The sequence below is a fragment of the Microvirga calopogonii genome (assembly GCF_003347665.1).
GTDB classification, from domain to species: domain Bacteria; phylum Pseudomonadota; class Alphaproteobacteria; order Rhizobiales; family Beijerinckiaceae; genus Microvirga; species Microvirga calopogonii.
Genome location: NZ_QDGA01000013.1, coordinates 1 through 57,671, shown reverse-complemented (window position 1 = coordinate 57,671; position 57,671 = coordinate 1). Strand labels below are relative to the sequence as shown.

Annotated in this window: 48 protein-coding genes and 2 pseudogenes (1 of these 50 running past the window's edge); 20 read left to right on the top strand and 30 right to left on the bottom strand. The window is 63.2% G+C overall.

Annotation, left to right across the window (positions count from 1 at the left end):
• The 9 genes and pseudogenes from DDF70_RS12970 to DDF70_RS12930 form a co-directional block, all read left to right on the top strand.
• On the top strand, positions 1 to 661 hold the 3' end of the coding sequence (locus DDF70_RS12970; protein WP_114945339.1) for an amidohydrolase. The gene continues 983 nt to the left of window position 1, outside the view; 661 of the gene's 1,644 nt are visible here — the last part of the coding sequence; the start codon falls outside the window, past its left edge; it ends in the stop codon at positions 659 to 661.
• Between the two features lie 152 nt (positions 662 to 813).
• Positions 814 to 2,361, top strand: a complete 1,548-nt coding sequence (locus tag DDF70_RS12965; protein WP_114945338.1) for an ABC transporter substrate-binding protein — start codon at positions 814 to 816, stop codon at positions 2,359 to 2,361.
• Positions 2,362 to 2,460: 99 nt separating this feature from the next.
• Positions 2,461 to 3,396 carry an ABC transporter permease gene (locus DDF70_RS12960; protein ID WP_114945285.1) on the top strand — a complete coding sequence of 312 codons (936 nt, stop codon included), beginning with the start codon at positions 2,461 to 2,463 and terminating at the stop codon, positions 3,394 to 3,396.
• A 9-nt stretch (positions 3,397 to 3,405) separates the two neighbouring features.
• The gene (locus DDF70_RS12955) at positions 3,406 to 4,227 is read left to right on the top strand and encodes an ABC transporter permease (RefSeq protein WP_114945284.1); all 822 of its coding nucleotides are present in this window, start codon (positions 3,406 to 3,408) and stop codon (positions 4,225 to 4,227) included.
• Positions 4,224 to 5,204, top strand: a complete 981-nt coding sequence (locus tag DDF70_RS12950; protein ID WP_114945283.1) for an ABC transporter ATP-binding protein — start codon at positions 4,224 to 4,226, stop codon at positions 5,202 to 5,204. The genes DDF70_RS12955 and DDF70_RS12950 overlap by 4 nt, the downstream gene beginning before the upstream one ends.
• Complete coding sequence (locus DDF70_RS12945) at positions 5,197 to 6,198, top strand: ABC transporter ATP-binding protein (protein ID WP_114945282.1); 1,002 nt, start codon at positions 5,197 to 5,199, stop codon at positions 6,196 to 6,198. The genes DDF70_RS12950 and DDF70_RS12945 overlap by 8 nt, the downstream gene beginning before the upstream one ends.
• A 73-nt stretch (positions 6,199 to 6,271) precedes the next feature.
• The gene (locus DDF70_RS12940; RefSeq protein ID WP_162820377.1) at positions 6,272 to 7,792 is read left to right on the top strand and encodes a L,D-transpeptidase family protein; all 1,521 of its coding nucleotides are present in this window, start codon (positions 6,272 to 6,274) and stop codon (positions 7,790 to 7,792) included.
• Positions 7,793 to 7,955: 163 nt separating this feature from the next.
• Positions 7,956 to 8,632 (top strand): IS6 family transposase gene (locus DDF70_RS12935; RefSeq protein WP_114945281.1). Its coding sequence is split into 2 segments (ribosomal slippage): positions 7,956 to 8,508 and positions 8,508 to 8,632, totalling 678 coding nucleotides; the frame shifts between segments, so codons are not numbered across the junction.
• 199 nt (positions 8,633 to 8,831) lie between these two features.
• Positions 8,832 to 9,494, top strand: a pseudogene (locus DDF70_RS12930) (ATP-binding cassette domain-containing protein); the annotation flags it as partial.
• 622 nt (positions 9,495 to 10,116) lie between these two features.
• On the opposite strand, the gene DDF70_RS12925 reads toward DDF70_RS12930, so the two are convergent.
• Complete coding sequence (locus DDF70_RS12925) at positions 10,117 to 11,406, bottom strand: tyrosine-type recombinase/integrase (protein WP_114945280.1); 1,290 nt, start codon at positions 11,404 to 11,406, stop codon at positions 10,117 to 10,119.
• A 289-nt stretch (positions 11,407 to 11,695) separates the two neighbouring features.
• On the opposite strand from DDF70_RS12925, the gene DDF70_RS12920 reads away from it, so the two are divergent.
• On the top strand, positions 11,696 to 12,127 hold the full coding sequence (locus DDF70_RS12920) for a hypothetical protein (protein WP_114945279.1): 432 nt from the start codon (positions 11,696 to 11,698) through the stop codon (positions 12,125 to 12,127).
• A gap of 25 nt (positions 12,128 to 12,152) precedes the next feature.
• Here the strand turns inward: DDF70_RS12920 and DDF70_RS12915 are convergent, their stop codons facing one another.
• Positions 12,153 to 13,031 carry a hypothetical protein gene (locus DDF70_RS12915; RefSeq protein WP_162820376.1) on the bottom strand — a complete coding sequence of 293 codons (879 nt, stop codon included), beginning with the start codon at positions 13,029 to 13,031 and terminating at the stop codon, positions 12,153 to 12,155.
• Between the two features lie 140 nt (positions 13,032 to 13,171).
• Between DDF70_RS12915 and DDF70_RS12910 the strand changes: the two genes are divergently transcribed.
• Positions 13,172 to 14,008: a hypothetical protein gene (locus DDF70_RS12910; RefSeq protein WP_114945277.1), complete on the top strand. Its 837-nt coding sequence runs from the start codon at positions 13,172 to 13,174 to the stop codon at positions 14,006 to 14,008.
• A 581-nt stretch (positions 14,009 to 14,589) separates the two neighbouring features.
• Positions 14,590 to 14,976 (top strand): annotated as a pseudogene (locus tag DDF70_RS12905) (IS701 family transposase); the annotation flags it as partial.
• Positions 14,977 to 15,158: 182 nt separating this feature from the next.
• On the opposite strand, the gene DDF70_RS12900 reads toward DDF70_RS12905, so the two are convergent.
• The 5 genes from DDF70_RS12900 to DDF70_RS12880 all read right to left on the bottom strand — a co-directional run bounded on the left by DDF70_RS12900 (position 15,159) and on the right by DDF70_RS12880 (position 28,066).
• Positions 15,159 to 21,464, bottom strand: a complete 6,306-nt coding sequence (locus tag DDF70_RS12900; protein ID WP_114945276.1) for a DUF3320 domain-containing protein — start codon at positions 21,462 to 21,464, stop codon at positions 15,159 to 15,161.
• A 156-nt stretch (positions 21,465 to 21,620) separates the two neighbouring features.
• A complete protein-coding gene (locus DDF70_RS12895; RefSeq protein ID WP_114945275.1) occupies positions 21,621 to 25,202 on the bottom strand; it encodes a YhaN family protein in 3,582 nt (1,193 codons plus the stop codon).
• On the bottom strand, positions 25,199 to 26,446 hold the full coding sequence (locus DDF70_RS12890) for a metallophosphoesterase family protein (RefSeq protein WP_114945336.1): 1,248 nt from the start codon (positions 26,444 to 26,446) through the stop codon (positions 25,199 to 25,201). Before DDF70_RS12890 ends, DDF70_RS12895 begins: the two co-directional genes overlap by 4 nt.
• A 250-nt stretch (positions 26,447 to 26,696) precedes the next feature.
• The gene (locus DDF70_RS12885) at positions 26,697 to 27,059 is read right to left on the bottom strand and encodes a c-type cytochrome (protein WP_162820375.1); all 363 of its coding nucleotides are present in this window, start codon (positions 27,057 to 27,059) and stop codon (positions 26,697 to 26,699) included.
• Between the two features lie 29 nt (positions 27,060 to 27,088).
• Complete coding sequence (locus tag DDF70_RS12880) at positions 27,089 to 28,066, bottom strand: Vgb family protein (protein WP_114945273.1); 978 nt, start codon at positions 28,064 to 28,066, stop codon at positions 27,089 to 27,091.
• Between the two features lie 290 nt (positions 28,067 to 28,356).
• Here DDF70_RS12880 and DDF70_RS12875 point away from each other — a divergent pair, with 290 nt between their 5' ends.
• The gene (locus DDF70_RS12875; protein WP_114945272.1) at positions 28,357 to 29,097 is read left to right on the top strand and encodes an oxygen-binding di-iron domain-containing protein; all 741 of its coding nucleotides are present in this window, start codon (positions 28,357 to 28,359) and stop codon (positions 29,095 to 29,097) included.
• A gap of 3 nt (positions 29,098 to 29,100) precedes the next feature.
• Here DDF70_RS12875 and DDF70_RS12870 read toward each other — a convergent pair whose 3' ends face one another.
• From DDF70_RS12870 to DDF70_RS12855, 4 genes are read right to left on the bottom strand one after another with little or no spacing between them, the layout of a single operon-like run.
• A complete protein-coding gene (locus DDF70_RS12870; protein WP_114945335.1) occupies positions 29,101 to 30,288 on the bottom strand; it encodes an MFS transporter in 1,188 nt (395 codons plus the stop codon).
• Between the two features lie 53 nt (positions 30,289 to 30,341).
• Positions 30,342 to 31,772 carry an NAD(P)-binding domain-containing protein gene (locus DDF70_RS12865; protein ID WP_114945271.1) on the bottom strand — a complete coding sequence of 477 codons (1,431 nt, stop codon included), beginning with the start codon at positions 31,770 to 31,772 and terminating at the stop codon, positions 30,342 to 30,344.
• 15 nt (positions 31,773 to 31,787) lie between these two features.
• Complete coding sequence (locus DDF70_RS12860; protein WP_114945270.1) at positions 31,788 to 32,042, bottom strand: DUF1127 domain-containing protein; 255 nt, start codon at positions 32,040 to 32,042, stop codon at positions 31,788 to 31,790.
• A gap of 54 nt (positions 32,043 to 32,096) precedes the next feature.
• Positions 32,097 to 32,414 carry an ArsR/SmtB family transcription factor gene (locus DDF70_RS12855; protein WP_114945334.1) on the bottom strand — a complete coding sequence of 106 codons (318 nt, stop codon included), beginning with the start codon at positions 32,412 to 32,414 and terminating at the stop codon, positions 32,097 to 32,099.
• 202 nt (positions 32,415 to 32,616) lie between these two features.
• On the opposite strand from DDF70_RS12855, the gene DDF70_RS38005 reads away from it, so the two are divergent.
• From DDF70_RS38005 to DDF70_RS12845, 3 genes are read left to right on the top strand one after another with little or no spacing between them, the layout of a single operon-like run.
• The gene (locus DDF70_RS38005; RefSeq protein WP_245435470.1) at positions 32,617 to 32,814 is read left to right on the top strand and encodes a hypothetical protein; all 198 of its coding nucleotides are present in this window, start codon (positions 32,617 to 32,619) and stop codon (positions 32,812 to 32,814) included.
• Positions 32,795 to 33,193: a response regulator gene (locus tag DDF70_RS12850; protein WP_245435469.1), complete on the top strand. Its 399-nt coding sequence runs from the start codon at positions 32,795 to 32,797 to the stop codon at positions 33,191 to 33,193. The genes DDF70_RS38005 and DDF70_RS12850 overlap by 20 nt, the downstream gene beginning before the upstream one ends.
• A 1-nt stretch (position 33,194) precedes the next feature.
• A complete protein-coding gene (locus DDF70_RS12845) occupies positions 33,195 to 33,587 on the top strand; it encodes a response regulator (RefSeq protein WP_114945269.1) in 393 nt (130 codons plus the stop codon).
• A gap of 20 nt (positions 33,588 to 33,607) precedes the next feature.
• Here DDF70_RS12845 and DDF70_RS12840 read toward each other — a convergent pair whose 3' ends face one another.
• The 6 genes from DDF70_RS12840 to DDF70_RS12815 form a co-directional block, all read right to left on the bottom strand.
• Entirely contained in the window at positions 33,608 to 33,802 is a 195-nt protein-coding gene (locus tag DDF70_RS12840; RefSeq protein ID WP_114945268.1) for a hypothetical protein, read from the bottom strand.
• Positions 33,803 to 33,880: 78 nt separating this feature from the next.
• The gene (arsH, locus tag DDF70_RS12835; protein ID WP_114945267.1) at positions 33,881 to 34,615 is read right to left on the bottom strand and encodes an arsenical resistance protein ArsH; all 735 of its coding nucleotides are present in this window, start codon (positions 34,613 to 34,615) and stop codon (positions 33,881 to 33,883) included.
• Positions 34,608 to 35,675, bottom strand: coding sequence for an ACR3 family arsenite efflux transporter (gene arsB, locus DDF70_RS12830; RefSeq protein WP_114945266.1), 1,068 nt, complete (start codon positions 35,673 to 35,675; stop codon positions 34,608 to 34,610). The genes arsH and arsB overlap by 8 nt, the downstream gene beginning before the upstream one ends.
• A gap of 10 nt (positions 35,676 to 35,685) precedes the next feature.
• Complete coding sequence (gene arsC, locus DDF70_RS12825) at positions 35,686 to 36,111, bottom strand: arsenate reductase (glutaredoxin) (protein ID WP_114945265.1); 426 nt, start codon at positions 36,109 to 36,111, stop codon at positions 35,686 to 35,688.
• Between the two features lie 8 nt (positions 36,112 to 36,119).
• Positions 36,120 to 36,662: an arsenate reductase ArsC gene (locus tag DDF70_RS12820; protein WP_114945264.1), complete on the bottom strand. Its 543-nt coding sequence runs from the start codon at positions 36,660 to 36,662 to the stop codon at positions 36,120 to 36,122.
• A complete protein-coding gene (locus DDF70_RS12815; protein ID WP_114945263.1) occupies positions 36,655 to 37,011 on the bottom strand; it encodes an ArsR/SmtB family transcription factor in 357 nt (118 codons plus the stop codon). Before DDF70_RS12815 ends, DDF70_RS12820 begins: the two co-directional genes overlap by 8 nt.
• 229 nt (positions 37,012 to 37,240) lie before the next feature.
• On the opposite strand from DDF70_RS12815, the gene DDF70_RS12810 reads away from it, so the two are divergent.
• The 3 genes from DDF70_RS12810 to DDF70_RS12800 all read left to right on the top strand — a co-directional run bounded on the left by DDF70_RS12810 (position 37,241) and on the right by DDF70_RS12800 (position 42,084).
• Positions 37,241 to 38,779 carry an HNH endonuclease gene (locus DDF70_RS12810; protein WP_114945262.1) on the top strand — a complete coding sequence of 513 codons (1,539 nt, stop codon included), beginning with the start codon at positions 37,241 to 37,243 and terminating at the stop codon, positions 38,777 to 38,779.
• Between the two features lie 135 nt (positions 38,780 to 38,914).
• Positions 38,915 to 40,588 carry an ATP-dependent nuclease gene (locus DDF70_RS12805; protein ID WP_162820374.1) on the top strand — a complete coding sequence of 558 codons (1,674 nt, stop codon included), beginning with the start codon at positions 38,915 to 38,917 and terminating at the stop codon, positions 40,586 to 40,588.
• The gene (locus DDF70_RS12800) at positions 40,585 to 42,084 is read left to right on the top strand and encodes a UvrD-helicase domain-containing protein (RefSeq protein WP_114945260.1); all 1,500 of its coding nucleotides are present in this window, start codon (positions 40,585 to 40,587) and stop codon (positions 42,082 to 42,084) included. The genes DDF70_RS12805 and DDF70_RS12800 overlap by 4 nt, the downstream gene beginning before the upstream one ends.
• A gap of 683 nt (positions 42,085 to 42,767) precedes the next feature.
• On the opposite strand, the gene DDF70_RS12795 is transcribed toward DDF70_RS12800, so the two are convergent.
• The 5 genes from DDF70_RS12795 to DDF70_RS12775 form a co-directional block, all read right to left on the bottom strand.
• Complete coding sequence (locus DDF70_RS12795; RefSeq protein ID WP_114945259.1) at positions 42,768 to 43,292, bottom strand: hypothetical protein; 525 nt, start codon at positions 43,290 to 43,292, stop codon at positions 42,768 to 42,770.
• Positions 43,293 to 43,348: 56 nt separating this feature from the next.
• A complete protein-coding gene (locus DDF70_RS12790; protein WP_114945258.1) occupies positions 43,349 to 45,406 on the bottom strand; it encodes an AAA family ATPase in 2,058 nt (685 codons plus the stop codon).
• Positions 45,407 to 45,426: 20 nt separating this feature from the next.
• Positions 45,427 to 46,068, bottom strand: coding sequence for a hypothetical protein (locus DDF70_RS12785; protein WP_162820373.1), 642 nt, complete (start codon positions 46,066 to 46,068; stop codon positions 45,427 to 45,429).
• Between the two features lie 81 nt (positions 46,069 to 46,149).
• Positions 46,150 to 47,073 (bottom strand): hypothetical protein, encoded by a 924-nt coding sequence (locus DDF70_RS12780; RefSeq protein WP_114945256.1) that lies wholly within the window; start codon positions 47,071 to 47,073, stop codon positions 46,150 to 46,152.
• 81 nt (positions 47,074 to 47,154) lie between these two features.
• Complete coding sequence (locus DDF70_RS12775) at positions 47,155 to 47,406, bottom strand: hypothetical protein (RefSeq protein WP_114945255.1); 252 nt, start codon at positions 47,404 to 47,406, stop codon at positions 47,155 to 47,157.
• Positions 47,407 to 47,896: 490 nt separating this feature from the next.
• Here DDF70_RS12775 and DDF70_RS12770 point away from each other — a divergent pair, with 490 nt between their 5' ends.
• Positions 47,897 to 48,157: a hypothetical protein gene (locus tag DDF70_RS12770; protein WP_114945254.1), complete on the top strand. Its 261-nt coding sequence runs from the start codon at positions 47,897 to 47,899 to the stop codon at positions 48,155 to 48,157.
• 170 nt (positions 48,158 to 48,327) lie between these two features.
• Here the strand turns inward: DDF70_RS12770 and DDF70_RS38000 are convergent, their stop codons facing one another.
• The 8 genes from DDF70_RS38000 to DDF70_RS12730 all read right to left on the bottom strand — a co-directional run bounded on the left by DDF70_RS38000 (position 48,328) and on the right by DDF70_RS12730 (position 57,549).
• On the bottom strand, positions 48,328 to 48,978 hold the full coding sequence (locus DDF70_RS38000; protein ID WP_245435468.1) for a hypothetical protein: 651 nt from the start codon (positions 48,976 to 48,978) through the stop codon (positions 48,328 to 48,330).
• Positions 48,979 to 49,868: 890 nt separating this feature from the next.
• Positions 49,869 to 50,312 (bottom strand): PIN domain-containing protein, encoded by a 444-nt coding sequence (locus DDF70_RS12760; protein ID WP_114945252.1) that lies wholly within the window; start codon positions 50,310 to 50,312, stop codon positions 49,869 to 49,871.
• A complete protein-coding gene (locus tag DDF70_RS12755) occupies positions 50,313 to 50,555 on the bottom strand; it encodes a type II toxin-antitoxin system Phd/YefM family antitoxin (RefSeq protein WP_114945251.1) in 243 nt (80 codons plus the stop codon).
• Between the two features lie 713 nt (positions 50,556 to 51,268).
• Positions 51,269 to 51,751 (bottom strand): ribonuclease HI, encoded by a 483-nt coding sequence (gene rnhA, locus DDF70_RS12750; protein WP_114945250.1) that lies wholly within the window; start codon positions 51,749 to 51,751, stop codon positions 51,269 to 51,271.
• A 171-nt stretch (positions 51,752 to 51,922) separates the two neighbouring features.
• Positions 51,923 to 53,356 carry a DUF6880 family protein gene (locus DDF70_RS12745; protein ID WP_114945249.1) on the bottom strand — a complete coding sequence of 478 codons (1,434 nt, stop codon included), beginning with the start codon at positions 53,354 to 53,356 and terminating at the stop codon, positions 51,923 to 51,925.
• Positions 53,357 to 53,703: 347 nt separating this feature from the next.
• The gene (locus DDF70_RS12740; protein WP_162820372.1) at positions 53,704 to 54,120 is read right to left on the bottom strand and encodes a DUF6262 family protein; all 417 of its coding nucleotides are present in this window, start codon (positions 54,118 to 54,120) and stop codon (positions 53,704 to 53,706) included.
• A complete protein-coding gene (locus DDF70_RS12735; protein WP_114945247.1) occupies positions 54,065 to 56,371 on the bottom strand; it encodes a tyrosine-type recombinase/integrase in 2,307 nt (768 codons plus the stop codon). Before DDF70_RS12735 ends, DDF70_RS12740 begins: the two co-directional genes overlap by 56 nt.
• On the bottom strand, positions 56,362 to 57,549 hold the full coding sequence (locus tag DDF70_RS12730) for a tyrosine-type recombinase/integrase (RefSeq protein WP_114945246.1): 1,188 nt from the start codon (positions 57,547 to 57,549) through the stop codon (positions 56,362 to 56,364). Before DDF70_RS12730 ends, DDF70_RS12735 begins: the two co-directional genes overlap by 10 nt.
• Positions 57,550 to 57,671 lie beyond the last annotated feature (122 nt).

The following is a 57,671-nucleotide window of genomic DNA, read 5'->3' as shown; positions in this document are numbered from 1 at the left end:
CGACGAACTCAACGAGCTCGTCATGGATGCGCATGCCAAGGGTTACCAGCTGATCTGCCACGCAATCGGCGATGCGGCCATTGAGCAATTGATCTCGGCCTACGAGCGCGCGCTTGCCGCCATGCCTGATCCGGACCGGCGGCATCGCATCGAGCATTGCGGCTTCTCGACCCCCGCTCAGCACGAGCGCATGATCAAGGCTGGCATCTATCCCTGTCCACAGCAGGTCTTCATCTACGATTTCGGCGATGCCTACGTGTCGGTGCTGGGAGTGGAGCGAGGCCTCAAGAGCTATCCGTTCAAGACCTGGATCGATCTCGGTTTCAAGCCTGCGACGGGCAGCGATGCCCCCGTCTGTGAGCCGAACCCCTTCCCGAATTTCTATGCCATGCTGACGCGCGAGACGTGGAAAGGCACGGTGATGGATGCGAGCGAACGGGTGTCCATCGAGGAGGCCCTTCAGGCCTACACGGAGTTTGGAGCCTTTTCGCAGAAGATGGAGGATTTGAAAGGGCGCATAGTTCCAGGGCAGCTTGCCGATATCGCTGTCTTTTCACGCAATATTCTGGAGGCCTCGCCAGAGGATATTCTTGACAACACCCAATGTGTTCTTACGATCTGCGGAGGTTTGATCGTTCACGATCGTCTGGGCGTCAGCTAAAACCATAATGGGAAACGCGCCTCGACACAGAACTGCATCGACGAAAGTCTGTATCTCGCGCCGGCATCCAGCCGGCGCGCCAGCGACTGCCACAGCTTGGAGGATCAGCCGTGCTCAAGAAGTTTGTCATCACCACTGCGCTCGCTCTCACCATGAGCCTCAGCGCCTATGCGCAATCGCCGCGAACGGGTGGGACGATCCGCTTCACCGCGCCCTACGGATCGAGCTTCGCGAATCTCGACATCCATACGTCGAACCGGGCTCAGGACGAGATCTGGGCCAAGGCGATCCACCGCGCTCTCTACAACTGGGATGCGAACGCCAACAAGCCGGTTCTCGATCTGGCCAAGGAGGTCAAGGTTTCGGGCGACGGCCAGGTCTATACCTTCAAGCTGCGCGATGACGCCTATTTCCACAACGGCCGCAAGATGACGGCCGACGACGTGATCTGGACCTATACGCGCCTGATGGACGGCAAGAAGGCCTATCCGGGCGCGCGTTACGTGCGCATCATCAAGGGCGCGATCGACGTCGAGAAGGGGCAGGCGAAGGAGATCTCTGGTCTCAAGAAAATCGACGATTTCACCCTCGAGATGACCCTGACCGAAAAGCTCGATCCGGCCTTCAATTTCTATGCCTCCCTGACGGCGATCTATCCGGCTGACGAAGCCGCGAAGGAATCCTTCGCGACGAAGCCGATCGGGCTAGGTCCATTCAAGTTCGTCGAATACGTGCCGGGCTCGCGTCTCGTGGCGGAGCGTTGGGACAAGTTCTACCAGCAGGGTAAGCCCTATGCGGACAAGGTCACGGTCGCAATCATGGGCGAGGCGGCGGCGCGCGACGTCGCGTTCCGCAACCAGGAAATCGACGCATCCATCCTCGGGCCGACGCAATATGTCGCCTACAAGGCCGATCCGGAACTGTCGAAGGGGCTGCTTGAGGTCGCCGAGGTCTATACCCGCGTCACCGGCTTCAACCCGAACTTCAAGCCTTTCGCCGACAAGCGCGTCCGCCAGGCGATCAATTATGCGATCGATTCTGATCTCATCATCAAGCGGCTCCTCAAGGACAAGGCCTTCCGCGCGACGAGCTGGCTGCCGGTCTCGTCGCCTGCCTACGACAAGGACCTGAAGGCCTATCCATACGATCTGGAAAAGGCCAAGAAGCTCCTGGCCGAGGCCGGCTATGCCGACGGCTTCGAGTTCGAATGGACCGCGACCTCCAACGAAAGCTGGGGCATTCCGATCGTCGAGGCCGCTATTCCGATGCTCGAGAAGGTCGGCATCAAGGTCAAGATCAAGCCGGTCGAAGGCACGGTTCTGTCCGAGGTCGCCCGCAACGGCGATTATCAGGCCTTCAACTGGTCGCTCACCTCCGGGCCCGATCCGCTCACCACGCTCAAGTGCTTCCATTCGGCGACGCCGCAATCGGCGTGCAACTACACCCAGTTCAAGAATGCCGAATTCGACAAGCTCATCGACGAAGCGTCCGCAACCGACGATCAGGCCAAGCGTCTCGAAAACCTGAAGAAGGCGAACGCCATCCTCCGCGAGGAGGTGCCGATGTGGTGGTTCAACTACAACAAGGCCGTCCTGGCCTATCAGCCTTGGCTCAAGGGGCTGCAGCCGAACGCGACCGAACTGGCGATCCAGAACTATGAGGACATGTGGGTCGACGCCTCGTCGCCCGCAGCTAAGTAAGCTGCTACGTCGGCTGTGCTTGGATAAGCACTTATATCTGTGAATGCGGATCCTGACGTTCCGGGCCCTTGTGCCCGGGACGTCGATCGGGAGCCCTGAATGCTTTCATTCATCGTGCGGCGCTTGCTGCAGACATTGCCTATCATTCTGGCCGTTGCAGCCCTGATATTCGTGATGTTCAGCGTCATTCCGGGCACGTTCGCGTCGAGCATGAGCGACGACGGACGCAGCGTCCTGGACGCTGAGGTCATGCGGCGCATGAACAATGAGTTCGGGCTGAATGATCCGGTCTATGTCCGGTTCGGAAAATACGTCGGCCAGCTCGCAACCTTCGACCTTGGCCAGTCCTTCCGGACCCGGCAGCCCGTCGCTCACGTCATCGCCGAACGCCTGTGGCCGACTGCGCAGCTGTCGTTCGCCGCGATGCTGTTCGCCATCGTCATCGGGGTGCCCCTCGGCTTCATCGCGGCCCTGAGGCCGGGAAGCTGGATCGACACCCTCTCCATGATCGGCGCCGTCTCGGGCCTGTCGCTGCCGAAATTCTGGCTCGGCCTGATGTTGATGTACGTGTTCGCCCTGATGCTGGGCTGGCTTCCGAGCTTCGGCTATGGCGGCGGGAGCCTGCGATACCTCATCCTTCCGGCCATCGCGCTCGGCGTCGCCCCACTGGCCCTGATGGCGCGCACCACCCGGGCAGCGGTGCTCGAGATCATGAATGCCGATTTCGTCCGCACGGCCCGCTCGAAGGGCATGAGCGAGAGCAAGGTCGTTCGCTGGCATCTCACCCGCAATGCGCTCGTGATCATTCTCACGACCATCGGCCTTCAGTTCGGAACCGTCATCGGCCAGGCCGTGGTGGTCGAGAAGTTGTTCTCCTGGCCGGGGCTCGGCTCGCTTCTCGTCGACAGCGTCACCTTGCGCGACATCCCGGTGGTTCAGGGCTCGATCCTGGTGATCGTGCTCCTGTTCCTTCTCATCAACATGCTCGTCGATGTCCTTTGCGTGATCATCGATCCGCGCATCAAGTACACGTGAGGCCGCGCCGTGAAATTCCGAGCCAATCTGGTGATTGGAGGCGTGCTCTTCGCCGGCGTGATCATCGCCGGGCTGTGCGCTCCGCTGCTGGCCCATACCGACCCGGTTCTGGACGCCAACCTGATGTATGCCGAGGAGCCGCCCGGCAGCGCGTTCTGGTTCGGCACCGATGCGCAGGGGCGTGACATCTACAGCCGCGTCCTCTACGGCGCCCGGATCTCGCTCACCGTCGGCATCGTGTCGCAGCTCATCAACACGGTGATCGGGGTCTGCCTGGGCCTTTCGGCCGGCTATTGGGGCGGCTGGTGGGACGACTTCGTCAACGGCCTAACCAACATGATGCTGGCGATCCCGTCCCTGATCTTCGCCCTGGCCATCATGGCGATCCTCAATCCGGGCCTGACCAGTCTGCTCATCGCGCTCGGTCTCACCAACTGGTCCTTCACGTGCCGCTTGGCGCGCGCCTCTGCCCTGTCGCTCAAGAGCCAGGGCTATGTCCAGGCCGCGAAGGTGCTCGGCTACGGCGACATCCGGATCATGCTCACCCAGCTTCTGCCCAACATGCTGGGCCCGATCATCGTCATCGGCACGCTGGGCATGGGCGGCGCGGTGCTGGCCGAGGCGGCGCTGTCGTTCCTCGGCCTCGGCATCCGGCCGCCCTATCCGAGCTGGGGCAGCATGCTGTCGGATGCCCGCGATCAGATCACCACGGCGCCCTGGATCTCGATCTTCCCGGGACTTGCGATCTTCATGACGGTGCTGGGATTGAACCTGCTTGGCGACGGTCTGCGCGACATCCTCGACCCCCAGGCCAGGACACGGCGCGCATGACGGAGCAGCCGCTTCTCGAGGTCGAGAATCTCAGGATCGACCTGGCCGTCGCCGGCAAGCGCTTCGCGGCCGTGCAGGACGTGTCCTTCACCATCCGGCGCGGCGAGACGCTAGGCCTCGTCGGCGAGTCCGGCTGCGGCAAAAGCATCACGGCGCTCTCGCTGATCGGCCTGCTGCGGGATCCTCTCATGATCGGCGGCGGCACGATCCGGTTCGCCGGCCGCGAGATCCAGAACCTGTCGGCGGCCGAGATGCGCAAGCTGCGCGGCAACCGGATCTCCATGATCTTCCAGGAGCCAATGACGGCGCTCAATCCGCTGTCGCCGGTCGGGCGACAGATCGCCGAGATGTTCGTGCTGCACAAGGGAGTCGGCTGGAAGGAGGCCGAGAGCCTGGCCGTGGAAGCGCTCGCCAGCGTGCGCGTTCCGGCGCCCGAGCGCCGGGTCAAGGATTATCCGCACCAGCTGTCGGGCGGCATGCGCCAGCGCGTCATGATCGCGATCGCGCTCGCCTGCGGCCCCGACCTTCTCCTCGCCGACGAGCCGACGACCGCCCTCGACGTCACGGTGCAGGCCGAGATCCTCGATCTCATCCGCGAGCTCTCGGCCGCCAAGGGCACGGCGGTTCTGATGATCAGCCACGATCTCGGCCTCATCGCCAATATGTGCCGCCGGGTGGGTGTCATGTATGCGGGCAAGCTCGTCGAGGAGCGCCCGGCGGAGGACGTCTTCCGCTCGCCGAGCCATCCCTACACGAGCGGCCTAGTGGCCTCGCTGCCGCTCCTCGGCGCGCGGGCCCGGCATGGCCGCCAGCGCCTCAAGGAGATCACCGGCGTCGTGCCGCCCGTGTCGGCCTTTCCCGCCGGATGCCGCTTCAATCCCCGCTGCTATGCCGCCACCGAGCTTTGCCGGATGGACGATCCCGGCGTGACGCCGCTCGGAGGCGACGGCTTCGTACGGTGCCATCACCATGAATGATCCCTCCAACGACATGATCCTCAAGGTCGAGGACCTTGCGGTCCATTTTCCGGTCGGCGGCGGGCTCTTCGGCCCGCGCCGGCACCTCTATGCAGTGGACGGCGTCGATCTTGAATTGAAGCGGGGCGAGTGCCTTGGCCTCGTGGGCGAGTCGGGCTGCGGAAAATCCACGCTCGCGCTCACCATCCTCGGCCTGCAGGAGCCGACCCGTGGACGGATCGTTCTCGACGGGCACGAGGCCTCGGGCGAGGGGATGAAACGGAAGGCGCGAGCGCTTATCGCCCAGATGGTGTTTCAGGACCCATACTCGTCGCTCAATCCGCGCCAGACTGTTCGCAAGACTCTCGAGGCGCCGCTTCGGCTCCATGGAATCACGACGCAAAGTGAGATTGATGGACGCATCGCCGCGATGCTCGGGCGCGTTGGCCTGAGGCCGGATCATGCCGAGCGTTACCCGCACGAGTTCTCCGGCGGCCAGCGCCAGAGAATCGGCATCGCGCGGGCACTCATCCTCGATCCGAAGATCGTCATCCTCGACGAGCCGGTCTCGGCCCTCGACGTCTCAATCCGGGCCCAGATCATCAACCTGCTGTTGGAGCTCAAGGAGAAGCTCGGCCTCTCCTACATCATGATCAGCCACGATCTCGGCGTCGTGGAGCATATGAGCGACCGGGTCGCCGTCATGTATCTCGGCCGTATCGTCGAAACCGGGGGCTGGAAGTCGATCTTCACGAATCCACGGCATCCGTACACGCGCGCGCTCATCTCGGCGATCCCGGACCCGTTCAAGCGCAGCCGGGGCGACAAAATTACCGGCGAAATTCCCAATCCACTCGATATGCCGATAGGATGCGGCTTCCATCCGCGTTGCCCCGAGGCGCGGGAGATCTGCCACACGCCGCCGGTGCCGCACATGGAGGAAGTTGGCGAGGCTCATCTCGTCCGATGCCGCCGGGTCCACGAGATCGCCGCCCCGGACAGCCCCCTCTTGTAGCGTCAGGTTGATCGAATCCCATGAGCCCCCTCTTCTGCCAAGCTTTGAGCGACGCCTCAGAAGGTCCTTCGACATGACCAGCATTCCGAAGATCATCGTTCGCGTGCCGCGTGCGGGCGAGCCCGCCCACCTTGGTCAACTGACGATCGGCGACTGGACGGTCCCATGCACAATCGGGGCTGGTGGGCTGGTTCAGGCCTCCTTCAAGCGCGAAGGGGACAAGCGAACGCCGATCGGCGTTTTCCCGCTGCGCTATGGCTTTTTCGATCACGCTGCCCTTCCGGACTTCCCGCGCAACCTCACCTTTCCGTTCGTTCCGCTCGCAGACGAGATGATCTGGGAAGAGGAAGGAGTCGACTACAACCGGCTCGTCTACTCCAACAGCGGAGAGCGCATCGACGAGAGGCTGATGAGGCCCCGGGCAGAGCGCCTCTTCGATGTCATCGTTCCGGTCGGGTTCAACGATGCTGTTCCAGAGCTCGGTCGCGGAAGCGCCATCTTCATCCATGCCGCTAGATCCGATATGAGTGGTACGGCCGGATGCATCGGCGTTCCGAAGGACAGGATGCTCAACTTGGTGCGCCGCCTCAGGCCCGGGATGCTGATCGACATCGACTATGTTCAGGCTGATGACCGGGAGCGGCTCGACCCCGAGACGCCCGTCGAAACGGTACGCTTCACCGGACTCGATCGGGGCCCGAAATTGATCGTGGTCGGCGCCGTTCATGGCAACGAGACCTGCGGACCGCAGGCAATCCTGCGCGCGATCGACGATTGTCGCGCAGGTCGCCTGGCGATCCGCCGAGGCGAGGTGACCTTCCTGCCGGTTGCCAACATGAAGGCCTATCGCCAGGGAAGCCGGGAGGGTGACCGTAACCTGAACCGGGATTTGCGCGAAAAGACGATCCCGGAGGATTATGAGGATCGGATCGGCAACCGCATGTGCTCCCTATTGCGGGAACACGACGTCCTGCTCGACATTCATTCGTTCCACGGTGAGGGCGAACCTTTCATCTTCGCGGGTCCCCTCGATAATGCGGGGCCGGTCGAGCCATTCCGCCATGCCAAGGCAGAGGGCGAGTTTGCGGCAAGGCTCGGCACCTCGATCGTCATTCATGGTTGGCTCGACGTTTATGGACGCTTCCTCAAGGCGCGCGAGCGGCTCGGCTACTCGAACAAGGCGACTTCGGAAGGAGTCGGCACCACGGAATATATGCGCTTCTCCGGTGGCTATGCCGTCACCTTGGAATGTGGTTCCCATGACGATCCTCACGCTGTCGAGATCGGCTATGCGGCCATCCTCAATGCCCTCGCACATCTTAGGCTGATCGATGCACCCTTGCCGAAGGTGGCGGCCGAGACCGTCATCCAGGTCACGGATATCTTCCTCTGCGAGGCCGAGGGAGACCGGCTCGAGGGCGTCTGGAAGACGGGCGATGCGATTGCAGCCGGGCAGGTCATCGCCCGGCGCGCCGGCGGGGGCGTGCTGACTGCCCCGAAAGACGGCTACATCATCTTTCCAAACCTCACCGCAAGGCCGGGAGATGGGCTCTGTTATTTCGGCGTGGCCAGCGGCCGTACTCTTGCCGGGTAATTAAGATGCCGATTTTGGGGCGCAGTGGATAGGTCGAACGCCGTCAACGGCGCGGGCGCTTGAAGCGCCCTTTCGCGGAAGGCATCAGCCTCGACCGGATCTGTTGCAAACTTTTCGGTAACTCAGTTCGGCATAAGCCTCCGGCCAAGTCCGGAGGTGCATGATGTTCAAAGGCCGCCATTTCGATCGCTCGGTGATCCTGCTCTGCGTGCGGTGGTACCTGGCCTACAATCTGAGCCTGCGGAACCTGGAGGAGATGATGGCCGAACGCGGTGTCTCCGTCGATCATGCGACCGTCCACAGGTGGGTTACCCGCTACTCGCCCGAACTGCTCGAGCGCTTCAATCTTCGCAAACGAAGCGTCAGCCGGAGATGGCACGTGGACGAAACCTATATCAAAGTCCGCGGGCAGTGGATGTATCTTTACCGAGCCGTCGACAGCAATGGTGACACGGTCGAGTTCTGGTTCAGCGCCCGCCGAGACCTCACCGCTGCCAAACGCTTTCTGCGCAAGGCTCTCAAACGACATGGCCGTCCGGAGCGGATTGTCATCGACGGCAGTCAGACCAATCGCGAAGCGATCCTCAACTGTGACACGACAGATCGGCTGCGGGATACGTCACGGCGAAAGCTGAAACCGATCAGGATCCGGCAGAGTCAATATCTGAGTAACCGAATTGAGCAGGATCACCGCGCCATCAAGCGGCGGATCCGGCGATGCTCGGGTTCAAAGCAATGGACAGCGCTCGCGTCATCCTCGGTGGCATCGAGATGATCCACATGATGCGGAAAGGACAGGCGAAGTATGCCTGCAATGCCCAACATTCACTGGCGGAGTAGTTCGCTTTGCTCGTTGCCTGAGCTAAGACGAGACCTCTGCTATCTTCGCGTCCCCGCTCCAAATTTGCGACACATCCGCTTGCCGAGGTGCTGATGATACACGAGGGCTCGGTCAAGTCGCCGCCTAGGCGGCCGCACAGCGTATGCTCGACCGCGTGCGTCTGTCCAATGCCGCCGGACGCCTCAAGCAGTGGCTATGGAGACGGTTCGGCGTAACGTGCAGATGATCTTCCAGGATCCGTATGCCCCGCTGAACCCGCGCCTTTCAGCGCTCGATCTGGTCACGGAGCCGCTGGTCATACACGAGCCGCAGGTGAAGCGCGAGGAGCACCGCGCCCGTGCTTCGGCTCTTTTGCGGCAGGTTTGCCTCAATGACGAACATCTCGATCGGTATCCGCATCAGTTCTCGGGCGGCAAGCGTCAACGGCTGTGCATCGCGCGAGCCCTGTGCCTCAAGCCTCAGCTGATTGTGGCCGACGAACCGGTCTCAGCGCTCGACGTATCGGTGCAGGCACAGGTGCTGGATCTGATGCGTGACCTGCAGCGCGAGCTCGGCCTGGCTTACCTCTTCATCTCGCATGACATGGGCTTGGTCGAGCGAATGAGCCACCGAGTCGCCGTGATGTATCTCGGTCAGATCGTGGAGATAGGGCCGGCACGCGCCGTGCTTGGAAGTCCGCATCACCCGTACACCAAGCGTCTTCTGGCATAAGTACCGATCCCCGATCCATCCCGGCGATCTCGAGCAATCGCTCTCGACGATAGCGAACTGCCGAGCCCGGTGCGTCGGCTTGGGGATCATCCATCTACGCCGCCTTTTGTCATGGCCGGCCCGGCCCATTTTGTTCAGGAGCAGCGATAGTTCCCGGCCGAACCCCGCACGCAGAACTCTTCGCCCCAACCTGCCGCTCTCATCGTTGAGCGGATTGTCGATAATCTCCGTGGGAGTTAGGTGTAGTAAGGCCCATGTGCTGACAAAAGCCGACGGTCATCTTGGGTGGATCCGTTGCAACTCTTGCCAAGGGTCGAGCGACGGCTGGGCAGAACCCGGAGTCAAGCAGAGGCCCTGAACAGAGCCACAATGAAATCGCTCTGTGTCCTTACGTCGTTTGCTGGTTCACTCGCGACCTGATCCTTGCGGATCATTGCTATGATCTCACAGCCTATAATCATTAGTGAGGCTGTCATGAGGCTCCTGAAGTCCAGCCCGGGCCTGACCAATCGCTTGATCCGCTGGTGATCCTGCCCGACGATAGCTCAGGTAGCTCAAGCGTCAAAGCTTCAACAGAACCCCTCAAGTTACCTTGGATTGGTCGGATCTTGCGCCTTTGGCCACGATCTTGAGCGTGTCATCCCGCAGTGGCTTTGCTCGCGGAATAGCCAGGCACGATACTACCACCAAAGAAGGATAGATCGACGTCGAGTTGACGATCGATCCCTTAAAGCAAGCAAGGATCGGCCTAGCGGCCGCGGATGGCCTTTCATTAGAATCGCATTCCGAGACCAGCATCCTCCTCCGATTCGTCGACCGCATCCGGTTCTACAAGATCCGCGTGGGTCGGGATGCTCACCGAGTCGAAATCAGGATACGGGATGGTAGGATACTCGCAAGCTACCGGATGCGTCCGATCCCGCCTACGATCCCATAGAGCGTTTCCTGCAGGTTTCCGAGAGGGTACGGGCAACGAGGAGAACTCCAAGAAGGCTTCCCAAGTCGTGAACTTTCCGGCCTCCTCATCAGCCTCATTCTCGGGTTCGGAAGTTGCATTGAGACCAGTTGAAGTCGGCGCATCGGCTTCGGTGGCCGTCGTGGCTTTCACGAGGTCTTCCATGTTAGTCGGCACCGCGGTCTCGTCAGCCGTTACTGCGGAGACGTCGGCCGGAGCGACAAGCGCGAAATCCGCCTTCCAGCCCTTGCTTTTTCCGGCATAGTGCTTGCCAGCCGTGACCTTGCTGCTGTGGCCGGCAAGGAGTGCGATCGTGGCCACGTCATAGCCGGCCGCCTTCCAGGTGGCCATGGCAACATGCCGGAAGGAATAGGGGCAGACCCGGCGCTGCACGACCCGGACGCTCAGTCGCCCGAGGCGCTGTCTCGCGGCCGGGTAAAATCCATCGAAGCTGCCATAGGTGTCGATCAGGGCCTGTTGAACGGTGATGAACTCCGCGATCAGATCCAGAACCGCGGCCTCGTGAGTCTTGAGGTTGACCGGACGCGTGTCGCGCCCCGCGCGACCATTGGTGTTCTTGGCGCATGGGAGGAGAAGGGTAGGGCCGAAGAGCCGGATCCCGACGCCTTCGCAGGGACGAAAGCCCAGGACCGGAGCAAGCCGCACATAGAGAAGGAGATATCGGTCGACATCGTCGGCCTTCGATCCTTGGACCTTCTGCACAAGCGCCTCGATCAGGGACGCAGCCTCCGCCTCGCTCAGATCACGCACCTTCTTAGCCCCGGTCCTCGGGATGCCAGGGCGCTTTCTGTTGTCGAACAGGGCGGCTTTGATCGCAGCTTTCGCCTCGTCATGGGTTTCACCCGAAATCTGGCCGACCTGCCGGAGTTTGCCGAGGATGGCGAGGTGCTCCTGCCAATAGCGGCGGGCCGTGCTCGCCTTGAGCACTTGGTTGTTCTTGCGGATCGCGACGAGCGCCTTGGCCGGGCAGGCGATCAGCGGGAACTTCTTTCCGGCCTTGCGCAAGTGCCGCTCGCCCTCTTTGAGGTATTCATCCGCCGTTTTGCCCGTGCGCGTCGGTGCCGGAAAAGGATTCAATGAGTTCACAACCGTCCCCCACGTTGGTGTTCGGTTATTCTCATGGTCACATTCGCAAGCCACAACGGCAGGGATGGATCATTCGTTCTCAAAAAACGAGATGGTGTCGCCGTTCTCTAGGTGTGCGGCCGTATGCATCCGGACTTTCTGTTCGCTTCGGTTCCCTGGTTATGCGAGAGCGAACGCAGCCCACCTTTGAGCTCGACCCGTAATGTTGAATTTTGTCATATAGTGTTATATTAGTTTTAAAAATGTCATAATTTATCTTATGGTGTCTTAGATTTGATTGAGGTGACAAATGACCGAGAAGGATCCTCTGAAACTCATCGAAGCTATCGCCGAGGATCTCGAACCATCCTTGGGGCGGAGGTTCGTGTCCCAGGTCATCGGCAAGCATCTTTGCGCGATTGAAGCCTTGGTGGCCGATGGCTACCCGGCGGAGACGATCTTCGATCGCATCCTCAGCCTGACCCAGTCCTCCGCGCCGAACGTGAAAAAAGGCGCCCTCCGGCAGGCTCTGTACCGGGCTCGGAATTCAGCCCATTCGGATCAAGAAAGTACAGAGCCAAATCTGCCAGCCGAGATGCCCCAGGCGAGCCCTCCGACCGGCACGCCCGGCACTGTGGTGCCGAAGGACGGCACGGCTCAAACCAGCCGGCATAAGAGCCCTGCTGCGGACGAGCGGAGGCGCAAGATCAAACGGCGTGCCGCAATGATGGAGCCCGACTAAGCCCGTTCAGGCGCCAACGGCCGCTTTAGATCCGGTGACACCACCAGACGCCCCCGCTTCCGTTGAGGTATTCGGGGCCGAGATGGCTGTCGTCGAAGACGCGTTCACAGATCGGGTCCGGAAGCACGATCACCACGACACTGACCGCGCGTCTGAGGCCGTGGCCTCGGAGAATGAGATCAGGAGCTCGATCCCAGAGCAGGTCCAGAGTGGCTGGGGAGCGGATCTCGATCGCCGCAGCAAGAGGGATTTGGTTGTCATAGTACCAAACGGCAGACACCCGGCGACGGCGCCATAAATCGCTGGGCTTTTGCCAGATCAACGCTTGTCGATCAGAATACTCCCACCCGTCCATCCGCTCGAAGGCTCGACCCAGATCTGCCCACATGTCATCCGCGCGTCGGCCAGCAACCCGCTTGGCCTGCAGGTTCTCGATCAAGCTATTCTGACGCCTGATTGGACGTAAGGTTCGGCCGGAGACGGCATTGGGACGGACCAGGCTTTCCAGATCAGATGCATGATCCTCATCCCATTGGGCCGCCTTGGCAGCCATGACCACGCGGGCCTCCTTCTCCAATGCAACCAGATCCCGGATGGCTTGGGGAAACCGGCAATATTCCCGAAGAGCTTCATGAGCACCCACCTGGTCATGGCGCCACCATCTCTCAAAGACTGAAACAACGGCATGGCTCGTCCTGCGGGCTTGGCCTGCAAGGTCTGGGTCGATTTGGCCTAAATCGTCAAGAAACTGCAGCGACTTGATGAGGCTGCGCAGCGTCGAGGGCCGATAGCCTGTTTCTGAGGCGACCCGATTGAGGATGACCCGGTGCTGGCCATGGGGAGTGGTTTGCAACCGTTTTGCTGTTGCCCGTGCAACCTCCTGCCAGGATGGGGACCGAGACACTCTTGCTCCTCCTTCAACTCGGGGACGGCTGAATAGCCGGAAACGCGCCTCCAAGGGAGAGGCCAAAATTGTTAAGTTGGCTTAGCAAACTGCTAAACATTTTCGGCTAATCTCACATTGTTCAGAAAGGAGATCGAACAATGTTGCCATTCCTACGCCGGAAAGAACCGGTCACATCTTCCCCGCCCGCGCTGATCGTTGTGGTTCAGCGAGCCGGAACTGCTGGCAAAAGCACCGCCACAGCGCTGTTCCAAGCGTCCATTGAGTTGTCTGGGCTGCCGAGCCGAATCGTTGAATTCGACGATCAGCGCCGCCATGGCAACCGGCTGCCTGGGCTCGTGACGAGCGTGACACTTCCTCCCACGACCAAACTCCAAGGCAACGAGGAGGCCGACATGGAGGTTCTCAACGAGGCTTACGCGGCAACCCGGGCTAGCTTCTCGCGACGCGAGACGGTCATCTGGGACACCGGCGCCAACTTAGACGATCGTGCCGTGACGTTCTTTGCTGGTGTCGATGTTGCCAGCGAGGTTCCTGACGGGATGCCGATTGTTGTTGTGATCATGGTCAGATGCGATACCGAGATGATCCGGCTGGCCAAGGTGACCGAAGAAGCCTTTCGGCGGGTTATTCCGGATGCGACCATCGCCATTGGTCTCAATGATGTGGAACATCTCTGGAGCAACCTTCGAAAGGACGACCCGATCGCGAAAATGGCCGAGGAAGTCCTTGGCCCCATTATCAAGCGCGGCGGGAGCATCGTCATTCGTGCGATGCCGCCGAGACTGGCCACGGCATTGCGAGAGAGCCACGTGCCCTGGACGGATCTTGCCACGATGGATACGGATGTGGCGATGGAGCACTGGGGTGTTGGGTACACGGTTGCCAAGAGCCGCCAGGGCGAACTTTCTTTGACCCTTGAGCAGACACGCCAGGAGGTCGTGCGTCAGCTTGGCTTTCCCGAAAGCGAGGTGTGATGGGCGAACCGTTCTGGAGCTCTGGGATGAAAGGGAAACCTGGAGGCAAGACGCGATCAAGTGGTTCTGCGGGCTCCCACCCGGATACATCGAACATGGGGTTCGTGAGTTGGATCTATTCTGGTTTCCAAGCTCCGTGAGAGATACTGCTCTCAAGCACCGAGAGCGCCGCTTTGCAGCGATGCGGCGCAATCGTCGCTTTGCTTCGATCCGGCGCTTGCTTGATCGATGTGCGACCTGGGCTGACGCAGTGCGTCAGAAGATTGAATCGATACGAGAGAGCTGTCGATGGCTAGTCCTGAGCTATATCAAGCCGGCCCTGGAACATCTGGAGTGGATCAGATCGCGGGTTGCTCGCCGGTTTTCCCAGCGGAAGCGACATTAACGCGATGAGACATTGGTGGCCTGTCACAGGGCTGAGATTGGCAGACCACCGATCGCTCATGGCCTTCTCTGATCCGGGGTCACCATTATTGATGAGCTCAGACCAACGGATGATGGCCCCTTGCTCCTGTCGCGCCACACGGCGTATCAGTGTCGAGGCTCTAAACGCCACTGGATGAAGGTTCAGTGGCAGGTCACTCGTCCTCGACGAGACTGGCTTTCTCAAGCAGGGCCAGCACTCGTGTGGGGTTGGACGTCAGTACACCGGATCGGCCGGCAAGATCACCAGCTGCCAGATCGGCGTGTTTGCGGCCTACGTGTCGAATAAGGGCTGCGCCCTCATCGACCGCCAGCTGTATCTCCCCAAGGAATGGATCAACAACTCGGTCCGACGGCAAGCCGCTCATGTTCCCGACAGCCTTCACTTCGTCACCAAACCCGAGATCGCTGCACACATGATCGCGCGGGCGATTGCCGCCGGCGTGCCGTTCGATTGGGTCGCTGCCGACACGATCTATGGGGTGGGAGCGATCGAGATGCAGTTGCGCCGCGCTGGCAAGGGTTACGTGCTCGGTGCTGATGCGCTGCGCATCTTGGGGCGAGAGCCCTGGTGGCTCCCGTAGGGATCCAATAGACTTGTCGGTCATGAGGTCACCGGTGTCGGCTGAAAGGCGTGGCTGACCTCCCTCAATGTTGGAGGGAGGGCCACGCTTTCAACCGCACCCGATGCGGGCACTCGCTGACGCCGGCCAGGCGGCCGCGCACATCACTCCCTGTAATCGCGCGCGATCTTGATCGCCTCCTCGAACCGGGCGCGGGTTGGCTCATGAAGGCGGGCAAGGCCGAAGTGGTGGCGCATGGATGCTACGATCTCGTCTACCTCGCGTCCTTTCTTGAGGTGCGGCATGGCAAGGCTTGCAAGCTCGATCAACGGAATGTCGTTGTGATCACGGTCCTCACCCGCGCTGCGTCTGAGGGCCAGTATGCGCTTCGGATCGGATCCGGCGGGCCAGAGGACTTCACGTTCGCCCTCCCGAGTGCGTGGGAGGCGGCGGTCTATGGCAAACATCACCCGGTCCACGATTTTCGAACCGCTGCGCAGGAAGCCATGCGCCCGCGCAATCCGTGTGACCAGTTGATCGGCGTAGATTGGGCCTTCTGTGGCGACCACATGGGCGATCATCTGGGACAAGATGGGTGAGTAGCTTGCGTCATAGAAGCGGTCCGGGTCGGGATCGACGCCGCAGGCCGGGATGTCCGTGACGACGTAGATGCCCTGTTCCCTTTCCCTCGAAGCCGGCGACTGTGGTGTAGCCGGTTGCGCGGGCGCGGAAGGCGCCATCGCCGGAGTTCCGTTCGTCCTCTCGAAGAGCGAGCCTTGACGGACAATCTGAGGCTCCGTGGTCGGAGCGAGCTCAAACGTCGGCGGCTTGGCGGCCGGCTCCACAGGACGCCGCTCGTCCAGGCGGCCAACCAGCTCGCAGATCCGCTCCAGATAGCGCGCCTTCTCGGCAGGGTTCGTTCCTGCACGCTGGAACTGCGGCACCTTGCGGAACCAGTCGTCAGGCTCCGTGACATGTTGTGCGACAAGGGTTTCGATCATGCTGTCGCGCAGGATCGAGCGATGGCGCTCCCAGGACGGCATCTCGACTGCGATGACGGTGTCCCGGAACTCCCGGAGGGCCTGATGCAGCTCGGCTTCGGTGTACGGTCCCTCCCGCTCCAGCAGCGAAGGCCCATGGGGGAGGCCCCCGGAGGCAGGTTCGGGGCCACCCTCTTGATCCGCTGGCAGCACCATGCCCTCGGACGGGGATTCCAAGGAAAGTGTCGGCGCGTCGGAACCCGTTTCGGCGTCTGAGATACCTGGTCCCGTCTCATGAGCCTCCGCAGATCCATGAAGCGGCTCTGGGCTTTCGCTGCCCGCGAAGCGGTATTCCTCATGGGCGGGAATGGGCTTGGCCCGCAACTCCTCCAGCCGCTTTACCAACCTGTCGGTTTGCAGGTCCGGGTTGTCGAACCAGTCGGTGGACCACACCCGCACGATGTCCCATCCAAGGCTGCACAGGACCTCTTCGCGCAGGCGGTCACGGTCGCGTGCGCTCTTGCTCGAATGGTAGCGCGCGCCGTCGCATTCGACGCCGGCCAGATAGCGCTCCGGGTAATCGGGATGACGGACGCCGAGATCGATCCTGAAGCCGGAGACGCCGACCTGCAGGTCGATCTCGTAACCCCGTGCGCGCAGCCGGTCCGCGACCTCGATCTCGAAGTCGCTGTCCGGCTCGCCGCCGACGCCTTCCACGGGCGCGCGTCCGCGCCCTTCGGCGTAATCCAGGTAGCGTTTCAGCACATGCACGCCCTCAGAGCTCGTCTCGCCGGGCTTGATGTCGGCGGATCCCAGCGAGGTGAACAGTGCAATGCGGATGCGGGCGCGCGAGAACAGCACGTTCAGGCGGCGGTGGCCCTGCTTGCCGTTGATCGGCCCAAACCTCTGCAGGACCTGGCTTTGGCCGGGCTTTGGTCCGTACGTCATCGAGATGAAGATGAAGTCCCGCTCGTCGCCTTGCACGTTTTCCAAGTTCTTGACGAAGACGGGCTCACCCTTACCCGCCACCTTTTCCCGGTACCGCTCAACCAACTCGTCGTCGGCCTCAAGCCGCCGGATCTCCTCGAAGATCAGGTCGCGTTGATCGCTGTTGACGGCGACAATTCCGAGAGAGGGGATGGTTTCCGGCTCCTCGTCCGCGAACCGCCGCATGAACTCAATGGCCTCCTCGGCCACGCGCTGCGCCTCGGCCGCGTTGCGCCGGGCTTCGTAGGCGCCATCCACGCGGATCAGGTCGACCGAGAATGAGCCTGGCCGGGCCATGGGGAAGGTGATGAGCTCGCCCCTGTAGAATTCCCTGTTAGAGAACGAGATCAGGCTTTCGCAGCGGCTGCGGTAATGCCAGCGCAACAGTCGCGTCTGCCGGAAGGTTTTCTGGCACGCCTCCAGGATCGACTCATCGTCGAGGTCCTCAAAATCCTCCTCTTCATCCGAGGCGTGGGAGCCGCCATCACCCGCGCGGCTGAAGAAGTCGGTGGGCGGCAGCTGCTTCTGGTCGCCGACGACAACCAGCTGTTCGGCCCGCAGCATGCCGCCCAAGGCATCCTCAGGCCGCATCTGCGACGCCTCGTCGATCACCACGAGATTGAATGTGAGGCGGCCCGCCGGCAGGAATTTGGCGAGCGACAGCGGCGACATCATGAAGCAGGGTTTCAGCGTCTGGATCGCGGATCCGGCACGCCTCATGAGATCGCGCACCGGGGCGAACCGCTTTTCCTTGCCAAACTCGTTGTTCAGGAGCTCCATTTCGGTCCAGGTCTTCCGGGACCCATAGCGGCTGCCTTGGGGAGGAACGGCCCCCAGAAGCGTGTCCATGACCTTCTTGCGGTCGCTCTCGATCTTCCGCTTGTCCCGTTCCACGAATTCGCTGCGGCGCGCCTCGATCCGCAATCCGGCCGCACGGGCCAGCACGGGGTCGGTACGCCTTGCCTTCTCGGCCCTGCGTTGGGAGACCAAGCCCGAGAACAGGCCTGGCAGAAGGCTTGGCGCGATCCCAACCTCATCGGCGAGATCGATCAGAGGCGACAGCCCTCGTTGAGCCAGTGTCTTCCGCTGGTCCTGCAGGCTGAGATACTCGGTCAGTTCATCGCGCCGCGGGATCAGGTCGGAAGCCTGCGCCGCCAGCGCGCCCGGCGCAGTGAGATCGAACCCGCTTGCGCCGTGGGCTCCCTCAATCCGTGTGGCTACATCCCGCAGGCCCGTAACCGCGAGCGCAGCCTGGCTGCACAGGGATGCCAGCCGCTCACGCATCTCCTTGGCGTCTTCGGACAGTAGGGCGTTCCTCACCGGATCAGGAATCTGGCGGCCGAGCACCTCGCGAACCCATGACAACGCGGCGCGTGTCGCCGCGATCATCTCCTCCGATCCGGCGAAAACCGCGGCCTCCGCTGCGAGCGGGTGTGCGTTCGCTTCGGCGCGGAGCCGATGTAGGCCGAGTTCCTGGACGACGCGCTTGTGAACCTCGGTGATGGGAAGGCCAATCCCCGCCAGGCGCCGGTCGGGATCCATCTTGAGGACCGCCTCGGCCATACCTCGGTCCTGGGCCAGGTTGGTCAGGATCTCTGCGATGGAACGCTCGTCGAGTGCCCCCCGGAGATCAGCATCGAGATCCTCAACCGCTTTGGCATCCTCGTACGTGGCTGCCAACTGAACGAGCCCCGCCTCGTCAAGATCGTTCAGACGATTGAGGACTTGGTATGCGGCGGGAAACTCCCTGACTTTCGCCCGGCTTGCCTCGCGAAATGCGATCACCCCAGAGATGAGCTCGAATGGCGTGTCCAGGCCCTTCCAGGAGCTACCCAGCAGCTGCGCATGGGCCCGGTCGTTCACGAAGGTCGCGAGCGCCTGGGAATGCTGCGCGAGAGCGTCGAGGTCCTCGGCGGAAATCTTGGCGCCGGCGGGCAGGCCAAGGTGCTGGAGGATGCTCGCCAAGACCTTGGCTTCGCCGCTGAGCGCACCCAACATCCGGCCGAGGGCGCCCTTCCGTGCAATGGCCGCGGCCGCCCTGAGACCGTCCGGAGCCGGCCACGCTGCCGTGCAGCCGGGGAAGCGCCCCCGCCACTGTGCCTCGGCGTTGACGAGAGCCGCCCAGCGGACCCGCGCGCGTTCGAAGGCATCATCCCCGCCATGCGGACGCCAGGCGAACCATGGACGTGTCTCGTCCGTCAGCTTGGTCGCCGCATGCACGGCATGGAGGAGCGCTTGGACACCGTTTCCGGGGAAGGTTTCTCGAAGCCCAAGGGCTTGGAAAGCCGGCCGGAGCGCGTCAATCACACCGGTGACCCTGTTGGCATGGTCGATCCGACGTCCGGCTTCCGCATGAATGGCATCCGGCGACAGCCCGGCATATGCCGTTTCGGCCGTGACCTCCAGCAGGCCGGAGACGAGGGCGAGCATTTCGTCCGATGCGGACAACGGCCACTCGGCGCCACCGGCCTCACGCTCCAGGTCAGTGAGGCTGGAACGCAGATCGATCAATCCCTCAATCTGGTCGGCGTCCGAACGCGCAACCCTCGCGATGACGGAGGGCTGGGGCAGCGTTCGGGTCAGGTCGCGATCCAATCCGATCAGCTCTTCGAGGTCGCGCAGGTCGGCCACGCCCAGGGCGCGAGCTTGGGCGATTAGATCCGCGACGCGTTCCGCCCCGATGCGGAGATCGGCCAAATCGTCGATCAGTCCATAGGCGATGGTGGGGTTGAGGTCCGTGAAGGTGAGGGCACCCCACGCGGACTGTGACGGCGGACCGTAGGCGGACGTGAAATCCTTCGCCATGCGGGCGTAGACAGACACTGCGCCGAGCACCTGCTGATAGCTGGCGGGGTTGTCGAGAAGCTCCTGCGGAAGGTCGACGGCTTTGAACTGATGGAGCATCGGGCCGACCTCTGATCGGGCCCGGATAGCGCGCCAGATCAGGTCGAATGGGCTCCTGTCGTCCTCGGCGGGGGCATGCAGGGCTGAAACATAGGCCGCGATCTCCCGGCGGCTCTCCTCCCATGTCGGATCGACTTGGTGCGCCGACGTCCGCGCCCGCTTGCCGATCCCCAGGCTGTACCTTGCCCGGAGGCTCTCGATGACGCGCTTCGGCGTGGCCTTTTCGGAGTGGAGCTCCATGCAGAACTCGCCAAGCCCCGCCCGGTCGAGCCGGCGCTTCACGACGTCAAGCGCGGCCTGTTTCTCAGCGAGGAACAGCACGGACTGGCCCGCCGCAAGCGCGTTCGCGATGATGTTGGTGATGGTCTGCGACTTGCCCGTGCCGGGCGGCCCCTGGATGACGAGGTGCTTGCCCTTCATGACGTCCACAAGGGCGCTGTGCTGGGACGCGTCCGCGTCGTGGATCAGGATCGGCGCGTGCTTCTCGATCTCGGGATCGTCGATGGGGTAGTCGTCGGGCGGCCCCAACAGGGAGCTGCCACCATCGCCAGTCATCTCCGTTCCGCGCACGATGGAGCCCACAAGGGCATCCGCCACCGGGTGGTTTGACCAGTTCTCCGAGGCCAGATCTGCGTACATGGCAAACCGGCCGGACGCGAAATGTCCCAAGGTCATCCACCGACGGACGTTCCAGCCCTTGAGCCCTTTGATGGCGTCCGTCACACGGGCGAAGTAGCCCTCCACCGAGGAGTTAGCTTCATCGTCGGACTCGAAGCCGGGCAACTGTCGGCCGAAATCCCGTTCGAGCTTCTTCTGGAGGCTCAAGTTCGCGTCCGCGGTTTCCGCGGTTGCGGAGAGTGTGTAGATGACCTTCCCGCGTCCCGTCTTCCGCTTATCCAATTTGACCGGGAGAAGCAGGAGAGGGGCAAACAGCTTCTTGGGGCTGTCTTCCCGCTCGGTCCACTCCAGGAAGCCGAGGACGAGGAACAGGGTTGAGAGGCCTGTTTCCTGCTCTGCGAGGCGGGCGTCGTCGGAGATCCGCTCCAGGATGCCGTCGAGCGCGTCCGGCCACTTCAGCGTCTGCAGCTTCTTGTCGGTGTGGTTCTGCCGGTCCGACGAGGGCTGCAGCTCGACGGCGGGATTGATCCCGAGCGCGCGCGCATGGTCGACCGGGTTGATCGTCTTGCGGTTGGGGCGGGGCGGCAGTCCAAGCTGGGCCCGAACCCGGTCCCGCAGGGCGCGCTCCGCCTTGGCGAGTTCGAACTCGTCATCACGGCCCATACTTTCCAGGGCTTGGAGTTGGGTCAGGTGCTCGACGTCGGCGACCTTCGCGTGCTCCAGGGCGGAGATGAACTCCTCGCTACGCTCGTCGGCGGGCGTCTCGTCCGGTTCAGGAAGCGGCAGGATCTCCAGGGCCGCTCCGTCGGTGAGGAGACCGAACACGTTCTCCGGCACCTCATCGACGATCTGAAGCTGGCGCTTCGATGTGGCCCGGTGCTTGTAGCTGAGCATCGGGTTCCTGAGCGACATATCCAGCAGTCGCTCACGAAGCTGCTCGTAAACCTTGCCGAGGCGCGCGATCTCCTTGGTGTCCGACATGATGAAGAGCTAATCCGCTACGGAATGAGAGGGATATTGGAGGAGCAGATGTGACCCTGACCGTTTGCGGAACGGCGCACCGGAACGGTTCAATCCGGACCTGTACAAGACTCGGCTGCGACCAGGCAATGGCATCACTTTCACGTACAATTCTCTCTAGCTCGCCACGGCACGTAGCTCGACTGGCCTTCCATGCGACTGCAGCCGATGCACCATCACGCTCCCAGACGGAAGGGTACTGAAAGCCGCATCCAACACGTGGCGATGATGGGTGAAGAGGAGGACCTGCGTCGACCGCCCTAGTTCCGCCAAGGCGGCAAGCCCCGGGACAACACGCTCGTCATCGCTGGTGATGAAAAGATCGTCGGCGAGGAAGGGAAGCGCCTCGTTCTCGGCCACATGCCGTTCGATGGTTGCAATGCGAAGGGCCAGATAAAGCTGGTCACGAGTGCCTTCGCTCATCCCTTCGACGTCGCAGTCGGATCCATCCGCCCGGATGCCGATCAGCGTCGGCGCGTCACCATCCCGGTAGCGGACGGCCAGCCGCTCGAATGGATTGGGGCCAGTCCCTGCAATCAACCCAAAGATCTCGCTCGCCCGACGGATCAGCGGGTGCTCGTTGGCTGCACGATAGCGCTCCATAGCTCGGTCGAGAATGCGCCGAGCCGCTTCCAGGCGCATCCAACGCTCGGCGCAGACGCCAATCCCGAGGGCAGCGTTCTGCGCCTCTTGGGCGGCTTCCGCGGCCCCTTTCCGTCCCGCGAGATCGCGAAGCAGCCGCTCGGCCTCAGTTTCCGCTTGGGCTGCGGCTTGGCTCTCGCCAACGAGGCGCTCCTCTTCCTTTTCCAGTGCCGAGAGTTCCGCGGAGTTCTCATCAGGGGAGATGGAGCCCGCCTCTTGGCGCAGTGTATCCTCGTCGAGGCCGTCACCAGCGCGGGCGAGTTCGTTCCGCTTCTCGGCCAACTCGCTCACAACTTTGCGATAGTCCTGTGCCTCCGCCGCGACGGCAAGCGGATCGGCATCCGCATCAAGCCCATACTGTCGCAACAGATGCTCCATTCGCTCGTTCGCAACACGAGAGGCCTCAAGGGCATCTGCATGGGCGTTGCGCGCTCTCTCGACGCGACGGGTGATTTCCGCGAGTTTCTCAGTCTGGAGTATGTCCTCCCGGAGGCGCTCATACAGAGCCCTAACAGCCTTCTCTGGGTCGGTCGTCTCAAGATCCGCCGCCACCGCACCCAGCGCGGCATGAAGAGAGTGCAATTCGTTGCGGAATTGCTGCAGATCCTTCCGCAGGCCATCGAGGCGACGCAGCGTTTGGGACCGATTCGTCGACCGGTCGCGTATCGCATCCCAAATGGACAACGCGGCTTCTGCTTCCGCAGGCGAAGCATCGGCAGGGAGTTGCAGGCGGGCGACCGCTTCCCTCCATTGCTGAAGCCACCCTGCGCGCTCGGCCGCCGCGCGGGACACGTCTTTCTCCAGCCGAGCAACCCGGTGCTGCATGTCCTGCAGAGACGTCGCCAAGGCCTGGCGTTCTGTCCATGTCTTCAGGGCTGCCGAGTGAGCCTGTCGCACCCTGCGGAGGAGCACAGGAAAGTCCTCATCATGTCCGGCGGGCACGCCGAGCAATTCGGCCGCACGGATCACATGGCGCCGCCCATTTGCGGCGGTGGCGCGGCTCTGATCCAAAGCCTCCACAGTCCGTCGGTAGGCCGTCAGCAAGCGGACAACATCATCCCGCTGCCTGAGCCAAGCCAGCATCTCGGTGGGTATGCCAGGGTCGACGACGCAGCCCGCCCAGAGCGCGACCCAGCGGTCCCGGAGCGTGCTCAGTTCAGCAAGTGTGCGCTCCTTGGCTGCCTGCGCGGCATCCACCGCGACGGCAAGCCGTTCCTTCAGGGCGGAAAGATCGGCGAGGCGCACCACGCGGTGCCCCTCGGTTTCACGCCGGTCCACCAACTCGTCGGCATGGCGCAAGGCGGTCTCGAACGAGCCGGCAAGATCCCCACTTGGGGCGAAAGCCGCCAGTTCATCAATCGCCGGCTCATGTCCGTCGACAAGACGCGTGCGAACCAGCCGCCATCCCTTGTCACGATGGTCACGCGCTGCTTTGACGGCGGCCGGGGAGGGAACTTCGCCTGTGGCACCCAAGCCCATGATCTCGGCCGTGACCTGCTGCAGCTCGTTGTCGGTCTCGAACAGCTTGCGCTCCGCGGCTTCATGGCTGTCGACAGCTTTGCGCCAAGCCTGCTCATACTCCGTCACGAGTTCAGGCGGCGGAACAGGACGGGCAGCCAGATCCTCGGCCGTCCCCGTCCAGCGTTGAACCCTCCCGAGTGCCTCGTCGAGATCTCGCCTCGCGTTTGCGGTGTCCGCTTCCGCCTGTGCAAGCAAGCTGGAGACGTCGCCAAGCTGCAGGACCTCGTTCAAAATCTCGGTCGCGTCAGCAGGGTCTACCGTCGATCCGGAAAGAGTCCGGAGGTTCCGCTGCGCGGCCTCGAATGCCTCTTGCGCCTCCTTGAGGTCAGCTTCCAGTCCCTCCAACCGGCTCAGTACGGCTTGGCCCATGCGTGCCAATTCGCGCAGCTTGGAGATAAGCGGCACCGACGGCATATGCGTCTCGACCGCAGCCGGATCGAGCTCCAGTCCAAGCTGTTGGAGATGCCCGGCGATTTGGCTGTCGTCGTTCGCCTTGTCGCGCATCAGCTTCGGCTCATCCGCGACCTTCTTGCGGAAATCTCCTAACGCCTCGTTGAGGGCGGTAATCTCGTCAGCCCGCGCCTGAAGACCCTTTGGCTTCGGTTCCACAGCGATCTCCGCCTCAAGCTGCCGGAGGAGATCCTCTGCCCGCTTCGCCCCGGCGGCCGCCTCGCGCGCGGCACCGTCAAGACTGCGCCACTCCCGCTCGAAGCTTTCAGGCAGGAGGGCCGCCGTGGAGCCGAACGACATGAGCCGGTCTACCCGCTGCTGGATGGCCAGCAGCATCGGGCTGACCCGACGGATGCGCTCCAGCCGCGATCTTTTCCGCCGCAGTTGGGTCATCGCCTCGTCAAGACTGCGCCGCCGCTCACGGGCGGCCTCCAGGCCTGCCTCCCCCTGCCGCCACTCGTCTGTCTTGAGGGCGTCGGACCGCATGGCCTGCTGCGCCTTCGTGAACCGCTCGATCTGCTGCCAGATCGGCTTGCCGGCTGCCTTGCGCTGATCCAGGGCTCCGAGCCTGGCAATCTCCTCCTCGATTCGGCGGAGGGCATCGCCAACCCTTGTAAGGCCGCTGCCAGCCTCGAACAGGCTGGTCGCCAGATCCCCACCGTTCTCCAGCATCTTCTTGCCGCCCGCCCGCAGCCGCTCATGGTCGAGGCCGAACATCCGCTCGAACAGCTCCCGGTCGGCCATTCCGAGAAAGCGGGCGAGAGCCTGGTCGGGGAGGGCTGCCTCTTGTTCCGACAAGAGCGTCCCGGAGGTGCCCCTGCCTTTACGGCGTTTGAACGAGAGGCGGTCACCGGCATCGTTGGCAATGGTCGCCCCGACGCGCATCTGGCTGTAGTCGAACCGGAACCCGTAGGGGGACCTCATCGGGATGCCGAATAGCAGGTCAGCGACGGAGGAAAGCAGGGTTGACTTGCCGGCCTCGTTCGGACCGAAGACGATGTGCAAGCGAACGTCGTTTCCGGTCAGATCAAGGGTTAGGTCCTCAAAGCGCCCATATCGTTCAAGGGTGAGCGTCTCAAGTTTCATGGCTGAACCGGCTCGGTCGTAAGGTGGTGCAGGAGCAGGGCTTCCGCGTCGGCAAGGATGCGCGCCAGCTGCTCGGGAGCGAGGTCGTCGAGGCCCGACTTGGCGCGGGCGCCTGCGGGGAGTTTTCCAAGCCCTTGTTCGAGAGCCTCCCGGATTACTGCGCACTCGTCAGGATCTGTCCTCACGTCGTGTAAAAGTTGGACGAGGTCGTTGAACCCCTCGCTTGAGGTGGGCGCAGTCTCAGGGAGAACCGTCTCAACCTCGACACGCTCGATCCAAACGTCGCCCTGCGCCTGCAAAGCGAGGGAGGAACACTCGGCCTCAAGTCGCTCCGGGTCACCTGCGAGGACCCGGTGGGCCGGGCTGGCGCCCGTCAGGACGAGGCGAATGGCGAGCATTCGGCCATCGGCCTCGTCAACCGCCGCCTTCAATGCTCGCCCGATCAGCGGGCAGGTCTCGTCCAAGGCCGACGCGGACGACACATCGACGACAACGCGGGCCCAGCGCACCACGTCGACTTGAATTGGCTCAACTTGTCGGACGCGCCCACCTTCGACTGTGACGAGGGTAAAGCCCTTGGCCCCGGGCTCATTGACATGCCTTCCCTGCAGGTTCCCTGGAAAGATCACGTACGGGTCCTCGCACAGCACCTCACGCGTATGCACGTGGCCGAGGGCCCAGTAGTCATAGCCTTTGGATTTTAGATCGCCCAGTTCGCAGGGCGCGTAGGTGTCGTGTCCCGGACGACCCGTTGCAGATGTGTGGAGGACGCCAATGTTGAAAAGGCCGGGAGCTGGCTCGGGATAACCCGCCGCCAGGTTCTGCGGGATCGCCCGGTCGGCAAAGCTCTGTCCATGGATGGCGACACCGAGTTCGGGGAGCGTCCAGGTCTCAGGCGAGCGGCTTGAGAACTCACGGACATTGCTTGGCCAGCTGAGCCTCCGGCTGATCACGCTGGCGGCATCGTGGTTGCCCCGGATCATGGCAACGGGGATGTTGGCGGCGTTAAGGCGGGCGAGCATCTTCACGAAGAACAGGCCCGTTCCATGGTCCGGCCAATCGCCGTCGAACACGTCCCCGGCGATGACGACCAGATCGACGCTCTCATCGACGGCGAAGTCGACCAGCCTCTCGAATGCGCGCCTAGTCGCGCCAATGAGCTTTTCCGCCTGCTCGCCTGCGCGCTCCCTCAGTCCCGACAGCGGGCTGTCGAGGTGGAGATCCGCAGCGTGGATGAAACGCATGTGCCCCCCGCGCTGGGGCATGATGCTTTTTGTTGCCGCCCCAACGTTCAGCTTGAAGCAGGCGCCGCATCAGCGACAAGTGAACAAAGAAGGAACTGTGGTCTCGTCCCAAGCCTATCTGGGGGAGAGTGATCAAATGGTGACACCGCCCTTCATGTGATAATGTTTCGGACATTGAGGTCATGTGGTCTTGTCTGCTCACGCTCGGTGGGCGTCGGCGCGAAAACCCTGACTGACACCGGCCGAGACCTCAATGAGCCCCATCCTTTGATCGCAAGTACGCGATCAGGTCGGCACGTTCATCCTGCGCCTCTACACCTGGGAAAGCCATGCTGGTCTTCGGCACGAGCTTGTACGGAGCCCTCAGGTAGCGGTCCAAACGGTCCTCGGTCCACCGCTCCTCTTGTTGGGCGAAGGCGCGCAGGGCAGGGGAATACGAGAATCCTTCTTGCGACGCGATCCTGCGACCGACAATCCCGTACAGGTTTGGGCCCTGCAGGTTCGTTTCGTCCGGCTGAACGGAGTGACACGAGTAGCAGTACTGGAACACCTTCTCGCCCCGCACCGGATCACCACCCTCAGCGTGTGCGCCGATGACGGTGATCCGAAGCAAAAGGGCAACCGCAGGGACGGTACGCCAACTCACTGCGACTGCCGGGCCGTGCGGATCACCATCAGCCGGTCTGCCCCCGACTCCGGTAGCCAGACCTCGCCAGGCCGCCCGAGGATCTGGCGCACGTTGGCGTCGGCCTCTGACATCGGATAGCTCGCGAACTGTTCGGCGGCCGGATCGAAGGACAAGATGGCGTCGGCGTCCCAGTCGGACACCCAGACGATGTCCCTGTCGTCGACATAGACGGCGTAGGCCTGGGGCTTGTCACCCGGCAGCTTCCATTCGCGCCAGGCGTTCGCCTTCGGATCGTACAGCCCGAGCTGACCGGCGTTCCACTCCGAGACCCAGATGCGCCCCTTCGAGTCGGACCAGACGCGACGGGCACCCTGGCCCTTCGTCGGTGGTTCGATCACCGTCGCCTCGCCCGTCGCCTTGTCGATGCGCGCAATGTGGTTGCCGGCGAGCGAGGCATAGTAGACGTCGCCCTCCGGCGTGGCGGTGATGCCATAGGGACCGCGGCCGCGCGGTGCCCTCCAGACCTTCAGTTCGCCGCTTCTCGGATCGAGCCTGCCGTAAAACCCGTTCTGTCCCGTGAACCAGTGAAGGCCGTCCTTGTCAAACACGGCGGTGTTCAGGTTGGTGTAGCCGGTGTCCTCGGGAAGCTTCCAGGCCGTCACCTTTTCGGTCTGGGGATCGACCCGCACGATGGCGTTCTGTCCGCCATCGGTGAGCCAAGCCGCCCCATCAGGACCTTGGATCACGCCGTGCGGTGCCGATCTCGGCCCGAGCTTGATCTCGCGACTTTGGCCTGTGCTCGGATCGAAGATACCGAGGGCGCCATTGCGTTGGGCTGAGTACCAGACCTTTCCATCCGGGGCGGGCGCTACATCGTGCGGGTAGGCGCCTTCAGGCAAGGGGAAGACCTGTTGCGGCTGCTGGGCGGATCCCGATCCGGTGAACGCGAGAAATGCCAACAGGGCGAAGGCGATGCGGCAAGCCGGCAACATGGCGGGATCCTCCTGATCGGCAGGGAGACCTTGCTCCGGATTTATGTCACCATTGCGCTGTCGTCGTGTCCGATGGAGGAGCCCAATATCGGACGCGCGGCGGGAGCGCTGGAACAGCATCTTCACGACCAAGGCCGAGACTTGGATGCCAAACCTGCTGAGCCCCCGCTACCCGAACGCTCTGTGGTCCGCTCAAGGACACTCCGCTGGCAGATCGACCCGCCGCATTTCCGAACGGAAAACAGGCTCTAATCAGCGCGGGCGTCGGGGCAGCCAGGGAGAGCAGTCCGATGGAAACCCGCATCGATGAAATTGGCGACCGCATCCATCGCCTGTCGACCTATGTGCCCGACATCGTGCCGCCGGCTGGGTTCACCTTCAATCAGTTCCTCATCCTTGGTGAGGAGCCGATGCTGTTCCATGCCGGCTTCAGGCGGATGTTCCCTATGGTGTCGCAAGCGGTGTCCCGGATCATGCCGGTCGAGGATCTGCGCTGGATCACGTTCGGCCACTATGAGGCCGACGAGTGCGGCGCCATGAACGAATGGCTGGCCGCAGCCCCGAACGCCCAGATCGCGCATGGAGCGACAGGATGCCTGGTGTCACTGAACGACATGGCGGACCGCCCGCCGCGCGTGCTAGCCAATGGCGAAGTGATCGACATCGGCGGCAAGCGCATCCGCTACATCGACACGCCCCATGTGCCGCATGGCTGGGATGCCGGGGTGATCTACGAGGAGAACAGCCGGACGCTGTTCTGCGGCGATCTCTTCACGCATCTGGGCAACGGCCCTGCGCTCACGGAGAGCGACATCGTGGGGCCGGCTCTTGCGGCCGAAGACATCTTCTACGACACGAGCCTCGGCCCGAGCATCGCGCCGACGGTGCGCCGATTGGCGGACCTCGCTCCGCGGACCCTGGCGCTGATGCATGGCTCGTCCTACGTCGGTGACACGGTCGCTGCCTTGCGCGACTTGGCCAGTGCCTATGACCAGCGCCTGCGCGCCGCGATGGCCGAGATGCCAGCCTAGCCCTTAGCCTCTGCGGGCGGTCGCCCACAGCAGGGCCACGAGGCCGAGGTTCAAGCAGGCTAGCCCGGCCAGGAAGAGGAGCGCTGCGTCGGCGCCACGCCACTCGATCAGAACCGCGCCGATGGATGGCGACAGCGCTTGCGCAAGGAGGCTCGGCATGGCCAGCCTGCCCATCAGCGAGGCGTACCCGAAGGGTCCGAACAAGGCGAGCGGGAGCGTGCCTTTGGCGATGGAGCCGATCCCGTTGCCAGCGCCGTAAAGCGCCAGCGCCAGGGCCAAGATCGGGAAGCCGGCGGCGAGAAGGATCACCCCAGTCGCGACCAAGGCAACGGACGCCACCATGGTCCAGATCGGGTGATAGTGACGGCCGAATGCCATCTCCACGATCCTCGCCCCGACCTGGGACGGCCCGACCAGCGCCCCAAGGGCAACGGCCGCCGCGAGCTCCAGGCCGTGTGCCTGCAGGAAGGTCAGCAGGTGGACTCCAATCATGGAAGCGGTCACCGACCCGAGCGTCAGAACCGCGGCGAGCAGCAGGAAGGCCCGCGTCCGACGAGTGCCAGTTAGGACAGCTGCAGGCCCAGCTTCGGAAGCACTTCTGGACGGCTTGCCATCCGGCTTGGCGGCGGGGAGGCCGGGCAGGGCGAAGGCGTGCAGTGGCAGCGAAACGAAGACCTGAAGCCCAGCGTAGGCCGTGCAGGCGCCGCGCCAGCCAAAGTGCTCGACGAGCCAGGCGCTCAGGGGCCAGCACAGGGTGCTGGCGAAGCCGCCCCACAGGGTCAACGTGGTGATCGCGCCGCGCGCCTGTTTGCCGTAGAGACGTCCGAGGGTGGCGAAGGCCGCGTCGTAGAGCCCCGAGCCCATGCCGATGCCCATCAGAAGCCAGGCGAGGAAATAGACCGGAAGGCTATGGGCCAGCGCCAGCAGCGCCAGCCCCGATCCGAGAAGGACCGAGCTGCCGATGAGGACCGGTCGGCCGCCCTTGGCGTCGATGGTGCGCCCGACCCACGGCGCGACCAAGCCCGCCGCGAGCAGGCCGGCGGACAGCCCGCCCACGACCCAGGATAGCGACCAGCCGGTGTCGGCCGCAATCGGCTTCGCGAGCACCGCGGGTAGGTAGTAAGACGATCCCCAGGCGAGGATCTGGGTGACGCCCAGGGTGGAGATGACCACCCTCGGGCTTGGTTTCAGGGTGGAGGCATCACCCACCACGGCCTCGGTTGCAGCGTTCGACACAACCGATCTCAGCAGCAGCCAACTGGTTCCGCAACCTTCTCCGGCGCCGTCGCGGGACCGCAGCCGCAACCGGACTTGCCCTCGGCCTTGGCGTCGACATCGGCTACGCAGCAGGCGTCGACCTGCGCCGGAGCGGGGCCGCCGCAGCAGCCCAACGAGGCGGGCGTCCCATCAGACGGCAGGTTGGTCGAGCACACGCCCGTCTCCGGCAGGACGAGGTGGATGTCGTCCGCCGCCGCGAGGTCGCCGGCGATGGCCGCCACCACAGAGCGCACCTGTTCGTAGCCGGTCAGCATCAGGAAGGTCGGGGCGCGGCCGTAGCTCTTTATGCCGACGGTATAGAAGCCCGGCTCCGGATGGGCGAGTTCCCGGTGGCCGTGGGGCGGCACCGATCCGCACGAGTGCAGGTTCGGGTCGATCATCGGGCCAAGTGCCTTCGAGCTCTCCAGCCATGGGTCGAGGTCGAGCCGGAGCTCGCGGGTGAGGTTCAGGTCCGGGCGCTGCCCAGTCGAGACGACAATCCGATCAACGGGGCCGAGCTCGCGGGCGCCGCCCGCGGTCTCGCCTTCGACCATCACCTGATCGCCGGCGGCCTTCACGCGGGTGGCGGAGAAGCCGGCCACCAAGGTGACCCGGCCGCTGTCGACGAGCGCCTTGAGGGCCGAGCCGAGCTCACCGCGGGCCGGAAGCTGGTCGGCGCTGCCGCCGCCATAGACCCGCATCAGGTTCTCGCCGCGCGTCGCCCACACGATGGAGGTCTCCGGGTTCCGTTCCGCCAGTCGGGCCAAGTCGAGCAGCACGTTGGCCGCCGAGTGCCCGGCGCCGACCACCAGGGTCGTCTTTCCCTCGTAGATGGCGCGGTCGCGCCCGAGCACGTCCGGGATCCCGTAGGCGACGTGGTTGGCGTGTTCCGTTTCACCCTCGGCGAGGATGCCGCCCGCGCCGAGCGGGTTCGGGGCCGTCCACGTGCCGGAGGCGTCGATCACCGCCCGCGCCAGGTCGCGCCGGATCGCGCCGTTTCCGTTCGAGACGGCGAGCACGAAAGGCTTGGTCTCACGGTTCCGGCTGAGCACCTTGTCGGCGCCGTGGCGTGTGATGGCCTTCACCGTGGCGCCGGTCTCGATCACCGCCGCCATCTCGGGCGTCTCGGCGAGCGGCTTGAGGTAGGCCTCGTACAGGTCCGATCCCGTCGGCATCGCCTGGCCGGGCGGCTCCTGCCAGCCATGGTTCTGGAGCAGGGCGCGCGCCGCCGTGTCGGTATTGTACTCCCACGGGGAGAACAGGCGGACGTGGCCCCAGTCGCGGACGTTGGCGGCGACGGAGGCTCCCGCCTCATAGACCTTCACGGGCAGGCCGCGCTGGATCAAGTGGGCGGCCGCCGCAAGACCCACGGGGCCTGCGCCGATGACGGCAACGGGAAGGGCATCAGACGAGGTCATGGGAGGACTCCTTGGTCAGCAACAGGAGGCAGGGCGGGGAGCGAAGCCGTCGCGCACGCGCTCGACGAAGACACGGCCGTGGCAGCACAGGATCTTGAGCATCCGCGAGGGATCGCGGTGGCGGGGCTGGGCCAGGACGGCAAGGATGTCCGCCCGCTCAAGGCCGATGTCGCGGAGGAGATGATCGTCCAGCTCGCTGAGAGCGGAGACATGGTGACGGTTCCGCGCCGCGCGGGCGAGATGGAGGACGAAGGGAAGGAAACCGGGCATCTGTCTCTCCTTTTGGTATTTCCGGTAGTATCGAAATACCAGGCAAAAAAATGGTCAGGCGGCGTTCTCCGCCTGGGCTCCGCATCCGGCGTCGGCGCAACATTCGTCGGCGAGGAAGCCAATCAGGCCATTCATCGCCGGGTAGCTGGCCCGGCAGATCAGGGTCGTGGCCTGCCGCTCCTGCGTCACCAGTCCTGTCAGCAGGAGCCGCTGAAGGTGATGCGAGAGCGTCGAAGCCGGGATACCGAGGCGCTCCTGGATCTGCCCGACGGGCAGGCCCGCCTCGCCGGCGCGCACCAGCGTGCGGTAGACCTGGAGGCGGGTGGAGTTCCCGAGCGCTTCGAGCTGCTTGGCTGCTTGTTCGACGTTCATGGAAATAACGATGAACTTGCTCGCGTCAGCCGTCAAGTGGTATTTCCAAAATTACCGAAATACCTTGCGGCACATGGACATTTTGCCGCCACGCTGAAACCCATCCCCGGGTCCGCGGTTCCCCTCACTAACCTGTGATAACCCGCAGGCGGCCTGAGTCGCCGCGACGGGCCCGCCAGACCAGTACCCAAGGAGAGTGCCGATGTCCCACGACGCCTCAGGCGACGTGCGCCTGCCCCATGTCAACGACCTCCATCCGGATGTCGCCACCTTCATGATCGCCCGCGCCTTCGCCGAGACTTACCGGGACGTGCTCGATGCTCCCATCCCGGACCCACTCGTTGCCATCCTGCGGCAGATGGAAATCGGGAGAGCCGACCATGACCGCCCTGCATCCTGAACCGCACCTGGCGCTGATCGTCGAGGATGATCCCGACGTTCGGGCGCTCGCGGCCGTCCTGCTGGAGGAAACTCCTCTCGACGTGGTGGAGGTCGAGAGCGCGGAAGCCGCCCTGGACTGCCTCCAGGACCGTGGGGGCGAGGTGGCGATGATGTTTGCCGACGTCCGCCTGCCCGGCGAGATGGACGGGGTCCAGCTCGCCAAGGCCGCGTGCAAGCTCTGGCCGACGGTCAGGGTCGTGCTCACTTCTGGCGATCCCGGCGCAGTGTCCGAGGAGTTGCCGGAGTGCGTAACCTTCATGCCGAAGCCGTGGCGCGGCCTCGATGTGCTGGTCCAGGCCGAGAAGGCCATCCATGACCCGCAGCCGCCGGTGACGTGACATGGGACAGGATGCAAGCAACGAGCCGCCTGTCGTCCTGCTCGTCGAGGACGAGTTGCTGGTGCGCATGACCGCCGCTGACGAGCTGGAGGAGGCGGGCTTCCATGTCCTGGAGGCGGCCAACGCCGACGTCGCCATGGCGGTACTGGAGGCACGCTCCGAGGAGGTCCAGGTGCTGTTCACGGATGTGCACATGCCGGGGACCATGGACGGCCTGGAGCTCGCCGAGCAGGTCCATGCCCGCTGGCCGCATGTCCGGCTCCTGATCTCCTCGGGATACGCCCGGCCCCAGCCGGATGAGATCCCGGATGCTGGCCGCTTCGTGCCGAAGCCCTACCGTGCGGCGACCATCGTCACGCAGATCCACGAGCTGGTGCATATGGCGGAAAGGTGAGGACGGGGTCAGCGGTTATCCTAGGCGCCGCCGATCTCCTCGATGACGATGCCTGTCCCGCCGCAGATCGGGCATTCCTTCTCGCCGATCTTGCCAGTGCCCTGGCATTCCCGGCAGATGTTTTCACCCGCCCCGGGGGTATCCAAATCGGCTTCGTCCCCGGGGTTGAGCTTCGGCTTGTGGGCGTGATCGTCTCCTGATTTCGGATCAGACATGGCCTTGGCTCCTGAAAACGTCTGTCGGGAAAACTCCGCGAGGAAGCCAAGGTTGCCCAGTTGGTGTGCCGGGCCGTTCTACTCGGCCGCCTTGACCTCGTGCTTCATGGCTTCCGCGGCGAGACGCCTAGCTTCCTTCTCCGCCGCCTCTTTGCGCGCGCTGTAGCGGTCGGTGAGGTAGTCGGAACGGTCGCGGGTCAGGAGCGTGAACTTCACCAACTCCTCCATCACGTCGACCACGCGGTCGTAGTAGGACGAAGGCTTCATCCGCCCCGCCTCGTCGAACTCCTGGAACGCCTTGGCGACCGAGGATTGGTTCGGGATCGTCACCATCCGCATCCAGCGCCCGAGCACCCGCAGCTGGTTGACGGCGTTGAAGGATTGCGAGCCACCCGATACCTGCATGACGGCGAGCGTGCGCCCTTGCGTCGGCCGCACCGCTCCGGTCGCGAGCGGGATCCAGTCGATCTGCGCCTTCATCACGGCGCTCATGGCACCATGCCGTTCCGGACTGCACCAGACCTGCCCCTCGGACCAAAGCGACAGGTCGCGGAGTTCCTGCACCTTGGGATGGTCGCTGGCGGTGGCATCCGGCAGCGGCAGGCCATGCGGGTCAAATACCCGGGTCTCGGCGCCGAAGTGGCGGAGCAGGCGCTCCGCCTCCAAGGTGAGGAAGCGGCTGTAGGAGCGCTCCCGCAGCGAGCCGTAGAGCAGAAGGATGCGGGGAGGGTGCGTGGACACCCGCCGTGGCTCCAGCTTACCGAGGTCCGGCACGTCGAGGACGGAGAAATCGATGTTGGGAAGGTCACTCACCGGCGGGCATCCTCCGTGTAGAAGGAGCTGTCTGCCGGGCGCCGCGCTCGTACCATCCCTGGCTGCGGTTCACGATCCAGACGACAGAGAGCATCACGGGCACCTCGATCAGTACGCCGACCACCGTTGCCAAGGCGGCTCCCGAGTTGAACCCGAACAGGCTGATGGCGGCAGCCACCGCAAGCTCGAAGAAGTTCGAGGCGCCGATCAGGGCGGAGGGGCCGGCGACGCAGTGCTGCTCGCCCGCGATCCGGTTGAGCAGGTAGGCCAGCCCGGAGTTGAAGTAGACCTGGATCAGGATCGGCACCGCCAGCATGGCGATGATGAGGGGCTGCGCCAGGATCTGCTCGCCCTGGAAACCGAATAGCAGCACCAGGGTGGCAAGCAGCGAAACCAGCGACAGCGGCTGCAGGATCCGCAGCAGGCCGGCAAGGGCCGCTTCACCGCCCTGGGCAATCAGGTGCGAACGCAGAAACTGGGCCAGGATCACCGGGATGACGATGTAGAGCACGACCGAGAGCAGCAGCGTGTCCCACGGCACCGTGATCGCCGACAGACCGAGCAGCAGGCCGACGATGGGCGCGAAGGCCACCACCATGATCACGTCGTTGAGCGCCACTTGGCTCAGAGTGAAGTGCGGCTCGCCCTTGGTCAGATGGCTCCACACGAACACCATCGCCGTGCAGGGCGCGGCCGCGAGGATGATCAAGCCAGCGATGTACGAGTTGATCTGGTCGGCGGGCAGGTAGGGCTTGAACACGTAGCCGATGAAAAGCCAGCCCAGGGCTGCCATCGAGAATGGCTTCACCGCCCAGTTGATGAACAGGGTCACGCCGATGCCACGCCAGTGCTCGCGCACCCGCCCGAGCGAGGCGAAGTCGATCTTGATCAGCATCGGGATGACCATCAGCCAGATCAGGGCCGCCACGGGCAAGTTGACCTTGGCCACCTCAAGGGCGCCGACGGCTTGGAAGAAGCCGGGGAAGACGTGCCCGAGGGCGATGCCGGCGACAATGCAAAGCGCGACCCAAAGGGTCAGGTAGCGTTCAAAGACGGACATGCTGGATCCTTCAGACGGTCGCCACGCGGCGGCCGTGCTCGTCCACCACGCGCTCGCCATCTTCCTTGACGAATTCCCCTTGCTGAGGCGGCAGGAGATCGAGCACCTCCTCGGATGGGCGGCACAGGCGCACGCCCTTGGGCGTCACGACGATGGGGCGGTTGATCAGGACCGGGTGCGCCATCATGGCGTCAAGAAGCTGGTCGTCGGTCAGGGCCGGATCGTCGAGACCGAGTTCCTTGTAGGGCGTGCCCTTCTCGCGGATGACGTCGCGGACCGGAACGCCCATGCGGTCGACAAGCTGGCGCAGCAGGAGCCGGGTCGGCGGCGTCTTCAGGTACTCGATGATGTGCGGCTCGATGCCGGCATTGCGGATGAGGGCCAGCGTGTTGCGTGACGTGCCGCAATCCGGGTTGTGGTAGATGATGACGTCCATGGGAAACCTCAGGCTTGGCGGCGGTCGAAGGGGAGGACGGCCGGAGGCGTTGCGCCCTCCAGCTTTCCGATCTCCCGCAGGTGATGGGTGAGGGCGACCTGGTCGAGGCTCGCCATCGGCAGGGCCATGAAGACGGAGATCCGGTTCTTCAGGAACTTGAAGGCCTGGACGAAGGCCTTTTCCTTCTCGATATCCGGCCCCTCGACGGCGGCGGGATCCTCGATGCCCCAGTGGGCCGTCGTCGGCTGGCCCGGCCAAACCGGACAGGCCTCGCCCGCGGCGTTGTCGCAGACGGTGAAGACGAAATCCATGGCGGGCGCGTCCGGCTTCGCGAACTCGTCCCAGCTCTTCGAGCGGTAGCCGACGGAGGGATAGTCGAAGCTGTCGAGCACCTTGAGCGCGAACGGGTTGACCCTGCCCTTTGGCTGGCTTCCCGCCGAGAAGGCGTTGAAGCGTCCGGCGCCGTCCTTGCGCAGGATGCCCTCGGCCATGATCGAGCGGGCGGAGTTGCCCGTGCACAGGAACAGCACGTTGTAGGGACGGTCAGCCATTGGTGGTCTCCTTGGGAGGACAGCACGGCGTCAGAACGTCGACCAGCGGGGTGCAGACCTCGGGATGGCCGCCGCAGCAATCCTGAAGCAGGAAGGTCGCAACCTCGCGGAAGCATGCGAGGTCGGCGCGGTAGATGATCGAACGGCTCCGGCGCTCCGAGCGGACCAATCCCGCACGGGCGAGGATGCCGAGATGCGAGGACATCGTGTTGTGGGGCACGGCGAGATGGCGGGCGATGTCGCCCGCGGGCAGTCCGTCCGGCTCGTGCTTCACCAGCAGCCGGAACACATCGAGGCGCGTCGACTGGGCTAGGGCGGCGAGCGCTAGAATGACATTCTCTGATTCCATATGTCGAGACTTATAGACATAATTTGAGGGGCGCAAGGGGGTACGGGACGCTCCAGGAGCCTGTATCGCACCGCTGTTTTTTCAGTGCGCCAATGCAAACGTTGATCAGTTGACTGGTCGGGTCCTGAGCCCCGGACGCCCGAGCCTGCCGGTTGACAAGGGACCGCTGCATGCATCACGTGCAAGGGGAACAATCCCAAAAAGCGCCGCGAGAGCGACAGGGCTGGGCATGAGCGCAAATAAGACTGAAATCCTGAACGAGTATCAGGCTGCCGTTCTCACAGGACTGTCACCTGACCTCCTGCGATGGCTGGTGAGCTACGCGCCGAAGCAGGGCGTTGATCGCAAGCTCAAGGTCGCTCGCAAAGAGAATGGAGCCTACCTGTTCGAGCGTGCCGAGGTCGAGGGCTTCAATGACTGGCTCAAGGCCCCATGGCCCCACAAGTCCGGTCAGAGGCCTCCGATCCCAGCAGGGATCATGGCGGAGATCAAACGGGAGGCAAACGGAGAGTGCGCGATCTGCCGTAGCAATCGGGATACGTGTGAGGCTGCCCATCTCGACCCTGTCGCGACGAGTAAGAACAACCATCCGGAGAACTTGCTCTGGCTCTGCAGCAATCATCATACAGCTTATGACAAAGGTCTGTTCGGGCCTGACCCAGAGAACGCAAGCTTTGTAAGGGATTTCAAGCAAACGCTGCACCGCTACAAGCGCATGACCTGGGAGATGCAGGCTGACCTCAGCCGCAAGCTCTTCAACGTCCTCGATTTGTGCGACAGGCTAAGTCTGGCGCTTGAGGGAGCGACAACGCCTGTCCAAGTCGAGGCCGTCGAAGCCGTTGCCCGGGATACCTTGGCGAAAATCCCAGATCTTGCTCCGGTCTCGAAGATGGATCCGAGATACGAGGCTTATAAGCGGATCAAGCCCGGCATGGCATTCATCGCCGACGAAACCCAGGGATCCGTTGAGGTTCGGTTGCTTCGCGCGAAGGCGGTCCGCTCGGAGTTCGTCGCATCCTTTGGGTTCGTCGCCTGTCCCCTCTGCGACGCCACGGGACGACATGACGGTTTCGACTGCCCGGTCTGTCATGGCGACCGCGAAATCGACGAGCACACCGCGGCTCGCGTTGACCTGCGGGATTTCGAAAAGGTCCAGTGTCCTCTCTGCCATGGTTCAGGGAGCCGCAACGGCATGGACTGTTTAGTGTGCGGGGGAGAAAAACAAATCGAGCAGCGGACGGCGAATGAGCTCGATATGAGGGACTTCGAGACGGTTGACTGCCCGGTCTGCGAAGGATCGGGTCGTCGAGGAGGAATGGATTGCCGGGCCTGCGGCGGTGAAGGGCGGATGGACCGCCGCGACGCAGGCAAGATTGACGTTCGTGATTATCAGGACGTCGAGTGCCCCGTTTGTGAGGGAAGCGGCCGACATAGCGGGATCGACTGCAGTGTCTGCGGCGGGGAGGGAACCATCGAACGGGTCGACTTGGCGAAAATCGACCTTGCTGATTACCAGCAAGCGGATTGCCCAGTCTGTGAAGGCTCAGGCCGTCACGACGGTTTGGACTGCCCCGCCTGCGGAGGGGAAGGACAGATCGAACGACGGTATTTGGACCGAATTGACGTGAGAGACTATCAGCCAGTCGAATGCCCGATTTGCAGCGGCAGCGGGCGTTCTGACGGCGGAGATTGTCGCGCCTGCGATGGGGAAGGCATGATAGAACGACGATTCGCCGAACGGTTGGATCATCGGGATTATGGAGGCTGAGTGAGCAGCCGCATCTTCTTTCACGGCGGCACGCCTGCCGTGTTGAGCTAATCTTGAGCGCACCACCTGTGGATGGTGTGGATACAGCGGGGTCACCCATCGTCGCTTGTGAGTGCCACCTGCATAGTGCGGCTCATGCACATTCGACGACTCACCATCAGGAATTACCGCGGTCTAAGCGATTTCACATGGGACCCGAAACCCGGGGTCAACTGTCTGATCGGACCTGGCGACAGCGGGAAGAGCACGGTACTTGCCGCTATCTCGCTTCTCTTGGCACCGTACCCGGCAGGTCCGTGCAGCGAATTCGATTACCACGGACGTCGGGTCGGCGACGGGTTTGAGATCAAAGCGGTCATCAATGTGCCGGACCCGAGGCTTCTCGCGACGGACCGCTTCCCTCCGCTGCTTCAGGGTTGGCGAAATGGGGAAGTGACCCCGCTCCCGGATGAGGACGGCGCTGAACCGGTGATCGTGGTGCGGGTGCGTGGCACACCCGACATGGAGGCCCTTCACGAGATCGTTCCGCCCACGGAGACGGTGGAGTGCCCACCTTTCTCGGTCGCCCTGCGCCGACGGTTCGCGTTGGCACGCCTTTCGGGAGAGGACCGAGCTCCACGTGATCTGCGGGTCGGGCCTGGCAGCCTCCTCGATAGATATCTCGGACGGACTGATTTCCGTCCAGCGCTGCACCAGGCGGTGGCTGTCGCGTCCCGCAGCCTCGAACTGCCCACAAGCGTACAGGAGGGCGTGGCGAGCATGGCCGCGCTCTTCGAGCGGGCCAACCTTCCGACAGATCTGCACCTTGGCATCGTGCCGCCGGCGGGCGGCACGACGCTGCCCGGAATGGTAACTCTCCTGCATGGAGCTGATCCCGCCGAGGCCGTTCCAATTGCATTGTCGGGAACCGGCACCCGCCACCTCGCCTTGCTGGAGCTGTCTTCCGCACTCGCACTCGACCAGCCAGTGATCGTCGTCGACGAGCCTGAACGCGGGCTTGAACCGTACCGGCAGCGTCTTGCCGCTGAACGCGTCGTTGAGCTGTCAGGTGAACGCGGCCACGCCTTTCTCACCACGCATGCGCCGGCTGTCCTGTCGCGGATGCCGGCAGGATCCGTCTGGCGCATGGGTCCAAGCACGGAGATCGTGGCCCTGGACAGCCCTGACCTGCACAAGGTCCTCGCAACTGATCCTGAGGCGCTTCTTTGCCCACTGCCCGTGTTCTGCGAAGGGCCGACAGAGATTGGACTGTTGTCAGTCCTACTGCCTCCTCTGCTGGGCGGCTCCCTTGATCGTCTTGGCATTCATCTCATCGACGGGCGGGGACAGCCGCAGGTATTTGGGAGGGTGGAGGCGTTCGCCGCGGCCGGCCTTCGATGCGCCGCTTTCCTCGATAACGAGGTGACGTTTCCGGAACGGCGCGCACGCCTCGGCGCCGGCTGTCACCTTTTCGTCTGGGAAGACGCCTGCAACATCGAGGAGGCCGTCGCCCAGTGGTTGCCCGAGGAGCGGCTCGTTGATGTCCCAGCCTGGGCGGCCGAGGCAAGGGATGGCCGTGAACGTTCATATGTGGACCAGGTCCGGGGGCGGTTTTCCCAACCGGCAGGCAGAACCATTGGCGAGTTGATCGACGAGTTCGGTGCCCGAGCCGTGCGGCAGGCTTTGGCAGCGTGCATGACCGATAACACGTGGTTCAAGACCGTCGATGCCGGCCGCCTTCTCGGGCAGCGACTTCTCGACGGGGGATTGCCAGCGGCCATCGGGAGGCAGGTTGAGCCTTTCGCGGCTGCGCTTCGGGGCGCGTCGTGACCCTCGCCCGTTGCCGGGAAATCTTGCGCTCATCGGCTCCGGTGGTGCTCACAGAGGCACCTGCCGGCTGCGGCAAGACGCATGAGGCCGCCGCCCTCGCTGCGGACCTCGCACCGACGCTGGATCCGGGGCGAGAGGTTTTGGTCCTGGCCCATACAAACGCTGCGGTGCAGGCATTCTGGGCAAGGACGCGAGGTGTGCGCGGGTCCGTGCGGGTCACCACCATCGACGCGTTTTGCCTTGACCTCCTAAGTCCCTACGCGAGTGTGCTTGGGTTGCCGTCCGACCTGCGTCGTCAGGTCGGACCAGGCCGCGACCGGGTGCCCTTTGACACTCTGGCCGGTAAGGCGGTGGAACTCCTGTCGCGCAGCCCTTCGCTCGCGCGCATGGTGGCAGCCCGCCACCCGGTCATCATCGCTGACGAGCATCAGGACGCCCGGCGCGACCAACATCGGGTGGCACGCATTCTTGCGGAAGCTGGCCCAGCGCGGCTGCGGATTTTCGGGGATCCCCTCCAGGCGATCTATGACGACGGAGATGCAATTTCGTGGCGTCAGTTGGAGTGCGAAGCTGACGTCTGCATCGCTCTTGATACTCCGCAGCGCTGGTCCCAGGCGCCTGAACTGGGCGAGTGGATCCTCAGGGCTCGTGACGCGCTCAAGGCCGGCACGGCCCTGCCCATGTCCGGGCGGCCCGCAGCCGTGCGCGTCACCTATGTGCCCGGAATGCCCGATGCGGGCTTCGGGAGGGGAAATCCTCGTTTCCTGGCACAGCCGCTGCAGGCGTTTCTCAACCGTCATCGACAGGGCACGGTTTCGGTACTCGCCGCCAGCAGGCTCCTGTCCGTTGGACTTTATGGGTGCGGACGCGGCCGCCTTGCGTTCAATGAGGGCGCGGATTTCGAGGGCGCTTATTCTACGCTAGAGCGCGCCATCGCAGCAGTCGGCCACCCACGGGATCTATGCTTGATCATTCTTGATCTGCTCGGTGAGGTCGCCACTGGGCTAACAGCGGCTTATCGGGAGACGCTTGGTCGGGCACTGACTGTCCAAGGCATCCAAGCTGGGCGTAACCGTGTCCTCGCACCATTTCTGGCAACCTTCTCACCAGTTTACTCCCGCCCGGATCTTGCGAGTTTCTGCGCCGTCATCGAAGGCATCGCGCGTTGCCCGCCAGTCTGGCTGCGCCTTCGCCAGCCTGAGTGCCTGCGCATCCTTGGACGCATCCGTCCTTCAGGGCCGGACGATGCTTTGGAGGCCCTTGATGCTGCCATCGGCGCCCGGAAGCTGTCGCCCCCACAGCCTGCTCGAAGCATTAGCACCATCCACAAGGCCAAGGGCTTGGAGTACGACCACGTGTTGGTAGGGAATTTCAGCGCGGGACACTTTGCTGACGAACGTGGACGTCGCCTTGCTTACGTGGCGCTGAGCCGCGCGAGGGCAAGTGTGGAGATCCTGGTGCCGGCGCTCGCGCCAAGTCCGCTGCTCCCTCGGTGACGCCTTCGCGCAGGCATGGGCGCTAAGCCCCCCGCCGCGATCCCGTCAGGAGGACCAGTCCGCTGGTTGCGCGAACTCCCTTGGAAGGGCACTGGAACGCAAAAGAAAAGGCCCGCACCGGAAAGGTGCGGGCCTCGAAGGATTAGGACGTAAAGACACAGTCAGCGCGTCTTTGTGGTTTCAGCCACAGCACCCCTGAATGGTGCGCCGTTGTTATTCAAATCCCGTGCTATTCGCTTTTAATGTGCGCTTATTCGCTTTTAAACACGGGTTAATCGCTTTTCCCTAGACACCTAATGGCTTTCCTGTCCAGTTATCAAAAGCGCGTTCTCCCGGATGAACTCGCGGCGGGGCTCCACCACGTCGCCCATGAGCTTGACGAATAGGTCGGACGCATGAGGCTTCTCTGTCTCAAACTGTCTGAGATCGTCGTACAGGTGTAAAATCCATTGCTGTCAGATCAGCTGGAGATCTGCGGCCGTTTATTTCGTGGAGCTTTCAACCCGTATCAAAGAGATAGGTTCTGGATCGATCCGGAGCAGCCCTTCAGGCAAGTCGGTAAGGCCACTGTGATCTCGACCTCCATGGGACCACAGCCCATCACAACAGCAATCCGGCGCCAGAGCGCATAGCCGCTCCTGGTCAGAGCCAGGACATCGGCAGCCTGATAGGCGTCCCACGCCCTAACGATGGCGCGTGCCCGAGCCAGTGCAGCGGGAACAAGGGGTTGGCCGAGTGCTACCGCGCCAGGGAGAGCAGGCTGGCTGGCACGGCGCAGCGCCCTTCGGAGCCAGTCGATTTCGGCGGCACTGTAATGGCGACGGCGCCCCGGCCCATCTTTCTCCCCCCGGCGGCAGGCCGAGAGCCGCATCCTGCAGCTGGACCACAAGAGTCCAGGGCTCGATCGGGCGGAGCATTTCGTACTCGAACTCCGCTTCCTCCAGGATGGTGGTGATCGCGCGCTGCGGGTCGCGCAGGGGCTGCCAGTGGCCGGAGACCGTCACCAGGATCCGGTCGCTGTCTTCCGACACACCCAGCCAGACGAGTTCCATTCCGGCAGGCGAGCGGCGCCAGCCGATCTCCGGAGCACCGAACGGCGAGAGCTCAGCCAGCTCGTCACGCCAGATCGCCGTGGTGGTGCGCAGATACAGACGAAGACTGGGCCAGAGGTGTTCGCGACGGGCAGGGAAGGGGAGGAGAGTAGCCATAGGGAGTTCCTTGACAAGGTTGAGATTGGAAGGGGATGCGGCAGCGAGAGTGGGCCTCACCCGGGCAGGGTGATCTCCCCGAGGCTGCCATCGAGCGGATCAGCGCAGCCCGCCTCAGTCGTACCGGCTGGACTGTCATCGATCCCGGCAGCGGAAGGCGGGTATGCCTCCATCAGAACTTGCACTTGGGTACCCGATAGTACTCGGCGGGCGAGGAGTGCCTCGGCCACGGCCAGCACCGCCACCCGGTGCGCTGTCACGATCGTAACTGCGCGGTCCATCAGCCGCTGCAGATCAGCCTCGATGCTTTGAGAGAAACGGCCATCGACTCGCACCAAAGCACTGGCATCTTCTGCACCAGTCCGGTGCAGCAGCGTGCGGCCGAGGCCGTAGCTGGCATGCAGGGCGGAGAGCTCGCGTGTGGCGACTGCGAGATCGCTCATCGCTCCGGCGCTTGCCCCGGGTCCCAGTACAAGATCAGCGGCACGGCCAGCCAATCCGATCACGACGGTGTCCTCGATCACGGCGCGGGTCGGGATGAAGCCCGGATGCACCATGCGGGTCATCCCGCCGCTGGCGCCTGACAGCTGCAGTGACACACCCTGGAGCGTGCGGCCGAGGGCTACTGCCACGACGGCATGGCCAGCCTCGTGAATGGCACAAGCCTTCAGCTCGGCACGGCTGCGTGGATCCGGCGGGCTGGCCTCGGTGAGGAGATCCTCGAGCGCGAGGGTGCGACCGGCGAGCCGAGCACGTCGGCGGGCGCTGTTCACCACCTGCACCGCATCGGCGCCGACGCGCCCCAGCAACAGCTGCGCCACATGAGCAAGATCGGCATCAGCGAGCTCATCCTTGAGGTGCGCTCGCAGGATGTTGGTCAGGCCCTCAACATCCGGCGGAGCGATCTCGATCAGCCGGTCGAACCGGCCCGGGCGGCGCAGGGCAGGATCAACCCGGTCGAGATGGTTGGTCGCAGCGATCAGCACCACATCCGGGCAGGTCTGACGCAGAGTATCGATACCGAGGAGCATGCCGGTGATCACCGGTGCCCAGAAGTCGCCGTTGTGCGACCCGCTCAGGGACCCGCGGCTCGGCAGCGCATCGAGCTCGTCGATGAACGCCACACAAGGCCGGCTTGCACGCAGAGTGGCAAAGAACTTTTTCTGTTCCTTGACCACGGCTCCGAGATGACCATCCGAGGCGCTGAACCACTCGGCGACGCTTGTCATCACCAACTGCAACCCGGCAGCCTTGGACAGCACTTGTGCAAGGGTTGTTTTACCAGTCCCGGGTGGGCCAGCGAGGATCGCACTCTCCAGTGCCGCCCCCGAGGCGTGACCTGCACGTCTGTCTTCGACCTCGCGGACGATCTGCTCGGCCCAGGTGCGTGCCTCACCATACCCGGTGAGCGTCTCCAGAGGAGGGGCATCCTCGGCGAACGTCACGCTGGTGCGCGCGCCAGCCGCCCGCGCCAGCCGCGCGGCGATGGCCTGGCGGGTTGAGCCCGGCCGGAAAGCGGCGCAGTAGTCCATCCAGTCGAGGCCGGCGAGATCGCGCGCCGACAGCGTCACAGCCTTGCCCTTGCAGCTGAAGGCGCGGATCGCCTGCTCGACGAGAGCTGCACCGGGCACAGGCACGATGACGGTCGCGTCCGCCGCAGCCAGCAAGACATTTGACAACTCACGCTCAGGGTCGGGAGCGATCCCAGCGACAGTCACACCTTTGGCCAGTGCCTTGCCAGCCTCTTCGGCGCGGTAGAGCTGCTCCTGAGGACGGTTGAGCCGCTCCGACGGGCTGATGATCTGAAGCCCCGCAAAAGCCAAGTCCCTGAGCGCCTCGGACAGCGGGGCCACCCAAGCAGGCGAGGGCGCCGCGACGACCAGCGCGAGGGTGCTGTCACCCCGCTTGAGCCGGCGCAGGAGATCGGGCCCGAGCGCCTGCTTCAGCAGCGGCTTGGCCAGCAGCTCCCGCAGGGAGAGCCGCTGGCGGGATCTTGCCTGAGCCAGGAGACTCTCATGGCCCGAGGGCGCCGGCAGATCCGGGCTGCCATCCTGATCGTCTTCCACTTCGAAGTCATCGACGGTGCTGGTGCCGGAGAGAGTGCGAATACCCATGATGTCAGTCTCCCAGAGGATCAGCGCCGGGCAGCGAGGCTGACCTCGCTCTGGAGATCGATCGGACGGTCGAGGGCGATCGTCAGCACGCGCTCGGCGACCAGCCGCAGCACGGCTCCGGCCGGATCGGCACTGCCAGCCAGTGCCTCGGCGCAGATCTCGAGCGAGGCGCTGCCGCCGACCTCGGCGAGCTGGGAGAGCAGCATGAGGCGCTCGCGCGGCGTGACACGCACGCCATCGCAAGCCGAGATCAAGAGAGCGTTGGTCAGCCGCGGCTCGGCCCGGATGACGCTCTCGGGCACCAGCACCAAGCGCTGCCCACTGAGCTCACGGGCCCACTTGAGATCGAGCACGCGGGCATGCAGGACCGGGTCACGCCAGCAGGCGCTCGGCACGGCCGCGACGCTGATGGTACGTCCACTGGTGAGCCGGACCGAGCGCAGGACAAGGCCAACCTGTGCCAGCCCGAGGGTGCGCGCGATCCCCTCACACTGCGGATCGTCCGAGACGGAACGGACGCCGGGGGTAATACCCAGCCGCGCATCGAAGGCATAGGGCAGGGGAGCCTCACGTCCGAGCTGAGCGATGACGGGAGCAAGCTCGGCACTCTGAATGGCGCTCGCAGCGGCGGAGGGAACAGGAGAGACAGTCGGGATGTACATGAGAAAAGCTTTCTTGATGACCGGCACAAAGGGCACGGCAGTTGGATGAGGAAGAGGAAGGGGAGGGCGGCTCCGGCGGCGTTACTCGCGCGGGGTCAAGCCCTTCGGGTAGCGCGTGATCGGATCGGGCTTCCTGCGGCCGCGGGTTCTCGGTGCCCCGACCGGATACCAGTGCTGGGGCGACAGGCTCGAGCCGGTCACGAACAGCATTGCCGCCGTTGCCGATTCAACCTCATACGGCACCTCGAGCCGGTAGATTTCGGGATCATCCGTCAGGCGCAGAGCACCGGATTGGAGCAGCGCTTCACGGATGTCCGCCGGGGTGCGGGAGACGGAACCAACCACGTGGGCCCGGACGGTCGAGCCCTGCATCACAAACCACTTGCTGCCCTTGCGGCGGATCACCGCCTCGACCCCGAGCGCAGAGGTGCCATAGAGCTGCGATCCTGCATCGGTGTCATCCACCAGCGCCAGGTCGGGCGGCGCAAGCGCCTTCTCCACATCGAGGTAGTCGATGCCCAGGGCCCGCAGCACATGCTCGGCATCCCGCGCCAGCGCCTCAACGGCATAGCGTTCGGCCGGTCGCAAAGGTGCATTATGAGGGCGGTTCCGATTGGCCAGGACAGCCCGTCCCGAGGCTTCGACACCATCGCGCAGAATGCACTCGAAACATCCGGCCTCATTCCCGGTCAGAATGTCCTCATGCACGGTGAAGGCGATGATGCGGTCGACCTCACTCTGCGGAGATGAAAGCTGATAGTCATTGCCGCGGCGGGCAATGCTCCCGGTGACGCCCACATAGACCAATGGCTGGTGCCCGATGACCGCGCGCCGGGTCTCCAGGATGTAGACGCCTTCCTGCTTGGCGAGCTGGCTGTCGAGGAAAGCCTGGACGCTGGCTTTCTCGCTGATGTGGACCCGGATCTGGAAGGCCGTGGTCCTGACGGTCACAAAACCGTCCGCAGAGGGAGTGATCTGAACAGAGGAGAGATTATGAAAAGGCATGGGGCCTCGCTCGCGCTGCGTCGTGCAGTGGCGTTTCAAGAATTGGGATGAGTTGGGTTCGGCCGGAGACGGCCGTTTGGATCAGCGCCGGGTGCGCCACACCTGGGTGCAGGCGTCGAGCGGTGCGCTGCGGTCGATGGCAAGCAGGCCTGCCTCGACCAGAGCGAGAATGACTGCGACCGGCCGGGGCGTGTCGGACAGGCAGGTCGCGATCTCGCGGATCTCGGCGGTGCCGCCGGCCTCCTCGATCACGCTCAGTATCCGAACCTGATGATCCGGTGCGACAGCAGGGATGGAATCAGCAAAGGATGCTGAGTGACGATGGAACGTCATTGGAATGACCTTTTGGGCAGCCTCATCCCGTCCACCGGCAGGGCCGCAAGCGTCCAGCCGCAGCTGGAGCGGAAAGCGGGATCGCGGAGAGGAGAAGGCTGGATTGAGACGAGGGGCTCAGGCGCGGCGGCGCGGAGCGTGGCGGGGCAGGCGAAGCTGCAGCCGAACGCCTGTGACGCCAACGTACCGGGCAGGGGGCGCCGATGCAGGGCAATGTGCCGCTGTCGGGCGCGTCTCAATCGTGTGAAAAAGGTATTCCGGCGCACGCGAAGGTGCGCTATTGCAGTTATTAGCCACGGTTAGTCTCCTACATAGATCGACTGTGGTCAGGCCGCTGCTGGTGTTACGAGCACTGGCAGTGGCCGTCTTTCGCGGGCTGTATTGGAGAGACAGCCCGACGACCCGTGGTATAACACGGAAATCGTTAGCAGTAGCTTAACGCGAACTCACTTTCTTTGATGAAAATGGGCGGTGACCTGCCCGCCTATCTATGAAAGGTGACTTTGAACTGCTGCGCCTCATGAGCGATCCGCATCCTCGCTCTGCCGAGCCGGAGCCAGCCACGACCTTACCCGTGCCGGAACATCCCGGATATGCAATCCATCTGAAACAAACGAACCTCAAATGGATGGCCGTGATCATGGCTCCTTGGGAGCGTCCGAGCATTGTCCTTGGTGCCAATCGAGAGACTGTATTGGCAAAGGCCCGTCAATGGATCGCGGCCCGCGCCGCCAGCAAGCACATTCCATGACAGATGGTCTGATCCATCGATCGATACGGAGATTGTTGCCGGTACCAAACTCCGACCGTTCCGTCATGCAGCAGGCGAGGGGCAGCACCCGGCCTGAGTGGCCCAACTGATTCTTGATCTGGATCGAACCAATCAGGGGCTCACTGGCTGCTACACGGCAAGCGGCTCTGCTATGGAGACGTCAGGCGCAAGGTCCCGTCCCCAGCAGTAACCTTTGCCGGATCAAAGGTGAGATCGCCCAGTCGCCATGACTGAAGAACCACAACAGCATCACCGATGGATTTGGGCTTTACGCCGCCATCCACAACACGAGTGATGGACAGAACCCTCTTCTTCCAGTCGATCTGGATGCGATCCTCAGGGCAAAAGCCTGCTCTGTTCCATAGCTCCCGGGGCAGGCGGATGGTGGTGTAGTATCGGTCGGGCCGCTTGGCGTCGGGAATCGATTTCACCACAACCTGAGCGGAGGCAGCTTTGCGCGCCGGACCTTCGGTTTTTGTGGAGCACCGGATCCGTTTCAATGGTGCTTCAGGTGCCTGAACAGGTTCCGGTTCTGAGCTGACGTCCTGCTGTTGCTCGTTGTAAACCTCACCGGCTAAAACGGGTTCTTGGGCGAGCGATACGGCCGATGGCGAGGAGAGCGTCTGAACAGCGCTCACAACCTCTCTGACGCTGCCGGAAATCTCTTCGGTGGATTGAGCCATTAGCGGCGCGAGTCGTGCAATCGCCTCGGTCTGCTGGCCGCCAAGCGCCACCAGCCTGCTCACCTGCTCGGCCATGAGCTCCATGGTGGACCGGAGGCTTTTCAGATCCGCGGCCATTCCCGTCAGAGCCCGCTCCACCTCTGGCGGCAGGGCAGGGGTTGATCCGGTCTGCTGAGGCAAATGCGGAGCAGACGGGCGAGGAGCTTGCATCTGCTTGGGACGGAAGACCTCAGCCGCCAGGGCTTCAGGCTTGCCCAAGTGGCGCGCCAGGATGTCAGCCGTATCCTGGGAGCGTTTGTCCGCTGGGGCTGCCAGACGGCTTGAGAGGTTGGCAGCCTCTGGCGACCTTTGGTGTCTAGCCTCGTTGACCGAGCGAGGCTGCTGAGCCTCCCGGGGTTTCGCCAGGCACGCTGGACACAGATCATAGGCCCGATCGCGTCCGAGAAGCCAGCCGCGGTCTTTGAAGTAGCCTTTGACGAGCTCGTCACCGGCAGGCCTGCTAGCCTCGAAGCTGTCTGTCTTGGGGCACCCGGAGCATCGAGCGGTGAAACGGTACTTGGAGGGGGCCCCACCGGTACGGGTGATCTGCGGCTCGAACTGACGTGCGAAACCGGGCATTGAGATGATCCTGATCGTTAGAGAAAATAAGCGAGTTCGAAAGGGCTGAGTGTCTTAATCGTTTCGTCCTGAAAGACCTATCTGGGATTGGCGGCGGAGTACCACTGAACCCACTAAATTCCAATCCATTGCTCCGAGATGCGTCATCTACGCGGATGAAGCAGATCCGTCTCTTCCGCGCCTTATCACGAGAATGGCTGCCGGGATGTCCCTATAGTTCGTGGAGTAAGGCACGCAACCACTCGCTTGGCCCGTCATTCGTTTCGGCCCGTGATCAATCGGTACGACGTTTGGCGTTGTCTACAGTTCAGGCTTAGCACCTGACCAAACAGCAACGAAGTTAACGATTGAGTGGGCTTTTGATTGTCGGAGCAGCGTGGGACCTGTCATCAGGGGAGCGGAGGAAGCTGCTGGAACGGGTCAAGGCAAGCAATGCCGAGCGGTTCGAAATGCTTCAGGTTGCGGGTCAGCACTGTGAGCCCATGAGCTTTTGCCGTGCCGGCGATGGCAATATCCGCCCACCCAGGCGATTGACCGATGCTGCGAGCCGTGTCGAGAAGCCGTCCGGCCGCTCTGGCAGCCGCACCGTCAAAAGGCAGGATGCGAAGCCCGTAAAGATGCTCCACAGCGGCCCACCATGCCTCCAAGTTGCCGGCCTTTGTCGTGGCGCCTTCACGCAGGGCCTTTGCAATGCCCGCGATCACCTCTCCTGTCGTGACAACCGAGATAAAAAGTCTGGGAGACATGACATCCATCCACCCGATGAGTGCGTCCGGGGGGAAGCTCTTGGATGGTGCTCTGGCGGAGATGACGTTCGTGTCGACCAGATACACCTAAAACTCCTCAGTTCGATGTGGCGGCTCATGCCGCTCGGGAATGTCTCCTGCTTCGATTGGGGCTGACATGAGGAGCTTACCGAACGACGGAACCGTCGAGAGGCGCCGGAACTCATCCCAGGAAATAAGGACAGCTTCCTTTCGGCCGTGACGGGTGATCACGATCTCCTCACCGGCGGCTGCGCGATCAACGATGGCGGACAGGGATGCCTTCGCGTCCTTGAGCTGAACTTCCTGCATGACATCACCTCTTCGGGACAATGTGACCACAGTAGTCATATTGGGTAAGAGTCCTTGGTTGTCAATGATGAGGCGCTCTACCAACCCTTTAAGGATCCTGAATCCGGTCCAGACCTGACAATGCAGCAAAGCCAAGCAAGTTGAAGCAGAGTTACCTTCGGGCGCCTTACTAGGTTGATTGCTGTTCAGTCGACATAGGGAACGTCCTCAGGTGGCTCAACTGGGCTGGGATAGCCGTTCCTAGGAGGCGCTCGGCCTCCCCAAGGTTCTGCGGCTTCTATCTCACCTGTAGGCCCACAAACGCGATCACGCCTGACAACCTCTTCTCCGAAGCGGTTGATGCGCCGCCGGACAACGGTTCGGCACCTCTCCCTTTCGATGCCACGGGATGGATCTGCATAGAGATTGCGCTCAAAGGTGCGCTCAGTCCCGCCATAACGGTCATACTGATACTCACTGTAGGACACCTCGGTACCGGTTACGCACCCGCCCAGCAAAGTTGCAACGGCGACCAGAGTGGCAATGGGACTTACTCGGTTGGACCAACTCACCATGAGAGCCTCCCTATGTTCGCTGGCGACGCCGACCGGCATCGCTCAGCCCTGACAGGGAAGGTCGGGCGACACCCTTGAACCGTATGTGAACGGCTCAGCTAACCCTACAGGTTCGGCAAACGAGTCTGTTGATGGGTACACCTGAAGCAGATGTCTGTCTCAAGCCGTAGCCGCTTCAATGGTGGTCGGGTCCGTTCCAGCTCCGGCAGCAGCCCTCACGGCTTCCCAGTTGGCGAGCCGATCGACGCGCTCATTCTCAGGGTGACCGGCATGACCCTTCACCCACTTCCAGGTGATCTTCCGGCCCACCATTACAGCGTCCATCTGCATCCACAGATCCTGATTCAGGACAGGCTTGCCGTCAGCCTTACGCCAGCCTTTGGCTTTCCATCCCCGGAGCCATTCGGTCGCTCCCTTGATCACGTACTGGCTGTCGCTGTGGATCACGATGGGGAGGTCCTGAGGCACAGCCTCGAGCGCCTTGATGGCTGCCGTCATTTCCATCTTGTTGTTGGTTGTGGAGCGGTCGCGTCCCACAATGACCTGCTCTTCACCCGCAATGGTGACGACAGCAGCATAGCCTCCAGGTCCGGGATTTCCGAGGCAAGCGCCGTCCGTGAAAATAATGGCTTCATTCGTCATCGAGATGCTCAAGAATCGGTCCGTGAATAGGATTTGCTCGAGGGAGCGAAACGGGGAGGGCGCTTAGAGCAGGGAGAACTTAAGATCCGATGACTGCGCGGGTTCGGATGCCGGAGCCAAGGTGAACCCTTGATTAGCCTACGACGGGCAGACCACTGATTTCGCACCCGCTCACACGACCAGGCTCCAGAACGAGCTTTTGCGGCCATGTTCGGCTTTGAGGCGTCGCAGATAGGCCTCATGAGCCTCGAACCTGCCGAAATCCTCGATCCGGTCAGCCAGGTTCTCGCACTCCTCAAGGTGGCGAGCAGCGTGCTGGTACCGCTTGGTCCTGTTCCGCTTCAGGGCAAAGTCGATCAAGGCCCGGCGAAGAACGATAGCGGCAAGAGGATATTTTGCTTCCAGCGCAGCCGCGGCCGGGGCCAGGATTTCGTAGAAGTCGCCGTTGAGTTCGTCCGCACGCGCAAGCACCAGGTGTGCGGCTTGGTCCAGCGCTGGCCAGGTCACCAGAAAACCCAAGGCATGGTGCACACTCGAATGGCTCAGCGCATGGGCGATGGCCCGCTGCTCAGCCTCAAGATCCTCAAAGTCGGGCAGGCGCTTGAGATAGGCGCGCAGGTGCTCCGGGTTGAGCGAACGCTCAAAGCAGGCCCAGCGGAACGCCTGCGCCTCATCCACTCGTCCGAGGGCCTCGAGAACCGCGAGCCGCGTCTGCTCCCATTCGACGGGAGTCCAGCCGGGTCGGTCTTGATCGACGGCATTGATGGCAGTCCAGGCGTCGTCAGCGCGGCCCGCAGCCAAGAGCCGTTGTGCGATCTCCACAGCAACACTTGGGACGCCTCGTGCCTTCTCACTTTGCTGGGCAATGAAGGCGTCCACATCGCCCTGCGCATCCGCAATCGCCTCCAGCGCCATTCGAACAACGCTGCTGCGATGGCGCTCAGCCAGGTCATCGGCGTACAAGGGGCCACCCATACCCCAGCCGACAACCTTCCGGTCTTCCGCACGAGGCTTCTGCCGCGGCTCCTGTGACGACTTAAGGACGAGTTGCTTGAGGTGGTCGAGGCCGGTCGCGCCGAGTGCCGGGGCCAGAACCTCGATCAGGCCGTCATACTGACCGTACTCGTTTTCGATCAAAGCACGGTAAGCCTGCTCGGCTAGAACGGTGGGGGCGGCATTCGCCGCGATGGCAATCTCCCCCAGATCGCGGCAGGCGGTCTGAAAGACCGCGATCACGCTGCCACTGCTGTCGTCACAGCGATTGAAGATTGAATTAGCAAGAGCCATGAAGCGCCAGAGAAGGTCCAGTGCTTCAGCGGCATCGACTTTGGCGACCTGACTGATAGCTTGTCTCTGGGTCTCGAGATCCGCAACAAGGGCCTTGCGCTGGTGCCAATCGACAAACGAGCGGGATCGGGCAATGGCGGTCAGGCGCTTGCGGATCTCCTGTGCCATGTCGGCAGGGCTGGCCGCACCGGCCAGTTCCAGCCGCAGTCGGCGTTGGGCTGCTGCATTGCCCCGGCTGATTTCGATCAGCAACTCGGCCAGGCGCTCGGTCCCGAGCGCCTCGAGGTTCTTCGCGTTCAGGGTTTTCCGTGAGGCCATGTCGCGTCCCGAGTTGCGTCCTGGGCTCTCATTTATGGGTCAGATGGATCACGATCAATCCATGTTGGCTTGATCGCGGGAAGGGGTCCCGAACGCGGACCGACAACCTATTATAACATTTCGCATTTTTACCTGGAGGTGTTCTCTAATTCCTCAGATAGAGCAGATGTTTAGACCTGATTGACATGTCATCCATGGGCCATGCGATCGAGGTGCCACCGCCATGCTCGCTGTCAAGAACAGGCCTGCGGCCGGCCGCCTCCGGCGGGGCCCTGCGGGCCTTCTTGACCGCTCCGCGTGCCGGTGACGTTCGGCTACCATGCCATGACGGCTCCGCCCGTCATGGCTCATGACGATCCATAACGTGTCAACCGGCTGCGCACCTCGAGAAGTTCGGTCACGGCGCGCTGATGCCGGCTGCGCCATTCCTCCGCTTCGCCGAGCGCGCGCTCATAGCGGCGATCCAGCTCCATTTTCTGCTGGCGGACCTCGGCCAGCTCCGATTCCAGCCGCTTGATCTTGTGGCGCAGCGCCACCTCGATCGTTGCGGCACGGCCCGCCGAGCGCGCCCGGATGTCCTCGCCGTCGACCGTCACACGCTGCTGAAGCGCTGTCGTACGCAGTTGCTGGATCACCTCCTTGAACTGGCGGTAAAGGTACTCGCGGCTGACGTTGGCGCGCTCGGCCACGGTCTTGAACGAGATGACCTCACCGTTCCGTCGCATGGCGCCCAGGATCTCCTCGACCGCACGCCGCTTGGTCACACTCCGCTGCCGCGCCGCTGCAAGCAGCCCGCTGGTATTTTCGAGCCCGGCCACTGTAGCTTCCCTCCGCCCTGATCGTCTTGATGATGGTCTTGACGTTCGCAAGCCCCTGCTGGGTCCGCTCCATCCGCTTGCGACCGATGTCAGCCATGCGCCGGTGGCCGTCCTGATCGAAGCCTTCCACCTCGCCTTTGAGGCGGGTGAGACTGGCAGCCATGGTGCGCATTTCTCTCTCGAAGAACGGCAGTTGCCCGATATCGGCGCGGAAGTACGAACACGTGAAGCAGGCTCCGTTGTGTTCGCACCATTCGCCGATCTGGCCCGGGAGCGAGCAGAGGCCGCCAGGGACGTCAACCGCCAGGGAGGCGTCCTTGCGCAGCGCCAGTTCGGCGACCTTGTCGTCGACCTCGCCCTTGATGGAGATGAACTTGCCGCCCCCCTTCTCGAGGACGGCTTTCTTCTTCAGCTTCAGACGCTGGTTGACGTAGATCAGGCTCATGTCGGCCGAGGCATGGCCCAGTTCCATCTGGATCATCATGATGTCGTAACCGGCCAGCGCCAGCTCGGTGCCGTAAAAATGGCGCAGGTCATGCCAACCGAACTTGTAGATGCCGCCGTCCTTGTCACGAATGCCCTGGCGAATGATCCACTTCGCAATCACGTCCCGGGTGTGCCCAGGACTGAGATGGACCTCGGCATCGCCGAGCCTATGGGGGAACAGGTATTGTGTCTCGCGGCGCCATGCCCTCCGGACGTCGTCCTGCTGCTCCTGGATGGTCTGGATGACCAGAGCATGGGCGGCATCGTTCTTGTGCAGCGGCTTGGTGTTCCAGCGCTTGACCTTGGACTGATAGAAGGTCAGCAGCATGAAGTCGGCATCGTCCGGATCCGGTGCCAGGCAGTCGAACGCAAGGGCATGCAGGTCGATGGACCGCATGCCCGTGTAGCGGGCGATGATCAGAAGGCGTCTGCAGACAACCGGCAGGGAGTCGAACCTCAGGAAGATCTGCTCAATGACCTCCTCGGGCACCATCGCGTCTTCGAGATTGCGCTCATATTCATGCGTTCGGGGATGATAGCTGCGAACTCTGCGAACGTTTCTCTTATCGAAGACAAGGCGGCGCCAGCGGTATTCCGGGAGGTAGGCGCAGGCCCACTGAAGCATGTTGAGGGGATCCGTATACCAGTTCTGTCCGGTGAACCCCTTGTCGTTGCCCCACGACAGGAACGTATGCTCGATGAACTCCTGTGTGATGTGTTCGGGGCGAGGTGAGGGATGAATGCCGTACAGGCATACTTCGATCAGCCCGAGCGAACCAATGTAGGATGGAAGAGAGCGCGGAGAGAGCTCCTTGTGCTCGATTTTGTTGAGAACGTAGCGCCGCGCCACGTGGCGCAGCCACGGAAGTTGAATGCGGAAGAAGCTGAGATAGGGTGCTTTGGACGTCGTCACCGGAACGTCATCTGCAGGATAAACATCCTCCAGGAGCACCAAGTCTCTGGCCTCCACCGGCTTGGCTCTCTCGCGCAAGAGGATGAGGGTGAACACCAAGACGTTGGCCACGGCGCTGGCCACGGGCCCGTAGGCTGTCTCATGGATTGTGGCGTCCCGGCGCCATTTGCGCTTCGTGGGACGAGCCGAGTAGTCCCGCGCTGCCAGCCACTGCTCGAACAGGCTGCGAAGGGGCGTGCTGCCGCGCCCTGACCCGCTCTCGATGGGGTGCCCGAAGTCGATCAGGTGGTGGGCCGCATGTGTTTGACTGGATGCAAGGTCAGCACAGAAGGGGATCAACTGGACCACTCTCGTGTACCAGCGATAGTGCCGGCTCTGTGGGCGTGCCAGACGCCAGGCAAAAAACGCCTTGAGCTCCGTCTTGTAGAATTCCGGCACGGCGGCGAAGTCGAAGCCGATCCCACCCAGCAACGCATCGGGCAGCGTTTGACCGCGCTGTCGCACGATCGACGCAGGGCGGCCTTTTCTGCCCCGTCCTCCATGGGTGTTGCTCTCGACGCGGCCACTCTTGGGCTCGATCTCCTGGGCATCGCGGAGGATTTGAGCGTGCCGCGCCTCGCCATAACTGTCCGGCGCGTATAACGCGGATCCGGCATCGATCCCGAAGCATTCCCGAAGCGTATGGAAGCCCCACAGGTCTCGTTCGAGCAGGGTAGGGTGCAGGTCGGTCAGAAAGGCCCGCAGGCTCCCAAGATACGCGACGTCCGGGTCGCAGCTTCGGGTGAGCTTCAGAGCCATTTGAGCTTCTCCTCCGTCAGGCCGATACGCCGCAAGTCATTCAGGCGCTCTTCGACCTCCGTGTGGTTCTTGAGCTGCAGCTTCTTGTACTCGGCATTGAACAGGTGCTTGTAAATGGCATTGGTCGTCTGCGGGCTGGCATGCCCGAGGCGGTCGGCGACATCGAGCAGGCTATAGCCTTGAGCGATCGCCTCGCTGGCATGGGTATGGCGGAACATGTGCCAGGTGAACGCAATGCCAGCGTTCCGGACCAGACGCTTTTGAATGTCGTAGACGTTGCTCTCGGTCAGTCCGCGGCCGATTTGCGCCTTGGCGATGTTGCAGAACACATAGTTCGTGCCGGTCTCGAAGGCCGGAAGGTATTCGTCGCTGGCGATATAGTCCTCGTACATCGTCATCACGAAGTCGAGCACCGGGATCGGCCGCGCCTTGGCGTATTTGACGCGCGCTTTGTTCTCGTGAAGGCGCTGCGTGACCCAGATGACGTTCTCCTCCAACCGGAAGTCCTCGTGCAGCAGGCCCCGCGCCTCGCCGATCCGGATGCCGGTCGTGTACAGGAGGACCACCAGGAAGGCGTCGCGCATGAGGCTGGCCGCCTCGATGATCCTCAGGACCTGCTCCGGCGTCAGCCGGTGGTCGACGGCCCGCTTGGCGGAGGCCGCCTTGGCCTTGTGGTCCGACCGGCTTTCGGTGTAGCGCCGCGCCTTCCGCTGCATGATATGGGCCAGGAAAGGCTTGTAGGCGTCGGGATGATGCGTCCGGGGCCGCTCGCCGGCATCAAAGATCAGTGCGGCGTGGCGCAGGTCCAGAAAGGTGTAGAAGGCCTTGATCGCAAACAGGATCTGGTTGTGCAGGCTGGCGGAAACGTCCACGGGTTCCGGGCGCAGCGGGATGATGTTGAGGGCGGTCTTCAGATCCAGGATCGAGCCATGGCGGATCACCGCGGGAATGAAGCGGTCGAGGTCCAAGGGTGCGATCTCCCGGAAGCTCTTGCCTATGGTGGCAAGATAGTTGCCGAGCCGGACCACATGCCGGGCATAGTGGGCAACGGTACTCGGCGCGTGATGGCGCGCCTCCAGGGAGATGACGAACTCACGGATCTCGGTGACGATGGCATCGCCGTCATAGGCGGTCCAGATGATGTGGCCGCTCGGGAGGACGATGCGCTGCAGGTGCATGGGCCGTCATCCGCGTCGTTGACACCTGATGGTACGACTGTCAGGGACCGGCGCCAAGCCCTCAAAGGGGTAGGTCGATCACGTCAGTGACATGACCAAGCGACCTATAGGGAATCGCATAA

Excerpts from the sequence above, each read along its gene's own strand:
- DDF70_RS12965 (WP_114945338.1), top strand. The coding sequence starts at position 814 with ATGAGCCTCAGCGCCTATGCGCAATCGCCGCGAACGGGTGGGACGATC.
- DDF70_RS12960 (WP_114945285.1), top strand. The coding sequence starts at position 2,461 with ATGCTTTCATTCATCGTGCGGCGCTTGCTGCAGACATTGCCTATCATT.
- DDF70_RS12950 (WP_114945283.1), top strand. The coding sequence starts at position 4,224 with ATGACGGAGCAGCCGCTTCTCGAGGTCGAGAATCTCAGGATCGACCTG.
- DDF70_RS12945 (WP_114945282.1), top strand. The coding sequence starts at position 5,197 with ATGAATGATCCCTCCAACGACATGATCCTCAAGGTCGAGGACCTTGCG.
- DDF70_RS12940 (WP_162820377.1), top strand. The coding sequence starts at position 6,272 with ATGACCAGCATTCCGAAGATCATCGTTCGCGTGCCGCGTGCGGGCGAG.
- DDF70_RS12920 (WP_114945279.1), top strand. The coding sequence starts at position 11,696 with ATGACCGAGAAGGATCCTCTGAAACTCATCGAAGCTATCGCCGAGGAT.
- DDF70_RS12910 (WP_114945277.1), top strand. The coding sequence starts at position 13,172 with ATGTTGCCATTCCTACGCCGGAAAGAACCGGTCACATCTTCCCCGCCC.
- DDF70_RS12900 (WP_114945276.1), bottom strand. The coding sequence starts at position 21,464 with ATGTCGGACACCAAGGAGATCGCGCGCCTCGGCAAGGTTTACGAGCAG.
- DDF70_RS12895 (WP_114945275.1), bottom strand. The coding sequence starts at position 25,202 with ATGAAACTTGAGACGCTCACCCTTGAACGATATGGGCGCTTTGAGGAC.
- DDF70_RS12890 (WP_114945336.1), bottom strand. The coding sequence starts at position 26,446 with ATGCGTTTCATCCACGCTGCGGATCTCCACCTCGACAGCCCGCTGTCG.
- DDF70_RS12880 (WP_114945273.1), bottom strand. The coding sequence starts at position 28,066 with ATGTTGCCGGCTTGCCGCATCGCCTTCGCCCTGTTGGCATTTCTCGCG.
- DDF70_RS12875 (WP_114945272.1), top strand. The coding sequence starts at position 28,357 with ATGGAAACCCGCATCGATGAAATTGGCGACCGCATCCATCGCCTGTCG.
- DDF70_RS12865 (WP_114945271.1), bottom strand. The coding sequence starts at position 31,772 with ATGACCTCGTCTGATGCCCTTCCCGTTGCCGTCATCGGCGCAGGCCCC.
- DDF70_RS12860 (WP_114945270.1), bottom strand. The coding sequence starts at position 32,042 with ATGCCCGGTTTCCTTCCCTTCGTCCTCCATCTCGCCCGCGCGGCGCGG.
- DDF70_RS12855 (WP_114945334.1), bottom strand. The coding sequence starts at position 32,414 with ATGAACGTCGAACAAGCAGCCAAGCAGCTCGAAGCGCTCGGGAACTCC.
- DDF70_RS38005 (WP_245435470.1), top strand. The coding sequence starts at position 32,617 with ATGTCCCACGACGCCTCAGGCGACGTGCGCCTGCCCCATGTCAACGAC.
- DDF70_RS12850 (WP_245435469.1), top strand. The coding sequence starts at position 32,795 with ATGACCGCCCTGCATCCTGAACCGCACCTGGCGCTGATCGTCGAGGAT.
- DDF70_RS12845 (WP_114945269.1), top strand. The coding sequence starts at position 33,195 with ATGGGACAGGATGCAAGCAACGAGCCGCCTGTCGTCCTGCTCGTCGAG.
- DDF70_RS12840 (WP_114945268.1), bottom strand. The coding sequence starts at position 33,802 with ATGTCTGATCCGAAATCAGGAGACGATCACGCCCACAAGCCGAAGCTC.
- arsB (WP_114945266.1), bottom strand. The coding sequence starts at position 35,675 with ATGTCCGTCTTTGAACGCTACCTGACCCTTTGGGTCGCGCTTTGCATT.
- arsC (WP_114945265.1), bottom strand. The coding sequence starts at position 36,111 with ATGGACGTCATCATCTACCACAACCCGGATTGCGGCACGTCACGCAAC.
- DDF70_RS12820 (WP_114945264.1), bottom strand. The coding sequence starts at position 36,662 with ATGGCTGACCGTCCCTACAACGTGCTGTTCCTGTGCACGGGCAACTCC.
- DDF70_RS12815 (WP_114945263.1), bottom strand. The coding sequence starts at position 37,011 with ATGGAATCAGAGAATGTCATTCTAGCGCTCGCCGCCCTAGCCCAGTCG.
- DDF70_RS12810 (WP_114945262.1), top strand. The coding sequence starts at position 37,241 with ATGAGCGCAAATAAGACTGAAATCCTGAACGAGTATCAGGCTGCCGTT.
- DDF70_RS12805 (WP_162820374.1), top strand. The coding sequence starts at position 38,915 with ATGCACATTCGACGACTCACCATCAGGAATTACCGCGGTCTAAGCGAT.
- DDF70_RS12795 (WP_114945259.1), bottom strand. The coding sequence starts at position 43,292 with ATGGCTACTCTCCTCCCCTTCCCTGCCCGTCGCGAACACCTCTGGCCC.
- DDF70_RS12790 (WP_114945258.1), bottom strand. The coding sequence starts at position 45,406 with ATGGGTATTCGCACTCTCTCCGGCACCAGCACCGTCGATGACTTCGAA.
- DDF70_RS12785 (WP_162820373.1), bottom strand. The coding sequence starts at position 46,068 with ATGTACATCCCGACTGTCTCTCCTGTTCCCTCCGCCGCTGCGAGCGCC.
- DDF70_RS12780 (WP_114945256.1), bottom strand. The coding sequence starts at position 47,073 with ATGCCTTTTCATAATCTCTCCTCTGTTCAGATCACTCCCTCTGCGGAC.
- DDF70_RS12775 (WP_114945255.1), bottom strand. The coding sequence starts at position 47,406 with ATGACGTTCCATCGTCACTCAGCATCCTTTGCTGATTCCATCCCTGCT.
- DDF70_RS12770 (WP_114945254.1), top strand. The coding sequence starts at position 47,897 with ATGAAAGGTGACTTTGAACTGCTGCGCCTCATGAGCGATCCGCATCCT.
- DDF70_RS38000 (WP_245435468.1), bottom strand. The coding sequence starts at position 48,978 with ATGGCCGCGGATCTGAAAAGCCTCCGGTCCACCATGGAGCTCATGGCC.
- DDF70_RS12755 (WP_114945251.1), bottom strand. The coding sequence starts at position 50,555 with ATGCAGGAAGTTCAGCTCAAGGACGCGAAGGCATCCCTGTCCGCCATC.
- rnhA (WP_114945250.1), bottom strand. The coding sequence starts at position 51,751 with ATGACGAATGAAGCCATTATTTTCACGGACGGCGCTTGCCTCGGAAAT.
- DDF70_RS12745 (WP_114945249.1), bottom strand. The coding sequence starts at position 53,356 with ATGGCCTCACGGAAAACCCTGAACGCGAAGAACCTCGAGGCGCTCGGG.
- DDF70_RS12735 (WP_114945247.1), bottom strand. The coding sequence starts at position 56,371 with ATGGCTCTGAAGCTCACCCGAAGCTGCGACCCGGACGTCGCGTATCTT.
- DDF70_RS12730 (WP_114945246.1), bottom strand. The coding sequence starts at position 57,549 with ATGCACCTGCAGCGCATCGTCCTCCCGAGCGGCCACATCATCTGGACC.